The sequence below is a fragment of the Jeotgalibaca caeni genome, from assembly GCF_028863945.1.
GTDB classification, from domain to species: Bacteria; Bacillota; Bacilli; order Lactobacillales; family Aerococcaceae; genus Jeotgalibaca; species Jeotgalibaca caeni.
Map to the genome: position 1 here is coordinate 1 of NZ_JARBEA010000011.1, position 56812 is coordinate 56812.

Genomic DNA, 56812 nt, shown 5'->3' on the forward strand with positions numbered 1-56812 from the left:
AGGAAAAAGCTCTCGGTCTGCGGCAACAGAACAAGAGCCCTCTAAAAATTTAAAATTTTAACACCTACATGATACCATGGGTAGTGACTTTTTGCGCTTTTTTTAGCTTGTGTTTTCATATAAAAAGTCAAAGCGACTACGAAAGCCACTTTGACGTAAAATCTTATAAAGTTACGGAACGTCCTTGTTGGTAGAACATTTCCATGTCTTCAGCAGGCACCATACTGCCGCCTGTTGCCCATGCAATATGAGTAGCGTTCGCCATTTTCTCAGTTAGACCTTTCGCATCCAAATAAGCTTGGCCAGATTCTGTGCTAGATAAGAAGGCAGCTCCCGGTACGCCGGCTAATGCTGCTGGTTCCAGCTTGATACTTTCCACATCAATCATCTTTGCCAACCAATGCATGGCTTCGTCTTCTTGCAAGGTATAGCCACCGTCGAAATGGTACTGCATCAATTTGGAAACAAGCCCTGAAGTACGAGGAACCGCTAAACCATCCATAACCGTTTTTGCATCAATATCAAAATCCGTCACGGTCACACCATCAAATTGTTCCGTTGCTAAACCTAATAACATGGAAGGCATGTGAGCTGGTTCGGCGAAGAAACAATGTACGTTGTCGCCGAAGTGTTGTTTCAAGCCAAAGGTAATCCCACCAGGACTGCCACCAATGCCGCAAGGTAAGTAAACAAAAAGAGGGTGATCTGCATCCACTTGAATATTCATGTCAGCCAATTGGCGCTTCATCCGGTTGCCGGCAACGGTATAGCCAAGGAATAACTCGATGGAATGCTCGTCGTCCACAAAGTAACAGTTTGAATCTGCTTCCGCTTGGGCACGACCATTTTCAACTGCTTGTGTGAAGTTGGTTTCGTGTTCGACTACCGTTACCCCGCGTCCACGCAACAAATCTTTCTTCCATTGCTTTGCTTCTACAGACATATGAACAGTCACACTGAAACCGAGCGCTGCACTCATCACGCCTACGCTGATACCTAGGTTACCAGTGGTTCCCACCATTACTCTATGATGGGCGAAGAACTCGCGGAATTCTTTACTGTCAAAAACCGTATAGTCTTCCTCGTAACTCTTCAATAAACCATTTTCCATCGCCAACGTTTCCGCATGCTTCAATACTTCATAAATTGCGCCTCTTGCTTTAATCGTTCCTGCAATCGGCAAGGAGTCATCTCGTTTCAAGAAGAATGCGCCTTTAATTTCAGTATGATAGAAATCTTCCAATTCCTTTTTCAAAGCCGAAATTTCAGTAAGTTTTGATTCGATAATACCGTTTGTTGCTTCAGTCTCAGCAAAAACTGCCGCTAAATAAGGTGCAAAACGAAGGAGACGTGCTTCTGCGTCGTCTACATCTTGCTTCGAAAAACGGCTCATTTTCATTGCTTCTTCGAAGTCTTTTTTTAAAGAATTCATCCAGAAAACATTTTGAGTTTCTCTTATTTGATTCAATAATTTTTGTTGATCCGTCATGATGTACCTCCACCCTAAAATACATTTCGCCTTGCCTACTTTATCATAAAAAACAATTTTTTGGAAACGACATTCCGCCTTTTTAATTGGAAGCAAACTTTAGGTAGTATATACTGAAAGAAATACAGTTTGAAGGGAATGGTTTGGAATATGTCACAAGGAAAAACAGCTGAACTCGTTTTTTATGCAGGAGCTTCTTTACTGGAAGGCCCGCACTGGGATGAAAAAAATCAACTTCTTTATGTAGTTTCTATTGAGGATCATTTTGTCTATGCAATTGATCCTGCAACCGGGGCGGTAGAATCTTATCCGACAGATGGACCGGTAGGCTGCGCGGTAATTGATGAAGATGGAATGATTTTGGAAGCAGAACAAGATGGTATTTTCCGAATTGATTCGAAAACAAAAGAAAAGCATTTTGTCTCCCAGCCGCGTACGGATGACCGCATGCGTTTCAACGACGGAAAGCTTGACCCTAAAGGACGGTTATTGGTAGGAACGATGGGATTAGAAGGGTCTTATGAAGGAGAAGCGAACCTGTATGCGGTAGAAAAAGACGGTAGCTTCAAAACCGTTATCGAGGGAGTTACACTTTCTAATGGATTGGCTTGGACCGAGGATGGGAAAACGATGTACTTCATCGACACCCCAACCAAAAAAGTGGGACAGTATGCATATGATGTTGCATCAGGAACGGCTACTTTTGAAAAATATGTAGTGGAAATCACAGATGGATCGAGCCCGGATGGCATGTGCATTGAACCAGATGGTACAATTTGGGTTGCACAATATGGCGGACACAAAGTATCTCATTGGAACCCAGCAACAGGAGAGAAGCTGGGGGAAGTCAAGGTTCCCGCTAAAAATGTAACTTCTTGCTGCATCGGTGGAGCGAAGATGGATTATCTCTACATTACTACAGCGAAAGACGGCGAGCTAGAAGAAGCTATGTCGGGCGGATTATTCCGGGTGAAACTGTAAATGATTATCCTAGAGAATGAACACTTAATCGTTGAAATTTCTATACTCGGCGCCGAATTACAACGAATTTATTCAAAGAAAGAAAACCGAGAGTACTTGTGGGATGGCAACCCTGACTATTGGTCGGGCCGTGCACCTATTTTATTTCCAGTAGTGGGGCGGTTATTTGAAGATCACTATCTTCATAAAGGAGAGCTGTACGAGCTCACGCAACACGGATTCGCACGCAAGATGGAGTGGGAGTTAATGGAGCACTCGTCTCAGCAGGCAATCCTTCGCCTCCAAGCTACGGCTGAAACCAAAGAGCGTTATCCCTTTGACTTTACTTTAGAAGTAACGTATTCCTTAACAGATTCAACACTTGAAACCAAGTATTCAGTGCAGAACCATACAGAAGAGACGATGCCTTACTCACTGGGATCCCATCCTGCATTTCATCTTCCGCTTCCTTTTGAAGAGTATGAAATTCGGCTTCAACCTGCCGTATCGGTTAATTACGTAGAACTAGATCCGCCACCATATTGGAGTGGGAAAATGAAAGCGTTGGAGACCATTCAAGAAGGGAAGATGCCGCTACGAAGAGACGAGGCCCAAGAAAGCATTTTGATAGAAACAGCCGGAAAAGTTGAAGCAGTTGAGTTACATCATCCGAGCGACTCTCATGGAGTTCGTCTTCACGTAAAGGAGTTTCCTTATTTCTGTATCTGGACGAAGGATGCTACGGAGGCGCCTTTTATATGTCTAGAACCATTCCACGGCATCCCTGATTTAGCAGGAAAGGCAGGAGAACTTTCAGAAAAAGAAGGAATTATACTATTGGAATCTGAGGAAGTCCGCTCCCATGTATATTCGATTGAACTTTTTTGAGAAAAAAGAAGTGGAGAGGAGCTTGCGTTGCGATAGCACGCATCTCGGCGATGCTATCGCAACGATACGTCTCTCCAGCTTCAAACATTCTATTTGAAACAAAAAGAAATCCCCACCATTTTCATGGCAGAGATTTCTTTTCCTTTTTCAAAGAGATGTTATTGTTTTTTCTCAATTCCGATGATTCCAAATGCTCCTGGGCCGCCGTGACTAGAAATGACCGCTCCAGCTTGGAACCAATTCGGATCCTTGTAACCTTGTTCTTGTAAAGCATCAATTGCTACCTGCTTGAATTCATCACTCAAACCTGGAGTACCGCCAATCGTCAAGGTGCCAGGTTCGAGAGAATAATTAGTAGTGTAGTCTTTGATGAGATTTTTCAGACAGCGGGTGAAAGAACCACGATACTTTTTGGCTGCCACTAAATAGCCCTCTTTTAAGACAATAGTCGGCTGTAAGCTTAACAAGGAAGCTCCAATATAAGCCACATTTGACACACGGCCGCCAGCCTTCAAGTACAAGAGTGTTTGCGGCAAGAAGACAAAACGTGTGCGCTCGCGTACGTCCTCTACATAACGAATAATGTCTTGCGGTGTAGCGTTAGGGTTTTCCTCAATATGCTTCGCTGTGGCAACGACAACAGCTGTCAAACCACCAGACACATTTTTACTATCGACTAGATGAATGTTCTCGAAGTCCTCGGCAGCGATATTAGCTGAATTAAAGGAGACGGTTGTTACAGCAGAATAGGCGATGTGAATAATATGAGCGTCTGGGTGTTCTTGAAAAACTCGCTCAAAGATAGCACGATTGTCTTCTGGAGTAGAGCCCGAGGTTTTCGGCAAAGTCCCAGTCTCATCGTAGTAACGGTAAATATCTTCCACGGGAATCGTGCCATCGTCAAATGTTTGATTGCCAATCGTTACATGCATTGGGACGACATAGATATTGTACCTTTCAATCAGTTCTTGAGAGATGTCAGAACCGCTCTCTGTAGTAATAATGTATTTTGTCATATAATCCTCCAAGATGAACGCTTTCTTTATTTTTCTCATCATACCATAATTATTGGTGCTTATCATTGGAAACGGATACTATTTCGCGGTATTCTTTTCACAAAAAGGAAGGAATGATTCAAATGGCAGAAAAATTCTATGCGAAAGAAAATAAACCCTATCCGAATCATCCATTGCCGATCCTCTATTATCCAGGCGCCATAATGAACCTCCTAGAAGAACACGATCCTGCTCAAGAAGTATTGTCCTTTCTAGCAAAGAATGGCTATACGAATGGCTGGGTAAATGGGATTTTACCGGAGCATCACTTCCATTCCAATACTCATGAAGTGCTCGCCTGTATAGCTGGAGAAGCTCATGTACAGTTAGGCGGACCCGATGCAGAAATTTATCCATTTAAGAAAGGGGATATCGTGCTCCTTCCGGCCGGCACAACACATAAACGCATCAAGGCTTCCGATCGTTTCCGCATTGTGGGCGCCTATCCAGATGGATTGGAACCAGATATGCAAAAAGGGGACGGAGACTACGAAAAGATAAAGAAAACCGTGGCAGAAGTAGCTGTTCCTGAAACAGATCCGGTAGATGGAAAAAGAATAGAAGAGTGGGAATAAAAAAAGTTGTTGGTTTTGAAAAGCGATTTTTCTTATAAAAGAAATATCAAAATGGAAGCTTCCGTTACAAGGTTATGATTCTTGTGACGGAAGGAAGCAAATTTACTTAGCTTCCGTTACGAGATGAGTATTTTCGTTACGCTAGTATCGAATTTTTATTAGCTTCCGATACGAGATAGCGAATCTCGTATCGGAAGCTTTTTCTTGTTTAAACGCAAACAAAGGAGTTCAGTAGAACTCCTTTGTGCTATATTTTTTATGAAGTATATTGAAGAAAAATATCTAAGTTATAGGCCATTGAGCCCTCTACTACTGTTTGGACTTCGGAATCATATTCTTTGTAACGGCCACCCGTTACATAAACATAAGCCGTCAATAAATACTTATCTTGATAGGGTTTTATTTCCGCCAACTGTTTTTCCGGAATGGTGCCTAACACGATCCCTTCAACAATAAGCTTCGTGCCATCAATCGTCACATTCATCGTTGTAATATCTGTGTATTCAAAGACTCTCTTACTGCCAATCCCAAAATCAGCGTCTGACATTCCTTGATAAAACTTCTGGAACGGATCTTCCGCAACGATTTTATCAACTACTTTTTCGACCAGAACGTTGTCACTTGTCAGGTCGCTTGCACGCCATTTTGCCTCAAATTGAACGGTGTTTCCTTTTTCCGTTTCTACATTTGGCATTGTATTTTTCGGTTCAGAGTCCTTCTTTTTCAGAAAATCAAATAATCCCATTCCTTCACCTCAATAAAACGTTTTCTCTATCATAGCATAAATAGGAACCCTGTAGTATAAAGTACTTTCCTAACAAAAAAACATTTCTTTTTGCGCCTGTGATGGGATTGGGTACAATAAGGAGAAGGAGGAGATTACATGACGAATCCATATGATGATCTTGCGGCGGATTATGATGAGGATATCTATCCTCTCAACGAGCGCGAATTTGTAGAGCCTACAGTCGAAGCAATCGCTCAGCTCACACCTGGTAGAACCATTTTAGAACTGGCAGTGGGTACAGGCCGGATTGCGATTCCTCTAGCAAAAAGAGGCTTTCAAGTAACCGGAATTGATATTTCTCCGGCCATGCTGCAACAACTAAAACAAAAAGCAGGAGAACATCTGGTAGAAACCATTGCTGGCGATATGAGCCAAATACAGCTTAACCGTGAGTTTGATCTAGCTTACTTAGTTTTCAACGGCATTACGTATTTGCTGACATTAGAGGAACAAGTTGCTTGCTTCAAAAATGCAGCGAGCCATTTAAGAAGTGGCGGGGTATTTATTGTTGAAACCTTTATTCCGCGAGTGGATCAAATTTTGAAGGATGACACAGCACCTTATGCGTTGGAAGAGGAGTATGTCGGATTTGACAAGTATGATCGAATGAAGCAATTACTTACTTCTTATCAATTCGATTTATCCAAAGAACACCCATCTTCATTCCAGACTACCCATCGCTATGTTTGGCCGTCTGAACTAGAATTAATGGGACAGCTTGCTGGATTTGAGAAGTTGACAGAATGGGGAAGCTGGGAAGGCGAGCCGTTGACACAAGATAGCGACAACGTAATCATGATTTGGCGTAAACGATAAGGGGATGGTTGGATGGCTTTTGAAATAGTTTATCAAGACATCACAACGATGAAAACAGATGGAATTGTAAATGCAGCAAATACGCAGTTACAACAAGGAGGCGGTGTATGTGGTGCGATTTTTCGCGCTGCAGGAGCGAGAGAGCTTCAAGCAGCTTGCGACCAGATTGGTTCTTGTGAAATAGGAGAAGCAGTGATTACACCGGGGTTTCATTTACCGGCATCTTTTGTCATCCACACCGTTGGCCCCATCTGGCAGGGAGGAAATGCGAGGGAAGCAGAGCTCTTAGCATCTGCTTATCGTTCTTCGTTGACACTCTCTCAAGAACGAGGACTTACTTCACTTGCATTTCCTCTAATTTCAGCTGGTATTTACGGGTATCCCAAAGAGGAAGCAAAAAACATTGCGATTGAAACCATAGAAGAATTCTTGCAACATCAGGAGATGGATGTATTTTTGGTTCTTTTGCCTTAAATAAAATCACTCAACATAGCAGCTATTCCTCTTAATTCTTCCAAGTCTTGTTTTCTAGGTTTTTCAACACTTAACAACAACTCATCACTTATCAACTCTGCTTCTTCAGTTTCGTCTGACATGGCAAGCAAGTAAAGCTCACCGAAACGTTCGTCAAGGTCCTTTACTTCTTCAACGGTTAGAGAAAATGCGCAATCAGGATGAGCCGCTTTAAACAGTTGGATTTTTGCTAATAAATCTTCAACATTCATATTTTCACCTCATTAATCATTTGAATTTTCACATGAACGCTTTTTGGCGTAGAATAAATATAGCACAAAAAATCAGTGAATAGGGGGAGCGGAATGACCAAATCACTCATTGTCACCGCTGATGACTTTGGAATTTGCCAAGCGACCAATGAAGCAATAGAAGAATTAGCAAGAAAACAACGCATTACCTCTGTATCTTTTCTTCTGTCTGGGAAGGCAGCGGATGATGCGGTCAAGCGAGCCAAGTCCTTTCAAAATATTGGATTAGGATTGCATCTCACGTTGACATCAGACTTCTGCCAAGAAAAATGGCAAAGTCATGCACCTGCTGAACTGATTGAACCACTGTTGGATGAACATGGGTATTTCCATACTCAAACAGAACAGTTTTATGAGTTGGCAGATAGTTCTTGGGTGAATACAGAATTGGCTGCGCAATTCTCTTGTGGCAAGTCACAGGGTATAACCTTTGACCACCTTGATTCTCATCAGGGTATTCTTTACGGCGATCAAGGAACTTCTTTCTTATCAGTTGCTTTGCATTTTTGTGCCACACACCATGTAGCGTTCCGTTTTCCCAAAAGAGCAACTGATTTCAGAAAAGTAGTCGGTCATAAAGAAGCAGAAACCGTAGAGAAAATGCATGCGGAAGGCAGCGCGTTTGTCACAGCGAAAAAAATGAAGACGCCGGATGCGTTAATTTGTTCCCCTGTTTCTCACTTAAAGAGTTACGAAGACCTAAAAAATTATTATTTACATGAGCTGAGGCGTGTACCGGAAGGTGTGACGGAGTTGTTCTTGCATCCGTCCAAAGAAACCAGTGAGTATTTCGGCCAAACAAAAGAATGGCAGAGCCGCGTCTGGGAGTACCGCTTCTTGCTCGATGACGCATTTTTTGAAACATTGGAGGCAGAAGGAATCCAATTGACAAGTTGGAGAAATACATCTGCATCCTAAAAGGAGTGGGAAAAATGGAGAAATTTACTTATTATTTGAAACAGATGATTCAATCCGTCTCGCGAGGATTATGGGGATACTTAGTAGCTGCTTTGAAGTTGGCGTTATTAGGATTTGGAATACTAGCAGCAGGTCTTTGGATCATCGGAGTTGACTACTGGTTCCTGAAGGCAATCGGGATTGCGATTGTGGATATCATACCTGTGTTAGGAAGTGGGATTGTGATGATCCCTTGGGCACTGGTTCACTTTTTCCAAGGAAACACGACCCTTGCTTGGCAAATTGGACTGCTGTTTATTGTACTAGTAGTCGTTCGGCAAGTGGCTGAGCCGGTGCTTACAGGACGGGCAATTGGCGTACGTCCCATCTACACATTCTTAGCTACCATTGTCTGCATCATGATTTTTGGACCACTTGGAGCTGTATTAGGCGCGGTAGTGGCGGTAGTTCTGAAGTCCATTTTCTCCATTCAATCATTCCAAAAGAATGAGTATGAGTAAATCTCTTTTTCATATCCGTTTGCCAGATTGTTTTCATTTCAGTATAATGGAAAACGTTGGTTCAAAAAGAACCGGATGCAAAGGATAGAAAGAGGTATACTAGTTATGAAAAAAAGAATTGACTTAACAGGCAGACAGTTTGGTGACTTGATGGTAATCAGCAAGGCTGATTCCAAAGAGAAAGGACGTTTCTGGAACGCCAGATGTACCTGTGGCAAGGAAATGGTAGTGAGGCAATCCGATTTGAAGAATCAGCGGATTACCAGTTGCGGGCACGAAGAAAACAAAGCGACGGTTGTTGCTGCTCCAAAAGCAAAGGTTGAAAAGAAAAAAGCAACACCGGCTTCCGGCAGTACCGGCTATGTTGGTGTTAAACAAGTGGAATTAAAGAGTGGGACACGCTACAAAGCAAACATCAGCGTTCAAGGTAAAAATAAACATCTTGGAACTTTTGATACACTTGAAGAAGCGATTGCTGTTCGTAAAGAAGCAGAAGCACTATACCGCTAGAGATAGGGGAAAGATGCGTGAGGCGGGAGTCATTTCCTAGCCTCTTTTTCCTATGCGTGAATGTTAGAACCATCCATTTTTGAATGGATGCAGGAAAGGGCGTAAATGATGAAACAGTTAAAACTTATTTGTTCGACCGATATCCACGGTTATATTTATCCGATCAATTTTGCCAGCAACGAAACCGTTCCTCTAGGGATGTCTCGTATCGCCAGCTACGTAAAGGAAGAACGAGAAAAGTATGACGTACTCCTGTTGGATAATGGGGACGTGAACCAAGGCAGTCCGCTTGTCACGTATGCGAACAAGAATGAGAGCCAAAATGTGATGGCGAAAGCTTTGAACGTATTAAATTATGATTATATGAATATCGGGAATCATGACTTTAATTTTGGCAGTGAATTTTTAGCCGATTACATAGATCAAGTGGAAGCAAAATCACTCGTATCAAATGTCCTTTATAAAGGACAGCCGCTTGGTGAGTCCCGTATCATCAACTTACCAACACATCAATTGAAAATCGGTTTGATTGGTGTAGTGACCGATTATATTCCTAACTGGGAGAAACCGAGTAATCTAACAGACCTGACGATTCTATCGGTAGTAGACACCGTAAAACAGGAAGTAGAGAAGTTGAGAAGTGATGTGGATAAGATTATTGTCTGCTATCATGGTGGTTTAGAAAAAGACCCGGCTACAGGGGAACCTACCGAACCGTTAACCGGCGAGAATGTGGGGTACGACCTCGTAACCAATATTCCTGGAATCGATGTGCTGTTCTCCGGTCATCAACATAGAAGTATTGTTACTCACATTGGAGATACCTTAGTTCTGCAAGCATCTAATAACGCACAAGAAATCATGGAAATAACATACCAAGATGGCGTATTTACTGGAAACCTTGTTCAAACAAGTGACTATGATAACAGCCAAGAATTTCTCGCTCATTTTGAGTCTGTTTATGCAGCTACACAAAATTGGCTGGATGAAAAAATTGGACCAGGTGATGAAGGACTTGCTGTTCCAGATTTGATTGAAGAACAAAAAAATCCAGGAGCTTTTACGCGATTGGTGAATTTGGCTCAGCTAGACTTTACTGGCGCCGATATTTCAGCAAATTCGCTCTATGATTCTACAATGGGATTCAGTGAGGAAATTACCTATCGACAACTTGCTGCAAATTTCCCATTCCCGAATACACTGGTAGTGATGGAAGTGGACGGCGAAACGTTAAAAGAGTTCCTTGAATGGAATGCGAACTACTGGACGATGGAAAATGGAGAAGTAACGGTTCATCCAAGTTACTTGGAACCGAAACGCCAACTCTACAATTACGACATTGTAGAAGGAGTTACCTTCCATACGAACGTAGCGAAGCCAGTAGGAGAGCGCATCGAAGACCTTACGTATAAAGGGAATCCAGTGCAACCAACGGACACGTTCCGCTTTGTCATGAATAATTACCGTGCATCTGGCGGCGGAAACTTCCATATGTTGAAAAAAGGCAAGGTTCTAAAAGAATATACAGAAGAAATCATTGATGTAATGTACGCGTATTTGCAAAAAATAGCAGAAAAGTAATACTCTTAAACAGAATGTTGACAAAAACTTGTAAATTCTTAGAAATTGCTTAGAATTTACACAAATTTTACATTCGAACGCTATACTTACTCTGTTAAATATAAAAATCAGTTGGAGGTACTTTTTCTCATGAAGAAATTTGGCAGAACAGTATTGACCGGTTTATCGATGGCACTTCTTGTTGGGTGTGCAAATGAAAGCACTGAAACGGCAGGAAATGACGGAGCATCTAAGGAAATCGAAACATTAACAGTTGGTTTCGTTCCTTCTCGTGATCCAGAAGAAATCGTTACAGCTACCGAACCATTGAAAGAAATGTTGCAAGCGGAGCTTGGTGAACTGGGCTATACCGTTGATGAAGTGGAAATCAACGTGGGTACGAACTACGAAGCGGTTGGTGAAGGCTTGTCTGCTGGCACGATTGATATTGGTTTGATTCCTGGTGGTACGTATGTTTTATATGATGACGGTGCTGAAGTAGTACTGACTGCTACACGTGATGGATTGTCTAATGATTCTGATAATCCAAAAGATTGGAATGAGAACGAACCAACTGAACCAACAACGGAACAAGCTGTTTCTTACCGTTCTTTGATTGTTGCTGGACCTTCTGAAAAAGGAAAAGAATTGGCTGCCAAAGTAAATAGCGGCGAAGAATTAACTTGGGAAGATTTAAATAGTGCAACATGGAGCGTTATGTCTTCTAGCTCCCCAGCAGGATACATTTACCCAGCTCTATGGTTAGACGAAAACTATGGCAAAACTATTACAGACTTATCAAACGCAATTATCTCTGACTCCTATGCTTCTGCATTTGCTCGTTTAGCTTCTGGTCAAGTTGATGTATTGTTGACTTATGCAGATGCAAGAAGAGACTTTGAAGAGCCTTGGAGCACGGAATATGGCATGGAAGATATCTGGAAAGATACTGATTTAATCGGTGTAACACCAGGAATCTATAACGACACAGTAAGTGTAAGCAGAAGTTCTGAAATCATGAACGATGATTTGAAAGCTGCTATCCAACAAGCATTCATCAACATTGGTGAAACAGAAGAAGGAAAAGAAGTAATCTCCATCTATTCCCACAACGGTTACCAAGAAGCAACAGATGCAGATTATGATAACGAACGTAAAGCACAAGAATTAGTTCAAACATTAGGTCAATAACAAAAATAAAAGTTAGCGTCGGGGGCCGAACTTACTTCGGTCCCTTTTGTATATATGGAGGAACGAACATGATTGAATTTGATAATGTCAGTAAAGTATATCCCAATGGTGTAAAAGCTTTGACTGATGTTTCCGTACAAATCGAACAAGGAGAATTCGTGGCCATTATCGGACTTTCAGGATCAGGAAAATCTACCTTTATTCGTTGTATCAACCGGATGCATGATATTCAAAGCGGAACCCTTAAAGTAAACAACATCAATATTTCTCAACTAAAAGGAAAAGAAATTCGTCAGTTTAGAAGAAACATCGGTATGATTTTCCAATCCTTTAACTTGGTAAAACGAATCAGCGTGATTCGCAATGTATTAGCTGCTTTTGTTCCTGACTTGCCAGCATGGCGCAAATTCTTAGGCATTTTTCCTGCTGAACAAAAGATGATTGCTCTGGAGGCTTTGGATAACGTACACATCTTAGATAAAGCCTATACTCGTGTAGACCAATTATCTGGTGGACAACAACAGCGTGTAGCACTTGCTCGTGCATTGGCGCAAAATCCACAAATTATTTTGGCAGATGAGCCGGTAGCGTCCCTTGACCCAGTTACTTCGAAGCAAGTAATGGATGACTTCAAGCGAATCAATGAAGAAAATAACATCAGTATCTTAATCAATATCCATGATGTAGAACTTGCATTGGCTTATTGTGACCGTGTTATCGGAATTAATAAAGGCCGCATTGTTTATGACGGCAAGTCAGCTGACATCACCCAAGAAATTTTAGATTCAATTTATCGTTCGGACCAAGCTGGGAGTGAGAAACGTGCCGAAAATGAGTAATCTATTTCCACCACGAGTAATGGAATTGTCAAATGGAAAGAAAGTAATCAAGCCTCGTTCCAAGACACCGTTGATTCTTTTGTTGGTTCTTATTTTTACTTTCATTTCCGTAGAGATAACTGGATTTAACTTCGAAACGTTATTCCGCCGGGGAAATCAATTCTGGGTCATTTTAGGAGATATGCTTCCTCCAAATGTAAACTTTTGGAAGAGCATTTGGCCGTTACTACTTGATACGATTAAAATGTCCTTATTTGGTTCAGTAATGGGTGCAATTGTGGCCTTGCCGGTTGCGATTTTAGCATCACAAAATATTGTTCATAATCTAGTGATTACATCCATCTTCAAAACGTTTCTTAGTATTTTACGTACCTTGCCAACTTTGATATCTGCACTTGTTGCAACGTATATTTTTGGAATTGGAACCATGGCAGGGATGGTTGCGATTTTCCTTTTCTCTTTAGCATATGTAGGGAAACTCTTGTATGAACAGATTGAATCTGTAGATATGGGTGCTTTTGAAGCGATGGAATCCATCGGCTACACGAAATTTTATGCATTCCGTTATGCTGTATTTCCAGAAGTTCTTCCTTCTTACCTTTCTACCACACTGTTTAACTTTGAAGGGAACGTGCGTTACGCATCGATTCTTGGTTATGTTGGTGCTGGTGGGATCGGGATGTTACTCAACGAGCGTCTAGGTTGGAGAGATTACCCGAGTGTCGGGATGATTTTGCTTGCCTTGTTCGTGACCGTTTATCTTATCGAAACGGTCAGTGAGTATTTCCGTAACAAATTAAATTAAGGAGGGACTTCCATGAATCATTCTGAAAGAGTAGAAAATCAATTTGCTTTAGAACCAACAAACCGTTGGTACAAAATAACCATGACAATCTTGGTTGTTGCTTTATTGATGTGGTCTGCTACATCAATTAGTCTTGCAGGTTTAGAAAATTCAAGCTTGGAAGTCGCGCGCAATATTATTAATGGAATTTTGCGTCCTGATTTGGAATTTCTCTTTGATTTTTCAGAAGGCGGCGTTCCTTACCTTTTATTTGAAACTATCAGTATTGCCTTTCTAGGAACGATTGTTGGTGCAGTTGTTTCAATCCCGTTTGCGTTTCTTTCTTCTTATAAAATCATGCCTAAACCAGTTGCCTATGTAGGGCGCTTGATCACGATGGCAGTTCGTACGGTTCCATCGCTTGTTTATGGGTTGATGTTCATCCGTGTGGCTGGACCTGGTCCGTTTACCGGTGTATTAACAATGTCGTTTGTTTCCATTGGAATGGTAACGAAGCTATACATCGATGCGATTGAAGACTTGGATACCGATATACTGGAATCAATGACTGCAATGGGAATGACGAAGTTTGAACAAATCTATTACGGCATTTTGCCTCAGCTGTTTTCATATTTCCTATCCATTGTTATCTATCGATTCGATATGAATTTACGTGATGCATCTGTTCTTGGATTAGTAGGGGCAGGCGGAATCGGAGCACCGCTTATTTTCGCGATGAACTCCTACCGTTGGAATGAAGTAGGATCGATTTTGATCGGTCTTGTCCTATTGGTGCTGTTTATTGAGTTCTTCTCCACTCGAATCCGAGAAAAATTAGTTCGCGGATAAGAATATGTGCAAGTGAGGGGTTAAAAAAGGAGTCACTCATACCATTTCAGCTAAAATGGTATAAGTGAGCCCATAAAAAACCCCCACTCATACCAAAATCAACGAAAGCGTGCAAGTGAGCGATTTTTAAGAGCTCACTTGCACGCTTTCAACCAATTCAATATAAAACTCGAGAAATTGGATGACAATATCCGATTCCTCGAGTTTTTTTATTTTAGTAGTCTTCGACTTTTATTTCAACATCAATGTTTCCTTTGACAGCTTTAGAGTATGGGCAGAATGCATGAGCTTGATCAGCCAATTCTTGAGCTTTCTCAGGAGTTTGTCCTTCAACAGCAACGGTTAGAACAACGCTGATCTTGAAGCCATCGTCAGTTGGGTCAGAATTCAACTTGACCTCAGAGGTTACACGCGATTTAGCTTTCACGCCAGCTTCTTGCATTTTTGCTTCTAGAGCAGAGTTGTAGCAAGCGCCATAACCTAATGCAAATAGCTGCTCAGGATTTTGTCCTGCGTCAGAACCACCCAATTTTTTTGGAGTTGTAATTTTCAAAGAGAAATCTGTATCGGTTAAATGACTTTCACCATTACGGCCACCTGTATTCACTGCAGTTGTAGTATAAAGTACTTTCGATTCACTCATCTTTATTCCTCCTAACATTTTTTCTTACAACTTAACTTTACACCTCTCAAAAATAAAGTCAAAAGTTTTGAACTTATCTTTTTTAAAGCATTTGTTGACAACTTCAAATTAATACGATATTATATATTATGAATTCGAGATAAATTAATTAGTAATAAATAATTAAAGGAGGAAATGGATTTGACAAAGAAAAGTTTATTTTCGAGACTTGCTTCTTTTATAAGTGGGAATCAATCTGAATTACAAACAACCAATATAATGAACGAAGAGGAGATTGAACAGATGAAAATCGGTATTATTTCAGGAAGTGTACGTGAGGGAAACAATGCAACAGCAGTATCACAATGGATCTACGACTTCGCAACAAAACGGAATGATGAAGGTGTAGAATACGAAATCGTAAACTTGGCAGACTACCAATTGCCATTGCTTGGTGCGGCTTTACCTGCAGAATATCAAGACACGGCTATGGCAGCGGTCAAAGCTTGGTCTGAGAAAATGGCATCCCTTGATGGATACATCTTCGTTACACCAGAATATAATCATTCAGTAGGCGGCGCATTGAAGAATGCGTTAGACTTCTTGAAACCAGAAGTTGCTAATAAAGCGGCTGCAATGGTAGGTTACGGTAGCTTGGGTGGCGCACGTGCACATGAAAACATGCGCAGCATCTTAGGTGAACTAAGCGTTGCGAGCGTTCGTACAACAGTAAACTTCTCCTTGATGTCTGACTTTGAAAATATGAGTGTCTTCAAACCAAATGCATACAATGAAGTAAATGCAAATGGCATGTTGGATGACTTGTTGCTATGGAGCAAAGCTTTCCAGACCATTCGCTAATTGAATAAGTTTACTTCTGTTAGAGAGAAGTAGAAAAGGGGCTGGAATTATTTCCAGCTCCTTTTCTATTCACAAAAAGTCTTATCAATTGATATCCTCAAAGGATTCTCGCTACAATATCAGTAACGGAAGCAACGTATATATTTTGAGGAGGAATGGAAATGGAACAACAAAGAAAAGTCAGTCGTACAGCACCGACTAATTTCAAGGACATAACTCTGAAAAAAGTAAATTACCAAACGATGGTCCTTACAGGTGCGACAAGTGGAATTGGACTCGTGACTGCACGGATGGCAGCAGCGAAAGGTACGAAGTTAGTATTGGTTGCTCGAAACGAAGAAGCCCTTAAACAATTAACCGAAGAAATAACAGCCAAAGGAACCCAAGCAGTATACGTAAAAGCAGATGTTTCCAAGGAAGAAGATATTCAGAAAATCGTTGAGACAGCGATTCGAACGTTTGGAGGCTTCGATACATGGGTGAACAATGCCTCCGTTACTATTTATGGTCACATTACGGATATCCCAGTCGAAGATATGCGCCAACTCTTTGAAATCAACTATTGGGGTGTGGTCTACGGTTCTTTGGCAGCTGTTCATCATTTTAAGGAAAAAGGAAGTCCCGGCGCGCTGATAAATGTGGGCAGCGTAATAGGGAATCGCGGCACTCCGATCCAGTCGGTATATTCTTCTAGTAAATTTGCTGTTCACAGTTTTACAGATGGATTGCGGATGGAATTAGAAAAAGAACAGGTGCCTATTTCAGTTTCCCAAATTCACCCTGCAAAAATCAATACTCCTTATACGGATCATGCCACCAGCTATATCGATCACCATCCATCGCATCAAGCAATGATGTATCCGCCAGAGAGTGTGGCCGAAGCGATTCTCTTTGCAGCTGAAAAACCAGTGCGAGATATGTATGTAGGCACTCACTCAAAAGTCATGGCCTTGTTGGGTACCTTAGCTCCTCGGTTTACGGACCGTTATATGGAAAAACTCTTCTATCCAGAATTGTACGATCCACATCGGGTAGCGAAAGAACCATCAGCTGGAAACCTCTATGAATCAAAAACAGATCTAAGCGAGAGAGGTTCGAACATTGGCTGGGAAAGAAAAACAAGCTGGATGGTAAAGGCGAAAAAATATCCAACCCTCACGAAAGCAGCGGTATTAGGGGTTGGCTTGGCAGCACTAGCCTACTATGCCTACCAAAATGATGAATGGGAGCTAGAGAAGAAGATGAAACATGCGAAGAAAAAACTGAAAAAGAAAGAATTAATGAAACTAAAAGACTTAGAAATGAATCGGTTGAAAAATTTGGACATTGGCCAAGCGAAGGCAATCGAAATGGCTAAAGTCAAAAAAATGCTCCATTAAGGAGGCACGCTCGTGAATCTTGATCAATATAAGGTTTCACCAGAAAAGAAAATCAAGCTCGATGAACTGAATCAATGGGAAGAAACAGGGATATCAGAGGAAGAAGTAAAAGAGAAACTGATACCTGAAAGTGTTGAGAAGTTACGCACACTTCAAACAAAACTACTCGCTGAAGAAAAGAATGGTATTCTAGTAGTGCTCCAAGCCATTGATGCTGCTGGAAAGGATGAGATTATTACCTTTATCTTTTCCCACCTCATGCCGCAAGCACTGAAAGTTACTTCTGTTAAGAAACCAACAGATAAAGAAGCTAAACATGATGTATTGTGGCGTGTTCATGATGGGCTACCGGAACGAGGGCAGATCGCCATTTTGAACCGCTCCTACTATGAAGATTTGATTGCGCCGATTGTGAAGGGCGAGGATCAAGGTGTTCCAATGCCTATCTCTATTGAAGAAGGGGAGACACCTTGGGAAACACGGTGCCGACATATTAACAATTTTGAACGGTATTTAGTAGAAAGCGGCTTTCCCGTGGTAAAGATTTTCTTATCCGTTTCAAAAGAAGAACAACGGAAACGCCTCTTAGAGCGAATGAAGGAACCAAGCAAACATTGGGAATTTTCTTTCAGCGATCTGGAGGACCGTGACCAGTGGAGTCGCTATCAGGAAGCGTTCGAGAAAGTGCTCAACCATACATCTACTTCCTATGCACCGTGGTATACTCTGCCAGCCGACAATGATTGGTATAGTCGCTTCGTTGCATCGGAAATCGTAATTAACACATTAGAGTCCCTACAACCCGTATATCCAGTAATGGACGGGGAAGAAAAAGAGGACTTGGAAAAAGCTATTGAAAAGTTAGAAAATGAATAGGAACATCCTTCAATGAGGATGAAGGAAGGAGCCAAGTGACATGACACTGAAAGAACAAATTAACAAAGATTTTATTCAAGCACGGAAGGAAAAAGACATTCTACGGTCAAACGTTTTACGGATAATCAAGGCTCATTTCGATGCATTTAAGATTGACAACGGCCGTGATATGGATGAGAAAGAAGCCATCAACTACTTGTTGAAAGAACAAAAGCAGACCGAAGAGGCGATGACTTTTGCCAAAGATGCCAACCGTGCGGATTTGGTAGAAGAAAATGAAATGAAATTACATATTATCAGCTCCTACCTGCCAGAAATGATGGATGAAGCAGCCATACGCACCCATTTAGTTGAAATAGGTATTCCACAAATGGACATGAAAGATGCAATGAAAAAGGCTATGGCCGAATTAGATGGAAAAGCTGAAAAGAAAACTGTTTCCAAAGTAGTAAAAGAACTATTAGGTAAATAAAGTGGAAGGAACAACCCGATCTCTTGCTCATAAAAGATGAATTCGGGTTGTTTTTTTGTATTATCTTTTCATAAAATTCCATAAACTCTAGACATTTGAACCACAAAACCGTTATAGTGGGAAAATGGAAACTAAGAGAAAGTGGTGAAGGGATTGATTAGAAAAGCAACTGTAAAAGACCTTGCAGCTCAAAAAGAAATTATTGCTGAAGGAAAAGCTACAATAAAAGAATTAGGAATAAACATGTGGACGGGCGACTATCCCGGTGAAGAAGTCCTATTAGAAGATATTGGAAAAGGGAATGCCTATGTATACTGTCAAGATGGCAAGGTAGTAGCAATTTTCACCCTAGACTTTATAGTAGACCCTGTGTATGAAAAGATTGAGAATGGAGCTTGGTTATGTGATCAGCCGTATAGCATACTAAGACGTCTTGCTGTTTCAGGTACGATGCGCGGGCAAAATATTACTGGGAAAATCATTCAGACAATTGGAATCTATAGCATGGCTATGGGATATCCAAGCTTACGGCTGGACACCCATCCAGCTAACGTGAGCATGAAGCGCGCATTGGAAAAAAATGGGTTCCAATATACCGGGGAGCTCAATACCGATCAAACGTGGCATGCTTATGAAAAAGTTTTACTTGCAGAACCAACCCGAATTCAACCAGCAACAGTAGCTGATATTCCAAATATGATGCGAATCATTAATTACGCAAAAGCAAACTTAAAAGCAATGGGATTGGATCAGTGGCAGAGAGGTTACCCAGATGAAGCTGTACTAGAAGCGGATATTGCCAAAAAGGACAGCTATCTTTATTTTGAAGAAGGACAACTTGTTGCCGTATTTGCCTTGATTTATGGGGACGATCCGTTCTATCACGTAATAGAAAATGGAGCTTGGCTGACGAATCTTCCTTATAGCGCGATTCACCGTGTAGCGGTAGCAGAGGAAGTGTTAGGGACAGGTGTAATGGGTCGTATTTTTCAGCATAGTGAACTCTTAACCTCAATGAATGGATACAGCAGCATTCGCGTTGATACCCATCCGGGCAATCAACCGATGCAACGGGCAATCACAAAGAGCGGCTTCACTTATTGCGGTACTGTTTACGTAGCAGAAGGTGGCGTTCGCTTGGCGTATGAGAAGCCACTTGAAGCAGATTGTTAAGCTAAACGTTATAGAACGGCTATATTGAGAGTATAGAAAACAGTTTAAGAAGGACGTGAAGAAATGGAAAACAAAGTGGCAGAGAAACCATCCATTTTGGACCGAATACTGGATGGTTTGCGAGACATTTTTGCTCCCAACTTAATTGCGCTTAGTGCTGCCGGTATTCTTCAAGGATTAGTCATACTCTTGCATACCTTTGGAGTAATCCAGTATGATACAGCGGAAGATTTCATTTTAACTCGTATTTCGGATGCTATTTTTTACTTTCTACCCGTTCTATTAGCAAACTCTTCGGCAAAAGTATTTAAGACCAATTCCATCTTAGCGATGGCGGTCGCTTTGTTTCTTCTCCATCCAGACGTTGTGGAATCGATGGATTATGCAAGCTCGGCTGATTTTTTTGGGATTCCACTCATACCAGGAACCTATACCAATAGTGTAATTCCTATTATATTAATCGTATGGGCACAAAGTTATATCGAACGTTTTGTGGTTCGTATTTTGCCGAATTTGATTCGAGGGGTATTTATGCCCGTTTTAGTATTGGCCTTCACTGCGATTGTCGGTATCGTACTGCTAGGCCCGATTGGAACCTTTCTAGGTGACTTGATGGGCGCAGGAATCGGCTGGTTGAATCAGTATGCCAATTGGCTTGTTACAACGATCCTTGGAGCTTTCGGCTTATTTGTAGTAATGGCAGGCGGACACTATTCTTTATTCCCCATTGTCACCCAAACATTGGCGCAAGATGGGTATGAATCTTTCTTGACTCCGGGACTATTGCCCTCGAATTTGGCGTTGGCTGGAGCAGTCGCGGCTGTTATTTTGAAAACAAAAAATGAAAAGTACCGAGCGTATTCGGTGTCCGCAACGGTGACGGCTATGTTGGGCGTCTCTCAACCAGCTCTGTACGGAGTTGCCTTACCGATGAAAAAGGTATTGATTGCCTCCATGATTGGCGGCGGAATCGGCGGTTTGTACGCCGGACTGGTTGGGTTTGTCTCCTATGCCTTCGCTATTCCAGGAATTGCAGCTCTACCTGCATTCATCGCAACTGACAGCTCATTTGGGAGTTTGCTGAACGGCGTCATTATTATGGTAGGATCCTTCTTGATTAGCTTCGCAATTGTATTTTTCACACCATATAAAGAATTACCAAAAGAACAAATTGAACAGTTGACCGCTGAATAAATTGCATCAAGAGACAGTAGTAAGCTTCTGCCTCTTTTGCTTTGTGGTATAATTTAGGGAACAAAAGGTTTGGAGTGAGTAGAGTTTGGAATGGAATATACTAGACGACGAGATGATAAGAGAAGAAGTGTGGAAAGACTCGACCTTTCAAAAGGGGAGAACTCTCCTTCGGAACAAACATGTAGAGCTGAAAGAAATCACCGAGTTGAAAGACGATCATTTAAAAGTTTCCGCCAACGTAAATGGGACAGAGCGTTACAAGGTCAATCTGGAAATCAATGACTGGGTGGATTATGACTGTACTTGTCCTGCTTACAAGTCTTTTTCAGGTGCCTGTAAACATGTGGTAGCGGTCATGCTTGCGTATAACGATCGTGCTATGGAACATAACGAAAACCAACTACTTTCTTATCTGGCCTCTGCTGAAAAACCAAAAGAGTATCATGCGGCTATGTATATGATGAATCAAATGGCTGATTTTCTTGATGCCGATACTGGATTCCGCGGACGTAAAAAACTGAAGGTCGAGTATCATTTTGCGTTTGAATCTTGGGACCGAGATGATGCGAGTTCAATCAGAGTAAAAGTAGGGACAGAAAAACTCTATCAAATGAAGGATATTGTCTCAAATGCGCAGGCATTGTTGTATGAACGGCCTGTGGAATTTGGTAAGCATTTTGTCTATGATCCAGCCGACCACTATATTAGTACAAAAGACCGTGACATGTTGCGTTTTCTGGTAGAGATTAACAATTATCGTTTCCAATCAAATAGTTATTACTCTTACCGTTCCGGCAATAGAACAGAAGTTGAGATTCCGCCGGTATTGATAAAGGATGTAATCAAAAAATTAATCCATAACGAATATTATCGAATCAAACTGAATCATCGAGATCACGATTCTCGCCATATTGCTGATCCTCTCATCTTTGAAGAAGGAGAGAGCTTACTGCCTGTACCTTTTGAGATTGCGCCTGTTGAAGGCCAACCTGAACAGTACTATTTTTCTTTGGATCGTACTGAGGGAGAACAAGATCAGTTTTTGCTTTATGAAAATGCGAAGATACTGGTGAAAGAGAATGAGATCTACTTTTTAACGGATGAAGAAATTCGCATCTTAAGTATTTTATTTATGGCTATTAATGAGCGCCAAGGGAACCAGGTGTTAGTGCCGAAATCGATGATGAAGGACTTTTTAATTAATGCGTTACCTTCTATCAAAAAACGTTTCCCAGTAAAAATTGATAATCAAGTGAAAAAGGAATACCATAAAGAACCGCTCGTTTCAAAAATGTACATAGATTACATCGATCATCGCCTATGGATGGATGTCGAATTCCATTACGGTGGTCAATTCTATCACCCCCTTCTATCTCATGGCGATAGTGATGAACTTCCAGAGACGATGCTTTTGGATCTAGAAAAAGAGGGAGAAATCCTGAACTTTATTTATGATTTTGAGTTTCCTTTTATTATGGAAGAAAAAGGACTCGTTTTAGAAGATGAAGAAGAAATCTATCGCTTCTTATTTGATGCTTTACCAGAACTTGGTCAGCGAATGGAAGTATATACAACGTCTAACTTGAATCAAATAATTTATCATCCGCCGCAACATCCGCGATTAGTAGTGGATATGGATCAAAAGAGCAACTTGCTCCATATCACGTTTGATATTGAGGGCATCGAGGAAAAAGACCTCAAACAGATTATGCAAGACTTGGCTTCACAGAAGAAATTCCGTCGTTTATCAAATGGAAAACTGATTAACTTGCAAGATCAAGCCTTTCAGGAATACCACCGTACGTTAACCAAGATGGAAGTCCCGATTAAAGAGATGAAGCGTGAAATGGAACTTCCTTTACATCGTTTGTTTGCGTTAGATGAAGAAATGCTCAAACGAGCCGAATTAGAAAATCCCGTGCGTAATTTCTTGAACCGCTTGGGCCAAGTCGAACCAAAAAAATATCCACTTCCCAAAGCATTAGAAGCCAACTTGCGTCCTTATCAAGTAGAAGGATATCAATGGTTGAAAATGATGGATGAATTCAAATTTGGCGGTATTCTAGCAGATGATATGGGGCTGGGGAAAACCGTGCAGGCACTTGCTTTCATTGCATCTGTATTGGAAGAACAAACCAAACCGATTTTAGTCATCTGTCCGTCTAGTGTCTTGTATAACTGGCAAAAGGAAAGTAAACAGTTTATTCCAAGCGTGAAAACCATATTGATTACCGGAACCAAAGAGGAACGTCAAGCGGCTATTCAAGAAGCTAAAGACCAATCCATTCCAGTCTGGATTACTTCCTATCCGGTACTGATTCGAGACAGTGAGTGGTATGAAGATGTAGAATTTCGAACCATCATTTTGGATGAAGCGCAAATCGTTAAAAATATCGTAGCCAAAACAACCAAAGCAGCGCGTCTTCTAAAGGCAGAAAATAAATTCGCGCTTAGTGGAACGCCTTTAGAGAATCAACTTGGCGAATTATATTCCATCTTCTCCATTGCTGTACCAGGGTTGTTTACTTCCCAAAAAGGTTTCAAGAAAATGGATGTCCAACAGATTAACCGTAAAATTCGGCCCTTTGTCCTTCGACGTTTGAAGAAGGATGTGTTAAAAGACTTACCTGAGAAAGTTGAAAGTATTGAATACATCGATTTATCGCCTGAACAAAAGGCGATGTATGTTTCTCAACTTCGGTTGGTGCGGAATGAGACCAATGCACTGATCCAAGAAGGCAACTTAGAATCAAATCGGATTAAAGTATTGGCTGGTCTGACACGTTTACGCCAAATTTGTTGTGATCCACGTTTGGTTAATCCATCCTTCAAAGGAGAGTCAACCAAGTTGGAACGTCTGATGGAATACCTGGAAACCGCTCAAGAGAATGGGAAGCGTGTAGTATTATTTTCTCAGTTCACGCAAATGCTTGGTCTAATCCAGGACCGACTGAAAAAAGAAGGACGAGATTACTTCTACCTGGACGGAAACACACCAAATCAAGATCGGTTGGCGTTGACCACTCGTTTTAACGAAGGAGAAAAGGATTTGTTTCTTATTTCCTTACGAGCTGGTGGAACGGGGCTGAACTTAACAGGGGGAGACACAGTAATTCTTTATGACAGCTGGTGGAATCCTGCCGTTGAGAGTCAGGCGACAGACCGTGTTCACCGCTTCGGACAGAAAAACATGGTGCAAGTGATTCGGATGATTTGTACCGGTACGATTGAGGAACGCATCAATGAACTTCAAGGCCGTAAACGAGAATTAATTGATCAAGTTATCTCGGATGGTCAACAATCTCTAACCAGTTTGAGTAAAGAAGAGATCTTAGCGATTTTAAGTGATTAACAGAAGAAGTGTCAAAACACAGGGCAGATGTGTTTTGACACTTCTTTTATTTGTATAGGTAGAGTGGGATATTCTCCAATATAACAGAGAAATAAAAGGGGAAACGTTAGTCAGATGAACAATTATAAAAGTGTTTTTTTTAAACGATAGTTTTAACCTATTTTTTTGTTTATACATAAGTTTAATTAAGTATCACTTTGAGTTAATGAAAAACGCAAAAATATGCAAAAATGTTGTTAAATAAACAAAATGGTTAACAATATTTAAAAACTAAAGTTTAATATTTTTATTTTTCTACATTAAAACGTTTGACAAATGTTTATAAATCCAATATAGTTGCTAATGGAAATGACGAATGGTACAAAAAACAAAAGGGGTATAAAAAAGATGAAAAATAATAAGAAAAAATCTTTACCTTTACTATTGCTAGCGTTATTAATGATCAGTGTTGGTGCTTATGGAACTCGGGCTTATTTTTCGGATAGTGCAGTTGAAAAGGCTGATATTAAGTTAGTGTTAGGTGACTTAGATATTGAAAGTACATCTGATAAAGTTTGGACATATTCTGGAGTTAATAAAACAATAGGAACGAATGGTAAAACATTCGATGAAACAGCATCAAAAGAAATTAAGTATGTTCAACCTGGAGATGTTTTTAAAAGAGAATTTACTTTTGAAAATACTGGAACTTTGCATCAAATTGTAAGCACGAAAAATACGATCAAAAAGCTTGGAGATGAATTATTTACTGTAAATTTAACAGGAGAATTAGTAGATCATAAATCCATCGAACTAGCACCACTAACTTCAACTACTGTTACAGTTGAGTTAATCGTAAATAATTTGGAAAATGAATATAATACCAAACAAGATACTGATGGGATTATCGATTTGTTAGGTGAGTCTATAGCAGTAGATGCAGTTCAATTAACTCAACAATCATCTGATAGTCAGAATAATTAGAAATTTATTAATATAAATTAGGAAGTGATAACAGTGATGAGCATGAAAAAAAACTTTTTTTTCTATGTTGGTGTTATGGTTATTGCTTTCTTTTTTATTCTTCCAGGAAAAGTAGCTTATGCAATTTTTTCTGATACTGCCACTGAAAATTTGGGAATACAGCTAGTTTTGGGTAATATGGAGTTAACTGCTCAACCTATTAAAAACCATTTAAATATAACTACAGCGCAGGATAAATTCCAAAACTTCTCTGAGATCAATCTAAGAAATACTGGATCCCTGTACGGAAAACTTGCTTATAAAGTGGAAGTAGTAGGAGCAGAGGATTCTTATTATCCTATTCAGCTAACAGTTGGAAATAAAACTTTTCCGGCCGAAATTAATAATGTGGGCTATTTGCCACTTGATTCAATCGAAATATCTCCAAACGATCAGATAATTACGGTTAAGGCAGAAATCAAAGTAAAAGAGCTACCTCCAACCATAAAAAATTTAAAGGTTAAGATAACTTATCTGCTAGTTCAAATTAACGCCCCCTATGAAGAAATAATGTTCCATAGTAAAAAAGTGATAGATCACCAAATCAATATAAATGAGAAAATAAATCCGTCAGAATGGCCCACGACTCCATATGAATATTGGAAAGAGGGGCGAATAAAATATAGACCTATAATAAATGAGTATGAAATAAATTATCGTTATGAAATAAAAGGTTGGGAAAGTTTTGTAAGTAGACTGAATGGTAATAGAATTGTAGAAATTAAAGAATTCAAAAATTTCAATCAGAAGAATAAATTGATTTATCAGGTTAATGTTGTAGGTGAAACAGAACCTGTGCTATATATTTATACTGAGTGGAAGCGTCGTAAAGAAGATATATGGGATGTAATTACGGATTGGCTTATTCCGGATTTAAGAGAAAGGGTCAGAGCTAATGAATATCAATTATTCCCACAACTTATACTGGATTTTAATAATAAATTGCCAAATGAGAGTAAAATTACGTTAAAAGAATTAAGGATGCAAATCCATAGAGATACTTACTTACTTGATCCAGTTGTTCCAATTATAAATGAGGGTAATGAAGCGAAGAATAAAAAAAGTCTATTAGAAGAAATAACACCTAAGGAAACTTCGCTTCAAGAAATAGAAGAGCCTAAAAGTGAAAATATTGAAGATGGTCAAGTGCTCTCCATTTTTGAAAATATAGTGGACGAAGATGTAACAGAACTGCCACCTTCTGAAGAGGAGAAAATGGAAATACCTCCAGAAGTTGTTGAAGAAGAGGTAATAATAGAGGTTCCTGTAGAAGTTGAAGAACCCGAACAACCAGAACCATCCGAAGAACCTCAAGAACCACCTCCCGTCAAAGAGGAAGAGCCTATAGAAGAAATTCTCGAACAAGTTCCAGATGAAGAAAAAGAAAATCAAACCGTCGAAGGAATAGAATCAAATCCTCCGATAGAACCGGTAGAATAAGAAAAAAGAGCTGAGACTTCCTCAGCTCTTTTGCTATATATAAAGCACGCTTTTTTCTTTCCAATCCTAGCAATGCTATAATAATGTTATAAAACGGTACTGTTAGGAGTGTCAACAAAGAAAAGAGTGTAGGTGAAGAAGATGTCGAAAGAGAAACGTTTGCGTAAGTTAGAGAAATTATATGAAGAGTTGCTTTCTTTGCGTGATGCCGTATATGAAGAGGGAAACCAACTTTATCATAAATGGGAAAAGAGCATTGAACGTGAAGAGTTCAAGGAAAGTGCGAAAAACTTAGCGTACTATGTGGCCTTAAGACGACGAGACATTCGGGATTTACAAGAAAAGTTATCGCAGTGGGGACTTTCTTCATTAGGTAGAACGGAGGCAAAAGTACTCCCGCAGCTGAACATGCTGCTCTTGGTGGTATCTAAATTATTAGACAGGCCGATTGAAAAATACGAGGACTACGATGCGGAAGAAACGGAGAAGCTGCGGTACGACTTATTGCAGAAGAATTCGAAGCGTGTATTAGGTCCGAAATCAGAAGAACGCTATACACGAATTATGGTGACGATGCCTTCTGAAGCGAGTGAAGACGTAGAATTTGTGGAACGTTTACTCGAAGAGGGGATGCAGATTGCCCGGATTAATTGCGGCCATGACGATGCCAAAACATGGAAGAAAATGGTCAAGACCATCCGCAAAGCGGAAGAAAAGACCGATAAGAAATGCCGAATCTACTTTGATATTGCCGGACCAAAAATAAGGGTGGATAGTTTGTATACTACCGATCCAAAAGCTCGACTCAAAGTGGGGGATACATTCTTCATCACAGCGGAAGAAGCGCTCCAATCATTTTATGACCAGGCTCTTGTGTTAGGCTGTAAAAATAAAGATATTCTGGAAAACCTTGTGGAGAAAGATACGGTTGCGCTTGATGACGGGATCATTGAAGGTCACGTGGTAGAAGTGAAGCCAGAAGGGGCGATTATCAAAGTCGACAAAGCAAGCAAGGCAAAAGGAGTTCGGGTGAAAGCTCAAAAGGGGATCAACTTCCCGAACACAACGGTCAAAATTCCGCTGATCACCCAAAAGGATAAGCAAGACCTCAAAGATATTCACGAGTACGCCGATATTCTTGGCTTCTCTTTTGTAAAAGACGTGGATGATATAGCTACGCTTCAAGAAGAATTAAGAAACCTTTTGGGAGAAGAGGAAGCGCGAAACGTTCCTCTCATTGTAAAAATTGAGACCGTCCAAAGTATTAATCATCTGGTCGATATTATTATCGCATCGGCCGGGCGCAACGACTTTGGAATTATGATTGCTCGTGGTGATTTGGCGGTAGAGGCAGGCTTCTTGCGCCTATCGGAACTACAGGAAGAAATTCTCTGGATGTGTGAGGCAGCTCATATTCCAGTCATCTGGGCAACCCAAGTACTCGAAACCTTAGTAAAAGAGGGAATCCCAACGCGTGCGGAAATTACCGATGCTGCCATGGGGGCAAGAGCAGAGTGTGTGATGTTGAATAAAGGAAACTACCTAGAAGACGGCGTCAAACTCCTGAATGATGTTCTCGTCCAAGCACAGGCACATCAGTACAAAAAGACTGCCAAATTACGGGCTTTAAGTATTGCGGAAAAAGCTTGGCTACGGAAGAAAAAGTAAATACATGATAAAATAGAGCCACCTCCGGATTGTCCTGAGGTGGCTGTTTAATATGTAAATATAACTTGACAGATAGAAGCAAGGTAACGCATGATAATTGAAAAGAAAATAAAAATAAGAGGGCTATGAGGTCATGATCATGAATCCAATTCTAAGACTCGTCTTGAAACTGTTATCTTCACCAAAAATCAATATGCAAGAAGATTACGAAAAGGTCCGCAAAGTCCAGGCTATTCTGGCACGTTCACCTAAGAATAAATATAAGTTTTTGGATCGAGCCATATATTCAACGGAAGATGGTCATGAAATTCCAGTACGTGTATTTTATCCAGAAGAAAAACGCAGTGATGAAGTAATTTTATTTTTCCACGGTGGCGGTTGGGTGTTGGGAGGAATTGACACCTATACGAAAGACTGTATCAAAATGGCTGACCGGACGGGGCGCGTGATTCTTTCGGTTGATTACCGTAAAGCTCCAGAAAATCCATTTCCAGCGGGATTTGAAGATTGCTACCGAGTAACGGAGGTTCTCTTCAATAATCTAAACTTGATTGGTGTAGATGATTATCGAAAAGTGACCTTAATGGGCAACTCTGCTGGGGCGAATTTAGCTGCTGTCGTCTCCATGCGATTGAGAGATGAAGGGAAGATTGTTCCGCATAAACAAATTTTGGTAAACCCGGTTACGTATTGGTACCATCAAGAAGATGCACCCTTTCTGAGTGTAGATTTATACGGGCAGGATTATGGATTAACACGCAAAAAGATGCAGGAATATATGGATATGTACGAACCAGATATAGAGAAACGAAAGAATCCGTATATTTCACCGCTAATGGCAAAGGATTTTACGAACCAACCAAAAACATTACTTATTTCTTCAGAGTTCGACCTTTTACGTGATGAGGGAGAAGCATACGGCAGAGAACTGAAGGCTGCTGGTAACGAAGTTCGCATTTTCAGAGCAAATGGTACCGTGCATAACTATTTATATGCTCCTATCCAGAACGAAATTGTGGATCAAACGTATGATTTGATTCATAAGTACTTGGATGACCAGTTAGAAGGGAGTGAGAAAAATCGAAAGCAGAGCGAGACGTCAACGTAAAAATTGGGTGCGGCTAGATAATGCCTCGAACATTTTCTTAGCTGCCATGAATGCACGAGATACAAAAGTATACCGCATGAGTGCGGAAGTAACGGAAACCGTTGATCCGGAATTGCTTCAAAAAGCATTAAACAAAGTGTACGATCATTACTTGTTATACCACAGTGTCTTGCGTCGCGGATTTTTCTGGTACTACCTGGAAGAAAGTGACTTAAAGCCTTATGTACAACTGGATACGAACCCTCCATGTGAGGCCTTGTATCATTTTGATCGTCGTGAATTATTATTCCGTGTAATCTATTGGAAGAAACGAATCAGTATTGAAGTATTTCATGTGCTCTCAGATGGAACAGGCGCGATGTGGTTTTTCGAGGATCTTTTACGCGAATATTTGTCGCTGCGATATCCCGATCCAGAAAGAGTGGAGAAAGAATACAAGCGTATGTATATGAATGAGGACAGCTTCGAGCGTCATTTCCGTAAAAAAGAAAGTTTCGCGAAATCAGCTCAATCAGCCATCCGAACGCTAACCGATATGGGTCGAACAGCGGGAAGTTTTGCCTTTGGAAAAAAGAAAAATCAAAGTGTGTTGATGCCGGTCGCGGATGATAATAGTAATCAAAAGGTCTATCAGGTTAAAGGAACCTATACCCCAGACACTCGTCCGCGTATTGTGGAGATGGAAATGCCGGTAAAGGCTGTTCTTTCCTTAGCGAAGGAAGAAGGGGTTTCCTTAACCCTCTATTTGATTGCCTTGTTTATGGAGTCAATTCGTTTATCGGCTACTGACTTCAAGGGAAATGAAACGATGGCAGTGTCGGTTCCAGTCAATCTGCGTCAGTTTTTCCCATCTGATACAGCGAGGAATTTCTTTTCCACAACCCGGTTAGAGTATCAATATAAAACGACAAAAGAAAATACAGTGAAAGAAATTTGTCTGGAATTGAAAGAGCAATTCGATCAGCAACTGACGAAAGAAAGCCTGGAAGAATGGCTCACTCGCTTGATTGCCTTTGAATATCATCCCATCGGAAGAATTATTATTCGTCCCATCAAAGACTTGGTATTGAAGATGATCAATCGGCAGAATAACCGTAATCTTACCATTGCCATCTCTAATCTGGGTCGTGTAGTATTTCCGCCTGAAATTGATTCGTACATCCATCAAGTCTACTTTCATACAATCGCGGTTCGGCCACAATTCTGTGCAATTAGTCACGGAGATGTACTGACAATCAGCTTCTCCACACCTTTTGTTGAGACAGCACTGTACCAAAAATTTGCTGCCCAATTAACTGAAAAAGGAATTCCCATCACAGTAGCGGTTAACAAAGTCACGCAAGAAGAGTTGGGAGGGGACGAAGGATGAAACATTGCTCCTACTGCAACGTAGACGTGAAGGGCGACTGGACGTCCTGCCCATTATGCGGTCATACAACGAAAGATACAGGCAAGAGAGTCGCGAATCCTTACCCCGATGTCCCATTGAAATTTAGCCGGCAAAAAGTAACCAAGAGCATGTTACTTGTTTCTTTAATGATTATTTTTGGGACCTTTTTGGTTGGCCTTATCTGGCGTGGGCGGGTACAAGGGTTACAGGGAGCTTTGTTCGGTATCATGACGATGTGGCTCGTTGTCCTCATCTTTATCCGCAAGAGAAGAAATTTAGTAAAGAGTATTCTCTATCTTTTAGTTTGCTTGTCTTTGATTTGTATTTACTTTGACTTCTTAGCGGGATGGACAGCTTGGTCTACCACTTATGCGGTTCCTCTTATTTGTAGCTTTGCTCTGTTGGCGATGTTCCTTATTTCCCGTCTGTTCAAAATGAAGACAGGAGACTACATTCTTTATTTTCTAGCTGGCGGGGCGCTGGGACTGGTACCTACATTGTTCTTATTTTTCGATTGGGTAAGAAATCCGATCCCGGCATGGATATCGATTGGATTAAGTTTGAGTTTGCTTATCTTGATTATTTGGTTCCGCGGACGCGAAATTATTGCTGAGTTGCATAAACGATTGTTTATTTAAGACACTCTTTCAAGTTCTTATTATTTTTCCTTTACAAAAAGCTATGCTATGATTAGTTTAATAAAGTAATTGGGGGTTGATGGGTGTGAAAAAGTTTACGTGGTTGGCTGCAATGTTTTTGTTGGTGGGATGTACCGCTGGTGGAGACAGCGAGGAATCCTCTTCAGTTTCGGAGACAGTAGAATCTACATCTAGCATGGTAGAGGAAAGTGACACGGCGGAAGTGGCTGATACGACTACAGAATCTTTGCCTGAAGAAGAAAGTAGCGAATAATCAAGAGGAACAGGAGCGGGCGGTCAATCTTCAAGTGACACAGCTACATCAGGTGAAACTGGTGGAACAAGTGAAACAGGAGAAGCATTAACGTTGTATATCCCAACGGCTCTTCGCGAAAGTGAAGGGACAGAACTATACAATGAAGTAATTGGAGTTGCAGAAGACTTCACGACTACCAATGCCAACCTAGGTGAAGAAGAATTGTTTACGTTGAGCTATACAGGATACTTCATCGAAAATGAAGATGGTCCATTACAAGCATTCTTCATGGGAATTAACCGTGTGGGTACACCGTTAACCAACTTATCCTTTACCTTGAATTTCTTAGTAGGTGAAGAAGCAGTTTGGGAAAATACAGTATTCACTTTGTATGAAGATGAATTCGGTGAACAGCCTGTTAATACGGCAATGCCAATTTTCTTGGACGTACCGGCTGGCAAAGAAGAGCTTCTTAAAGGAGCAACACCTGAACAATCCTTTATTGAAATTTTTGACTTAGAAGTAGAATAAAACAATCATAATGACTTTACCTTCTGAAAAGGTAAGGTCATTTTTTCTTCATTTTGACAAATTATTCATTCGTTGCTATGATTATCTCGAATTAGAGATGTTTTTTAGTAAAGGAGAGATTGAGGAATGAAAACAGCAGGAATCCACCACATTTCAGCCATTGTAGGAAATGCTCAAGAAAATGTCGATTTTTATGCAGGGATATTAGGGTTAAGGCTCGTCAAAAAAACAGTGAACTTCGATGATCCAGGAACCTATCATTTATATTTTGGCAATGAAGGTGGTGAACCGGGAACACTCATTACGTTCTTTCCATGGAATCGCAGCTACCGTGGAAAAGTGGGCGGAGGTCAAGTAGGCATTACCTCCTATGCAGTCCCAATGGGGGCATTGCCATTCTGGGAGAAGCGCCTTTCTCACTATGATATCCCCTTTGATAAGGTAGAACGTTTTGGGGAGACGTACCTTCAATTTGTTGATGTGCATGGCTTAATTCTTGAAATCGTGGAACGTTCGGAAGGAAAAGAAAATCCGTGGACCTTTAATGGCGTGACACCGGAAGTAGGAATCAAAGGGTTTGCTGGAACCGTCTTTTTCTCGCTTAAACCAGAAGAGACTATCAAAACGGTTGAAGAAGTGATGGATCTAAATAAATTGGGTGAAGAGGGAGACGTTGTGCGATATCGTTCTAGCTCGGATCGAGGCAATACCATTGATATTAAAAAAACAGCTGTACCAAAAGGACGCATGGGAATCGGGACGGTTCACCACATTGCATGGAGAGCAAAGGACGAGCAAGAACTGAAAGCTTGGCAAGATCGAGTGCAGGAAAATGACTTGCAGGTGACCGAAGTGAAGGACCGGAACTACTTCAAGGCGATTTACTACCGCGAACATGGAGACATCCTTTTTGAGATTGCAACGGATGGACCAGGCTTTGCCCATGATGAGTCCTATGAGAAAATGGGATCGGAAGTTATGCTGCCTCCCGCTTATGAAAACCGTCGTGACGAATTAGTGAACCCATTGCTGCCCATAGAAGTGCGTGAAGTTTAGCCAAATTCTCAGTGCAAGACTCTTTTTTGAAAGGGGTAAAGAATATGGATCAGGAGAAAGACGAACGTTCTTTGTCTGAAGAAACAAAAAAAGATGAGATGATTACAGACAAATCAATTGAGGATCCCACTTCTTCCAGCTATGGAGAAGGGCCAGAGGATAAAAATAGGATAGGAGCTGCATTTCTTCCAATTGGGATTGGAGTCGGTGTGGCAATTGGAGTTGCGATTGACCAACTTGCGTTAGGACTGTTAATTGGGATTGCAATTGGTCTAGTAATCAGTTCCATTCATCGAAAGTGAATAGCAGAGAGGCCGGGACAAGTCTCGGCATCTTTTTTTATTGCTAATCGTTGCGATAGCAAAGTTCATTCGCGCATTATCGCAACGTAAGAGCTCGTTCCGTTGTGATAGCAAAGTATATCCGCGCCCTATCACAACGGAAGTGGCTTTATCGTTGCGATAGCGAAAGTTTTGCTCGTTCTATCACTACGAAAGATTGACGTAGAATTAACATTTGCTATCCTATACGCTATAAATAGATAGTTGACACGTTTTCTGGTATATTGAAGAAAATAAATCCGTTTCTTTGTCCTTTGTAGTTATGCGAATTGTGCACCTTCTCGGAAAGGAGAGGACAAGATGGAAGCCGTTCCAATGGAAATTCATGAAATTGCGGAGATGATTGTCACGAGTGTTGGCGGCGGCGAAAACATTAGTAGCATTGTGGCAGGCAAGAGGAACCTTCTATCGATCTCAGTGAAACATTTCGATTACATTTTGAAGCAAGAACTGGAACGTGCATTTTTTATAAATGACTTGGTTTTTGGTTCACACTGGGTAACAATGCATTTAAAGGGTGTTTCAGCTCGCGATGTAGAAATTGCGATTCGACTCTATGAGAATGAACAAAAATCAGTAACCATCATGAATAGAGATGATGGATTTAAATGGCTTGATCTTGTTTTTTCGTATTTACGTACAGTTTTTACTCCTTTGCTATCACTAATTATTGCAGGCGGAATCTTGCAAATCGTTATTATATTATTGATTACTCTGGGTTTCTTTGCTTCCTATACGAATGAGGCTGCGCTTTTTTCTACTATTTCCGGAGCTGTCTATTTCACATTGCCGATCATGCTTGCCTTCTCTGGAGCGAGGCAACAACAAACGAACCCGTATATTTCCGTAGCCATCGCCGGCATCTTATTGCACCCGAATGTTTCCTCTTTTATTTCCGAGATGATTCTAGAAAACTTCCTAGGTTTTTCGCTATTGTCCGAATCCTATACGAATAGTGTCCTCCCGATTTTATTCCTTATCCCATTTCAAGCAAGTATGGAACGCAGTTTACAACGAAGTTTGCCAAATGTGCTTCAACCTCTATTGAAACCTTTTTTGATTCTTGCTGCAGGATTGGGTCTAGGAATTTTTGTTTTTAGTCCGATTATGACCTTGATTGGTAATGCCATTGTCGGTTTACTTCAATATTTGCTTGAAGGAATTCCATGGCTGGCGACAGCCTTAATGGGGGCAGGTGGACCCATTTTTGTTACGATCGGCGCTCACTACTCATTGTTCCCAATGATCAATGAAGCAATCCATACACAGGGGTTTGAAGTGTTGCTGGGGCCAGGAATGTTAGTTATGAATGCAGCACATGCAGGGGTTGCCTTAGCCGTTCTATTGGAGACAACCAAAAAGGAATATCGTGTTTATTCTGGCTCTGCCTTTGTGATGGCTTTGCTTGGAGTCTCACAGCCAACAATTTATGGAATTGAGGTTCTCTTGAAAAAACCATTTCTGGCTGCCATCTTTGGTGGAGGAGCGGGCGGCTTGCTGGCTGGTATCTTGGGGGTAAGAGCTTATAAACTTGTAAATCCTAATCTACTTTCTCTCTCTTCATTTGAGGATGGAAGCGGGAATCTATGGAAGGCACTCTTTTGTATGTTGGTTTCTTTTTTCTTGACATTCTGGTTAACTAAGCAAATGAAATTTGAAGAACCAGCTGATGAAGAAATTAAAATCGCTGCATCTGGAATCGAACAAATTCCCGCTCAAAAGGTCGAATGAATATGGTAAAATGAAAAAACATGGCAACAAAGGAGAGCATAGAGTGAAGAAAATTGAGCAGAGCAGTTTGTTTCTAGCGGAACACATCCATCTTTTTCAATGTCCGGTTTGTCAGCAACCATTTATTGAAACAAAACAACAGGGCATACTTTGTCAAAAAGGACATCAATTTGACTTGGCAAAAAAAGGAACCCTCCATCTCTTGCAAAAGGGTGGACAAAATGAATATGATAAAGCGATGTTGACAAGCCGGAAACAGTTAGCAGATACAGGCTTTTTCCATCCACTCTTAGATGAAATACTGACAATAGTAGGGAGTAAAGAGCGAACGGCTGTATTGGACGTTGGATGTGGAGAAGGATCGCACTTACATTATTTGAACGAACAAGGGTTGGGTGGAGAAAAAATAGGGTTCGATATTTCCAAAGATGCCATTCAATTAGCTGCGAATCATTATTTTGAAGATGCATTTTGGTGTGTAGCAGATTTGGCTCATTCACCTTTTTCAAAGGAGCAGTTTGACCTCATCTTGAACATTTTTTCTCCATCACACTATCAGGAATTTGAACGTTTGTTGAAGCAAGGAGGGCAAGTTGTAAAGGTTGTACCTGACTCTGATTACCTCATGGAATTGCGACAACAATTATACGCTAACGAAGAAAAACAAGCGTATGAGAACAAGGAAGTAGTCAATCGCTTCAAGGAAATATATCCAGATGGTTCTCATCATCATGTAAGGTATGAAGTGCCGTTAACACCAGAGAGTTATGGCTGGTTGCTAGAGATGACTCCACTCTCATGGGGAGCAGATGAAGCAGTCTTAGCGAAAGCGAGCCAAGCGCCATTAGCGTCGATCACTGTGGCAGTTTCCATCCTAGTAGGCACGAAGAAGTGACACAACAAATCGGTTTGTTTTTCTGAAAAGTTGTGACTGTTGGACTTTAAACAGGGTGTTTACAAACAGATGTTATATGTTATACTATTTATATCATTTTGTAAGAGTATCATTGCCATTATACATTATCACAAAATGACCTTATCCAACGTATTGATTCGCTGTGCTTGCCACCGAGTCTATACGTTTTTTTTGTGTCTAAATGCGGAAATGGAATCTTTTTAATTCTTTTTAGAGAATGGTATACTGAAAAGGAGAATCACGTTATGGAGGGGGGAGCACGATGACAACAGCTGCCTTGAAAGCACAAATTATTGAAGCGTGTAAGGAAATTGGAATCGATAAAATCGGCTTTACAACAGCCGATCCATTCGAGTATATGGTTGAGCCGTTATTGGAACAACATGAAAAAGGTCATACAACTGGATTCGAACACCGTGTGTTAGAGGAAAGAATCTATCCAGACCGTATTTTCGATGAGCCAAAATCAATCCTATCCATCTGCTTGGCCTATCCGAGTAAACCGTTAGAGAAACCGGAACGAGTCAAAGGAGAGAGGCGTGGATCATTTGCACGAGCTTCGTGGGGTGTAGATTATCACGATATTTTGCGCGAGAAAATGGATCGTCTGGTTGAATTTATGCAGGAAAAAGTTCCGGAAGCCCGCTTCAAGCCTATGGTTGATACGGGTGAATTAATAGATACGGTGGTTGCCCAACGTGCCGGCGTAGGTTTTATTGGACGGCATGGATTGTTGATTACGGAAGAGTTTGGTTCTTACGTATATCTGGGAGAGATTATTACGGATATTCCCTTTGAGCCAGATCAACCTGGTGTATTTGGGTGTGGAGAGTGTACGCGCTGCGTGACAGCATGTCCAACGGGGGCCATCCTGGGAAACGGTCAACTGAATCCTATTGTTTGCCTGTCTTATCAAACGCAAACAAAAGGAAGCATGCCGGATGAATTTCGTAAGAAAATGGGTCATGTTATTTATGGCTGTGATATTTGTCAGCAAACCTGTCCTTATAATATTGGGAAAGACTTCCATCTGCATCCTGAAATGGAGCCGGAACCAGAACGTGAAACACCACTGCTGCAACCTCTGCTAACCATTTCCAATAAAGACTTCAAGGCTCGTTTCGGTGTGCTGGCTGGTTCGTGGCGTGGCAAGAAGCCCCTTCAACGGAATGCGATTATCGCATTAGCGAATTACCGGGATCGCAGTGCGATTCCAGAATTATTAAAAGTAATGGAACAAGACCCTCGCCCCGTGATTCGAGGTACTGCTGCGTGGGCACTGGGACAAATTGTCCGTAGGCCTAATCCAGAGCTGTTGGAATTCTTCCACGAAAGGATTGAAGCAGAAGAGGACGATGAAGCACGAGTAGAAATGGAAATGGCTTTAGCGAAATTAGAAGAAACAATCGAGTAAAATCGATTTGAAGGAGAAACGTATTCATGACGAATCATATTGTATTATTTGAACCACAAATTCCAGCTAACACAGGAAATATCGCGCGGACTTGTGCAGCGACCAATTCACCGCTTCATTTAATTGAGCCGCTTGGATTCTCAACCGATGATAAGCAATTAAAACGTGCTGGTCTTGATTACTGGCACGATGTAAATATTCACTACCATAAAGATTTAGCAGCTTTCATGGAATTTGTCGGGGAACGCAAGCTGTATTTAATTACCAAATTTGCAGAAAAAACGTATTCAGATGTGGACTATACCGTGGATGAAGACATTTTCTTCATCTTCGGTAAGGAAACAACTGGCTTGCCAGAGAGTTTTATGCAGGAGCAAAAAGAGAACTGTCTGCGAATTCCAATGAACGATGAGCATGTTCGTTCTTTGAATTTATCCAATACAGCTTGTATGATCGTGTATGAAGCATTGAGACAACAAGGCTTCCCGCAGTTGGAACGAAGCCATGTATATGAGGACGATAAACTTAAAAAATAATAGTCGAGGTGACGTATGGGATACCAACTAAATGTTTTTTCAGAGATTGAGCCGCTCGAAACAGTGATGTTAAAACGTCCAGGAGAAGAAATCAATTATTTGATTCCGGATATGATTGAAGAATTACTTTTTGACGATATTCCGTATTTACCTGCTATGCAAGAAGAACACGAAGCCTTTGTGCAAGTGTTAGAAGAGAACGGTGTAGAAGTGCTTTATTTGGATGAACTGGCGATAGAAGCTTACAAGGCTCTAGATGACAAGTCAGCTTTTGTTGAAAAGATGCTAGAAGAGTCCAACTTAGACAGTGTAAAACTGAAGCATCATTTGAGAGAGTACTTCTTAGACATGGATGCGTCGCAGATGATTCAAAAAATGATTGCCGGAGTCAACCGTTCTGAAGTGGATTTTATTCCAGATCATGAGCAAGATGGCTATCCGCTTTTTTTGATGAATCCAATGCCCAATATGTACTTCACCAGAGATGTTGCTTCGGTTATTGGTAATAAGGTGAGTATCAATAATATGATGTATGAAGCTCGCAGCCGAGAAACATTGTTCGTAGAATTGATCATGAAGAAGCATCCTAAATTCCGCTTAACGGATGAAGAAATTCTAGTTAATCGGTATGAAGAAGATTTCAATACAGAAGGCGGCGACATCATTGTCTTAAGTGATAAAGTCGTTGCCATCGGTGTGTCACAGCGGACGAGTTTGGCTGGTGCGAAGGCCATTGCCCAGAAACTATTTTCACGAAATTCGCAATTTGAAAAAGTTCTTGCGATTGAGATTCCGAATGTCCGTGCCATGATGCATCTTGACACCGTATTTACGATGATTAGTCATAATGTCTTCACGCTTCATGCCGGTATTTTTGATTTGGATGGGAACATGAAGATTCATGTCATCGAACCAGGAGTGAACGAGTTACAGGTATCCGTGCAGACTGATCTGGCTGAATCGCTCAAAGAAGCGTTAGGCGAAAAGGAAATCATTATTATTCCGTGCGGCGGTGGACATGAGATTGATGGACCGCGTGAACAATGGAATGACGGTTCCAATACGCTTGCAATTGCGCCAGGGAAAGTAGTGACTTACAACCGTAATGCGGTAACCAATGCGTTATTACGAGAGAACGGGATAGAAGTTTTAGAAATCCCCTCTAGTGAATTATCACGTGGAAGAGGCGGCCCACGTTGTATGAGTATGCCGATTTCACGTAAGAGAATGAACTAATCATATAAAAATCCCCCACCTGTCTGCACATGCGAACGGGTGGGGGATTTTTTAGAAACTGGATTTCTGTTTTGCATACTGGAGGTCACGGTACACCGGAATCATCGAGCGCATTATGCTCTGTGCGTGTGTAGAGTCCAGCGTTTCTTCACTTGGAGCATACATCATTTCTTCTTGAAGCTGAATAAACTGAAGGATGGACGATTGATGAAGAGGTGCTTTTTTCGCAACTTCTAAGAAATATTGACGAAGGGTTTCGTCCTTTTTCTTTGGTTGATCCAACTGGTAGAGACTCAGTATCCATGTAGATTTCTGTCGAACCGTCAGGAACGGCAGCTGGATAAGGAATTCAATCAAGTAAGGATAGAGTTTTCGACGATAGAGATAAACGACAAAGGTCACAACGATGAGGAAGAAGGCAGCGAGTCGAGACCATGTAGATTCTTCCACAACGGTTTCTTCTATTTCATTTTGTTCCGCTGCATCTTCTGTTTCTGTTTGTTCTTCAGCAGCATCTTCCGCTGTCATTGGTTCTGGTTCTTCTTCAGCAACTTGCTCCTCCGGCAAGTCAATGGGATCGGTTGGAGAAACGCCTTGGTTATTGATGATTTCATCTGTTAACGGCTGATTGAAGGCCGGAGTAGGCTCAAAAGGAATCCATCCGTATTCTGGGAAGTAAACTTCTGGCCAAGAGTGTGCATTCGCATTCAGTATTTCATAGAAAATTTCCCCATTTTCATCGGTTTGTTGCGTGCCTCCATTGAAACCTTTGGCCCAGCGTGTAGGGACTCCAGCCATTCTTGATAGAACAACCATGGCGGTAGAGAAGTTATCACAGTAGCCCACGCGTGATTCAAATAAGAAATGGTCCACATATTCTGCATCTGGCGGAAGGTGGGAAGCTTCTCTCAAACTATAGCGCAAGCCGCTTTCGGAGCGTAAATAGTTCTCAATGGCTCGTACTTTTTCATAAGGGAGAGTCATCCCGTCTGTAAGTTCTGCAGCTAACTCCCAAACACGATCAGGGATGTTATCAGGGAGCTGTAAGTATTGATTCACTGAATCCAGTTCTCGATTCGTATAAGTAAGTTCACTTAATAAAGAAAAATCAAGGTCTTGGTCAGCAACTGTTACTTCATAAGAGTCAGGAGCATCTCCACCTTGATATTGCAGTTGCATGCTGGGGGCTAACAAGTTGAAATCCCCTTCTTCAATCTGCAAATCAAGCATCTGATAGGTATAAGGAAAGTAGTCGAACTCTTCAACTCGATCAACCTGAATCGTGACACGTTCTTCGGCTTCAATAGGTGTGAACGCATACTCGATGATAGTGGAGAAGTCTTCAAATACCCTCTCCCAACCTTGGCGTGTATAATATTCTTTGGTAGAAATCCGCCAATAATGGGGCGAATCATCGTAGGCTCGAAAGACGGGGTCGAAGTTTTGTTGCACGGGTCCACCGAGCTGTGCATCATTTTCTCCATACCCCATTCGCCGTAAGCCGCCTCCGGACGTGTAATAATCGATAAAATCAAACACACCCATCATTTCCAATCGTTGTTGATAGTTGCGGGAGCGGTTCTCCACCCATTGCTGTTGTGGGACTAAATTTTCTGTTGCCCATAGTGCGCCTTGGGTAAAAAGGTAGCCGGCAGAGGTCACAACTGAAAAAGAAAGAAGAGCTTGCTTCCACCCATTATGAACCGAAACTTGGGAAATCCCGAGCAGCAGTGCACTTAACCCAATCACTCGAACGACATAAGGAAAGAAATCATATTGGGTAAAGGTATGCAGAATCATTAAATATACGATACAGGTCAAGACGATAAGAGTCGGTCTCTTCTTGTTGATAAGAAAATAAGTAGCAAAGGAAAAAAGGATGAAGACGAAGATTAATGCAATATTTGTAGGAAATATTGCCAGATCTCCTTGGAAAAATTGTCCAATCGCTCGCGACAAATGCTCATACTGCGTTGTAATCCAGTCGATCCCTCTCGCTTCAATAGGGAAATATGCTTGGTAGGCATAGATAAGAAGGGCGAGTTGGAGCGGAAGCCACAAAAACCAAAGGGGAACCAATACCGCAAGAAGGGAAGTTAAAACTGCGAACCATTCGAAAGGACGAGCTTGTTCGAATTGATTTAAAGGGATAAACAATTGAATAATGGGATGGAAGAGATAAAAATTAACAACCGCTAAAATGATTTTCTGACTAAAGGTAATCCAAAAGCTTTTACGGCTTTTCATTAGGGATTACTCACCTCCCTCTGGATAATATCAAGCTCTGAAAAGGCAATAATCGGTTCCGTACGGGCTTGCTTCATGCGCTCGATGAGGGAGCTTTCAGCAATGCCGATCGTGAATCCACCGGTTACCTTTGTATGTTGCCATGCATGCAGAAGTTTTTCTTCGTCTCGGGTAGGTTCAATGGTCAAGAAAGCTTCTAAAACATCTTGTTGACCAAACGTACCTTCAAAAGAACCAATTAAAACAAAGCGAACTTGAAACTGATCGCGCAAACCAACGAATAAGGAATAGGTAAGACGCAAGAGGACCTCAAACGAAGGAGAAGTCCCGCCCATAAAGAGAAGCGTAATGGTAGGCTGAATCTCTTTTTCATATTCCTTTACCATCAATTTATTTTTACGGGAACTACTCTTCCAATCCACGTGTTTCATGGCATCTTGCGGAATATATTCCCTAATTTGGCGGAATTCTGCTGCATTCGACTTTATATAGCGTTTCAAGTAAGGATTGCCAAGAATTTTATTTATATAAGTATGGCGATCTTTGGGGGCAAAGGGTTCGGGATAAATATCAAAAGCAACGGGAATCTTTTTCGAGGAGTAATGTGTAAAAAAACCAAAATAGTCTCTGCCCCATGTTTCAAGACGAACGAGAGAGTAGCGTCCTCTAGGCAGTTGTAAGTTATGGAGATGAATCGTCAACTGATTACGAAAGAGAGGAAAGAGTTTTTCTTCCAGTTGCATATCCTTCAATGTAACCCGCGCTGTTATTTCAGGAATCAAAATAGGCAAGTAGAACCGGGTCCGAGCTTGGAGGATGAATTCTTTTTTGTAATCAAGTTGATTGCGGAGGTTTACTTCCGCTTTTCCAAATGAAAGAAGGGTAGTGAGAAATGCGACTAGTAAAAGCAAAGAGAAAAAGAGGAGGATAAACCAAGAAGTATTTCCGGGAAATGCCATCGTATAGAGAAAAAGGGTAAAGCAAAATAAAGTCACTGTTATACGATTAGCAATTTTCCGAATCCAAATTCTTTTCATTCGTTTACCTCCTTATTGGGGGTGACACGCGTTTCAGTAACGCTTGAATGGCTTCATCCGTTTGTTGGGAAGAGTAGGAGTCATAAAATAGAATACGATGGCGATACACGGCAGGAAGCACCGCTTTGATGTCATCCGGGATAACGTAGCTACGTCCATCGAGTAATGCATAAGCTTTGGCTGCTATTACACAAAATTGATTTCCGCGAGGACTGATTCCCAAACGAATATGGGCAGAAGAACGAGTCAGATTCCCTAAATCAACTACATACTGAAGTAAGGATTCTTCGATATGGATGCGGGGTACACTTGCCTTCAATTGTAAAAAAGATTCCAGCGGCAAAATAGGTTCTAAATCTTGCAGAGCCATCATCTGGTTTGGAGCAGCCAACATTTCAACTTCTTGTTTTTGATTCGGATAACCGAGCGAGAGCTGCATCAGGAAACGGTCTAACTGTGCTTCCGGAAGTGGATAAGTACCTTCGTATTCAATTGGATTCTGGGTAGCCAGCACAAAAAACGGCTGGGGCAATTGATACGTAATGCCGTCACTCGTAACTTGTTGCTCCGCCATAGCTTCCAGCATTGCGGCTTGCGTACGAGGAGAGGTCCGATTAATCTCATCTGCTAGGACAATCGAAGAAAAGATAGGGCCTTTTCGAAAGACAAAGTTGTCTTGACCGGAACGCGGCATAGAGAATCCAACGATGTCACTCGGAACAAGGTCTGGAGTAAACTGAATTCTTGAGAAGTCGGCGCCTAAACATTTTGCGATTGTTTTTACTAATAGTGTTTTCCCTACACCTGGAATGTCTTCAAATAAAACATGTCCACCGGCTAACATAGCTGTAAGGGTTAACTTTGTGACTTCTTCTTTTCCTATGATAATTTGTCCAACCGTACGAAAAAGACGGTGTATTTGTTCAACCGCTCGAAGTTCTTCCTGTGTCAGTGGCATAAGGCTCCTCCTTATTGGCTTGATAGTGTTATTATACCGTTAATATTCTTAAATTTATAAAAAAGTGCATAGAATAGCCTTTTTAAGCGCATAAATTAAATCATGGAATCGTTTCAGAAAAAGGTTATAATAGAATTATTATTTGATGAGAAAGGGTTGAAGAAATGACAGTTGAGTCACCTTTTTACGCATTACAAAATGGATCAGATATTCGAGGCATTGCGATTGCAATGCCACAAAATGAGGTAACCTTAACAGAAGAACGTGTTACCAAAATCGGCTCTGCTTTTTTAACATGGTTAAGGGAAAAAGGAACCTCTAAAGAAAATAAAACAATAAAAATCGCCATCGGTCAAGATAGCCGCCTGTCAGGAGATGCATTAAAACAGGCCCTCATAAAAGGAATGGAACAAGCATCGGTAGAAATCATTGATTGTGGTTTGGCTACCACTCCTGCGATGTTTATGGCAACCGTTTATCCAGAATTTCAAGTAGATGGTTCCATCATGATTACAGCAAGTCATCTACCTTATGAATACAATGGCTTGAAGTTCTTCACTGCTGCTGGCGGAGCAGAACATGAAGATATTGAACGGATTTTAGAACTTGCGACAGAGGTAGAAGTTCGCCATATGGAATCCATAGCAATGATTACCCGCCAAGATTTGTTAAGCGTGTACGCAGCTGACTTAGTCGAGAAAATTCGCAAGGGAATTTCAAACAGTGTGAATCCAGAAAAACCGCTCACAGGACGGCATATCATTGTGGATGCAGGTAATGGTGCAGGCGGCTTTTTCGTCGAACAAGTCCTACAACCGCTCGGTGCTGACACAACCGGTAGCCAATTTTTGGATCCAGATGGTCAATTTCCGAATCATGAACCGAACCCGGACAACAAAGAAGCAATGAAGAGTTTGAAGCAAGCTGTTCTGGACCATCAAGCAGATTTAGGAATTATTTTTGATACGGACGTGGATCGTTCTGCATTAGTTGACCACACAGGACAATCCTTCAATCGTAATAATTTGATTGCACTGATTTCAGCAATTCTCTTAGAAGAAGAACAAGGTGCAACGATTGTTACTAATTCTGCGACTTCACAGCACCTGGAGACGTTTATCGAAGCGTTAGGCGGGAAGCAAGACCGTTACTTGACCGGTTACCGAAATGTGATTAATCGGGCAATCGAACAAAACAAAGCAGGCGTTCATGCGGTCCTTGCAATCGAAACAAGTGGGCATGCTGCCTTGAAAGAGAATTACTTCTTGGACGACGGAGCGTATCTAATAGCAAAAATTCTAATGGCAGATGCCATGCTTCTTACTGAAGGGAAAACGATTGGCGACTTGATTGCTTCTCTTGGTCAGCCAGCTGAAACAATAGAATACCGATTTGTGATTATCGAAGAACCCATTTTTGAGAATGGACATCAAATCATCGAGCGCTTCAAACAATACTTGGCTGGGAAAGAACATTTATCCCTGGTTACTGACCATTTGGAAGGGGTACGTTGCAACTTTAACGGACCATACGGTGAAGGGTGGTTTATCGTACGGATGAGCTTGCACGAACCATTGTTGGTTTGGACGATTGAAAATGACTACCAAAATAAAATTACTTCATTAGTGGAGGAATTGCTTCCGTTCTTCTTGGAACAAAAAGAATTGGATCATGAGAATATTATCAAAAAATAACCCATAAAGGAGATGCAAAGATGGCAGTACCAACCATTGTTTTACCAAACGGAGTGGAAATCCCACAAATTGGGCTAGGGGTATTCTTAATGGAAGATCCAGATGAAACGAGCTGGGCAGTAAAGCATGCCGTTTATACCGGGTATCGCCATTTTGATACAGCAGCTATTTATGGAAATGAAGAAGTTTTAGGCACTGCTTTGAAAGAGAGCGGCCTAATCCGAGAACAACTATTCATTACTTCTAAGTTATGGAACAATATGCAGGGATATGAAAAAACAAAGCTCGCATTAGAAGAAACATTGGCTAAGCTGGGCACAGACTATTTGGATTTGTACTTGATTCATTGGTATGGCTTAGATGTAAAGGGTAGTTGGCTGGCGATGGAGGAGTTATACGAAGCAGGGAAAATCAAAGCGATCGGCGTTTCGAATTTTACCATTGATCATTTGGAAAGTATGAAAGAATATGCTACCATCAAGCCGATGATTAATCAAGTAGAAACGCACCCGTACTTCCCTCAAGATGAATTGCGGGAGTATATGCAAAACGAAGGAATTGTTCATGAAGCATGGGGGCCTCTCAGCCAAGGGAAAACCGACTTATTGCTGCATCCTGTTCTCCAAAGCATCGCTGACAAATATCAAAAAACTACAGCGCAAATTGTCTTGCGCTGGCACGTAGAAAGAGGCACGGTGATTATTCCAAAATCGGTACATCCCGGACGTATTTCTGAAAATTTTGCGATTACTGACTTTACTCTGACTGAAGAAGATATGCAAGAAATAGCTACCATCAATATGGAAACAAGATTCGGACGCATTCCAAACGATCACGAATTTATCGAACGAACATCTAAGGGATAAGAAAACCGCTTAGGAATCTCTAACTGGAGACTCTTAAGCGGCTATTTTATTGATTATGTTTCATCGTTTTCTGTTTCGTTGTTTTTAGAATCTTGAATAAAAACATCAATGATTTCAATTGAATTTTTTTCTTTTTGAATCACTTTGAATAACGTATTTTCAAAGTGAACGTCTTGTCCTACTTTGATATCATATTTTTCATTCAAAATCCAACCGCCGATGGTATCGACATTCTCTTCTTCAATGTTCAGGCCAAAGACTTCGTTGACGTCATCAATTAACATCCGAGCCCGAATGCGGAAGTGGTTGGGTCCCAATTTGATAAAGTCAGCCGGCTCTTCCGTCTCATAATCATCCGAAATATCTCCTACAATTTCTTCAATAATATCTTCCATGGAGACAAGTCCGCTTGTTCCACCGTACTCATCAATTAAAATGGCTAACTGGTTCCGTTCCTTTTGCATCTTCACCAATAAGTCTTTAATCGGCAATGTTTCAATGACCGTGATGATTGGTCGTAAGTAGTCTTGTACATGGAATTGGTCGGTTGTTTGATTTTGGATGGCTTCGATATACGCCGCAAAAATTTCTTTGGTATTAATAATACCCAGTACATTGTCCTTGTCATCCTCAACGACAGGATAGCGGGTATACTTTTCTTTTTGCACAATGCGAGCAATTTCTTCTAACGTGTCATCTGCCCAGACAACTGCCATTTCTCGGCGCGGCACCATGATTTCACGAGCCATGCGTTCATCGAAATTAAAGACATTTTCAACAAATTGATATTCTTCATGATTAATTTCACCGCTCTTCAAACTTTCGCTCATGATGAGGCGCAATTCCTCTTCAGAGACAAAGTCATCCGATTCAGAATAAGTTGTAAAGCCCAGTGCTTTTGAAATGCCATTCGCCGTCCGGTTCAAAACAAAAATAAGCGGGTACATCACACGGTACCAAATTTGGAGCGGACGAGCAATGCGAAGTCCTAGTTGTTCCGTTTTCGTGATTGCAATATTCTTCGGCACTAATTCCCCAATAATAACTTGAATCGCTGTCAAAATCGTAAAGGAAACAATAAACGACAAGATAGTCGCAACTTGATCCGGAATGTTAAAATTAGCAAATAAATCATCAAACAGCCGCTTGAAGGTAGGATCCCCTAACCAACCAAGCGCAAGGGACGTGATGGTTACACCTAGTTGTGTTGCCGACAAATAGCTGTCTAATTTGACGGTCATATTTTTTAATACTTTTGCTTTTTGGTCGCCGTTTTCCACTAAAAAATCAAGTCTGGAAGGGCGAATCCGGACTAACACATATTCAGACATTACGAAAAAAGATGCGATTAATAAAATAACAAAAAATAATAGTAAACCTGCTGAAATACTCATTTTAATTGCTCATTCGAAAATGAGCTTCACCTCCTATGATGGTTATTCCTTGATGGAATCTACACAGGGAAGCTTTTGGTTTTTTTCAAAAGAAGATTGGAAGCGACCAAAAGAATTCCTGTATGGATTAGTCTTTTGGTCTACTGAGAACTGCCGTCTGAGATACTCTGTCCCAATGGAATCACCAACCTTTTCATTGTGTGTCTCATTAACTTCATTTGCAGCCTAAAAAAGCGCTAACTGAAATGAGCTTATGATAAAATTATAAATTAATTTCAATGTTTTGCAATCCTTAGAAATATTTAACTCATTTTTCTTGCGTTTGCCGTATACTAGTAGAGGATGAAATAGGACTTTAGTTGGTTATCATAGAAAATTACATTTGTTATACTGCAATAAATTGGGATGGTTGGAAAGATGAAAGGTGAATGCGATGAAAGAAGATATAAAAGTAAAACTTCAAAGATGGTTTCAACGTCTGCGAATCAATCTAAGAAACTTTTGGCGTAAGTATCGAATCAATAAACTTATTATTTTGCTGGGATTAATTACTGTTTTCATTACGAGCAGCTACTTGGTTTACTTGGCCAAAACAGCAGATGTAGAAAACTTGAAAACTGGTTTGCAGCAAACTACTGTCATTTACGATCGGTACGGCGAAGAAGCAGGGGAATTTTATTCCCAAAAAGGAACCTTTGTCACCATTGATGAGATTTCAACGAATATTCAAGAAGCTGTTGTTTCTACAGAAGATAAACGTTTCTATACACATAAAGGAGTCGATCCAATCGGAATCGGACGGGCTGCCTTGGGGTACATCATAAACCGCGGGAATATTGTTGGAGGGGGATCAACCTTAACCCAACAGTTGGCAAAAAATGCGTATCTGACATTGGATCAGACATTGGTAAGGAAAGCGAAAGAATTATTCCTTGCTTTTGAAATTGAGAAACAATATGAAAAAGATGAAATTTTAGAAATGTATTTGAATAATTCCTATTTTGGTAATGGAGTGTGGGGAGTAGAAGATGCCTCCCAAAAATATTTTGGGAAGTCTGCCTCTGAAGTTACGCTGGCAGAAGGTGCTGTCTTGGCTGCCATCCTAAAAGCACCAAGTTACTACAATCCGATTGATGAATATGAAGAAAGTATAGGCCGACGTGATTTAATTCTTCAACTGATGGCAGATAATGGATTCATTGACCAATCGACAGCAGATGCTGCTATTTCCGAAGATATTTATTTGAATGATACCTATGCTTCTAACAGCAGCTACAACTATCCATACTACTTTGATGCAGTAATTGAAGAAGCAATCAATGTGTATGAGCTAGATGAAGAAGATATCTTAAATAAAGGGTATCAGATTTATACAGGATTAGATCAACAGTATCAGCAACAAATGGATTACACGTATGAGACTGCGTATTTTGCAGATGCAGCAGATGGCACCTTGCTTCAGAGTGCGTCCGTTGCGATCGAGCCGTCAACGGGGGATGTACTTGCTATTGTAGGAGGCCGCGGAGAGCATATGTTCCGTGGGTTCAATCGTGCGACTCAAGCAAGCTTGCCGCCAGCTTCGACGATTAAACCACTGGCAGTTTACACGCCTGCTCTAGAAGAAGGTTATGAACCAGACTCGATGGTTTTAGATGATGACACGTTGACGTACGGACCAACCGAATATCAAATGACAAACTACGATCAATATAGTATGTATGGAGAAATCCCGATGTATCAAGCCATTGCAGAAAGTAAAAATACAACAGCTGCCTATTTACTAGATAAGTTAGGGATTGAAAAAGGGATTAAGCAGTTAGAAGAATTCGGTATTCCAGTACGCGAAGAAGACCGAGAACTAGGGGACATTGCGTTAGGCGATATGGATGGCGTCTCTCCTTTACAAATGGCGAGTGCTTACGCAACCTTTGCTAATCGCGGTGTTCAAGCTGAACCACGTTTTATTACGAAAATTGTAGATTCAACTGGCGCAGTCATTGTCGATAATACAAAACCAAAGACAAAACGGATTGTGTCAGAAGAAGTAGCGAAAGATATGACGAGTATGCTGATGGAAGTTTACGCACCAGGTGGAACTGGATATGGAGCTCACCCATATAATGGAATGCTTGTAGCTGGGAAAACAGGAACTTCAGAAGCAGTAGGAGAAAATGGCAAATACGACCGGACGAAGTGGATGATTGCTTATACACCAGACGTCAGTGTCGCAACTTGGATTGGTTTCGATGAATCGGATGAAGCATATAATGTCAGCGATATTGGCATGATGTTTTATAATCTATTTAGTGCTGAAATGGGCAACTTGCTCAGCGTGAGCCCGCAAACTGAATTTACAATTGCTAGCGCCGGAGAAGCAGACGGCGAAGGCAACGCTGTTGATTGGTCGGACCGCATCAATGGTATTGTTGACGAGGTAACAGAATTTGGTTATAAGGTGGAAGAAAAGGCGATTGAATTCTTCGACTGGGCGAATGGATTATTCAACTGATGATTTGAAAAGTACTGCATCGTTTGGTACCTTAGTAGAGATAAATATTGAACAGACGGGAGTTAATAAGAATGAAATTTACAGATACAGGATTTTGGATTTCCAAAGAGGGAAACGAATATACCATTGGCTTGTCTGAAAAAGGACAAGATGATTTAGGGGAAGTAGGATTTGTTAGCTTAGCAACAGAAGAAGCACTAACAACAGAGTCGGTTTTATTATCGGTTGAAGCTGCAAAAGCAGTATCTAGTCTTCCAGCCCCACTAGCAGGGAACGTTGTTCGTTACAATATGGAATTAGAAGACAACCCAGAGTATTTGAACAGTCCTGAAGCGACCAAAAATTGGATTGCAGTTCTAACAGATGTGAACGAAGCAGAGTACCATGCCTTGAATGATGAATCTGGTTTAGCTGAATAAGCAAATAGCGAGGTTGGGACAAAAGTTCCAACCTCTTTCCTTTTTATTGATAATCGTTGCGATAGCTTTCCCGCTTTTCATCCTATCGCAACGAAAGGACTCGTTCCGTTGCGATAGGAGAGACTATTCGCGCCCTATCACAACGCTAACGGTTTTTACGTTGCGATAGCGCAACTTTTTCTCGCTCTATCGCAACAGAAAATTGACGTCGCGCCAATAGTGACTTTCTTCAAGGTAACAAAGCTGGAAAATGCGAAAAACCCATTACGACAGCTATTTTTTTTAGAAATAAAACGAACGTACTTTCGTTTTATTTCTGGTAATACAAATCTATAAATGGTATGATAAGAGAAGAAAACAGCAAAGGAATGAAGACATGAAAAACATTTATGATATTGCTTATGACTTAGAGAAAGCATTGCGTGAGCAACCTGCTTTTATTACGTTAACAGAGGCATACCAAAAAATCCAAGAAAACGAAGAAGCTTCTCAACTTTTTAGTGAATTTTCTGGCTTGCAACAAGAACTTCAAATGAAACAAATGAGCGGTCAAGAAATCTCTGATGAGGATATTGCTCATGCACAAGAAGTAGCAGGTCGTGCTTCACAAGACGAATTGATCCAACAAATGATGAGCGCAGAGCAACAACTCAGCGTAGTTATTGAAGACATCAACAAAATCATCATCAAGCCACTACAAGAAATGTATGCAGGGAACAATCCAACTCAAGAATAAAATGAAATAAAAGTGCTTTGTCTGTTGCTGTTACAAAGCTGGTTATACTGTCCATTTTCTCAGCGAGTTGCTGGTGGCTGGATATGGACCAGTTTTTCAGGGGAGGCAAAGCTTTTTTGTGTTTCATACGAAAGGGGGCATTTGGGTGATTCGTTTTATTCATACAGCGGATTTGCATATAGACAGCCCATTCAAGGGACTGAAGCAGGTGCATCCGGTACTCTTTGAATCCATTTATCATTCTACTTTTGACTCATTTCATCGAATTGTTTCCGTTGCAATTGAAAGTGAAGTTGATTTTCTCCTAATCAGTGGGGATATTTACGATGAAGAGAACCAAAGTGTGAAGGCACAGGCCTTTTTCCGCAAAGAAATGAAACGGCTGGAAGAAGTGTCGATCCCAGTCTATCTACTGCACGGAAATCACGACTTTATGGGACGCGAAACTGAAACGCTGCGCATACAAATGCCAAAAAATGTGCATATTTTTGGCGTAGAGCCGGAAACAAAGGAATTCATCTCGACCTCCAATGAGAAGGTAGCCCTTACTGGGTTCAGTTATCCAACAAGGTGGGTAAGGGAACGAATGATTGAGCAGTACCCATCTCGTTATAAAGAAGTAGATTTCCATTTGGGAATGTTGCATGGATATATGGAAGGGTCTGGAGCTCGTGAAGGGGTTTATGCACCTTTTACACTGGAAGACTTGCTGACACGGCAATACGATTACTGGGCACTGGGGCATATCCATAAACGTGCCGTTCTCCATTCAGCGCCACCTGTCATTTATCCAGGTAATATCCAGGGAAGAAATCCTAATGAAGGAGAGGGAAAGGGAGCATACTTGGTCACCTTGCAGAAAGGAATGACAAGTAAGGTTGAATATTTCGAGACAGCTCCGATTATTTGGCGAGAACGAACCCTCGATTTGAATGGAATTACTAGTTTGGAAGGACTATATGGCAGCATCCTAGAGGCAATGGAGGAAGCGGCTGAAGGAGAGCGAGATGTATTGCTGTCTCTTCAGTTAACTCAATATCAAGGACTCTCTTCAGATGTGATTACCCGCATCGAAGACGGGGATCTATTAGAGGGGCTAAATCAAACAGAGAAACAACCGCTCGTATACATGTATCGGTTAAGTCTCGTAGCTCAAAAAGAACGACTACTCTTCAAATATGATGAGAAAATGCAACAAAGCTTCGAACGCAGCAGACAAGACTTCATGCAGGAAGAAAGATTCAAGGCTGTACTCCAAGATTTGTATAAGCATCAAACCATTCGCACTAAATTCAGTAAATTAATTGAAGAAGAAGCGTTTAGAGAAGAAATTATGCAAGCAGCAGAAAACCAGTTAATGGAAGACATTGCTTTTGAAGAAGGGGAAGAGTAGGTTGAAGATTGAAAAAATCGAGATATACGGTTACGGAAAGTGGCTGCATAAAGAATTTTCTCATCTGGAGGCAATGCAGATTTTCTTAGGAAACAATGAAGCCGGAAAGAGTACACTCTCTTCCTTCATTCACACGCTGTTCTTTGGCTTCCCCTCTACTCGTAAAAAAGACTTCAATACGTATGTTCCTAAACAAGGAGAAACGTATGGTGGCCGGTTGTTTCTAAGCGGAACACGGTTTGGTGAGGTAATTATTGAGCGCTTGAAGGAACGGAACCGAGGAAAAGCGACTCTTACGTATTCAAACGGGCAACAAGAAGTAATCGATCATTTGGCTTCTTATTTATTAGGGGTGGATGGTGAGACGTACGAGTTGCTCTATACCTTTAAGATTGACCGCTTGCTGGAATTGAATAAGGTGAAAAAAGATGACTTAAATCGTTACTTATTAGGGGTTGGAACGAGTGGCAGCGAGAAGATTTTACAGCTCTCTGACCAATACCGCAAAGACGCTCAAAAAGAATTCAAACCAACAGGGACCATTCCACCACTAAATAAAAAAATTAAAGATACAGAAGAATTAGCGGTGAAATTACAAAAAGCAAAGCAAAAGAATGCGCAATACGAGCAATTATTGTTAGATGCGACTGCTCTGCAAGATCAAATCATGCAAGCCCATACCCATCTGCAAAAGATGGAAACAGACAACAGAGATTTGAGTGAGGCCATTCGCCTGAATGATTATTACCAAGAATGGAATCGTTTAAGCCAGAATATCGAAAGAGTAGATACTTCTATTCTTCCAAAGGATGCGCAGAACCAGTGGGAAAGACTGCAAGGGAAAATTGCAGAGGACCTCTTATTGCAAACGAGCCTGCAGCAACAAATGAAAACAGAGCAAAAAATAGCCGAAGACTATTCCCATGCAGAGTGGTATCAAGCAACCAAAAAAGAATGGAATGCGGTCCAGCATGAAGTGGCCTCTATTACCACACAGATGAATCGACAACAGTTCTTGGAACAACAGTTGAAACAAGAAGAAATCGCAATTTTTCTTTTCAAACGCAATTATAGAATTGAAGACCGGGAAACCTTACCTATTCTAGATGAACAAGAAGAACAGGCGGCTCGGGAATTAGTGACAGCGGAACGTCAATTGACAGAGCAACTTGAGCGGCTGCATCAAACTCTGCGGGATTGTGAGAAAAACGTAGATGATTTAGAGATGCGAATTCAAGCAGAAGAAGAGAAACTGGTTCCGGAGCAACAATTTAAGAAGTGGGAACAACTAGCCAAGCAACCGGTAAAAGAAGAGGCAGCCTTGAATAGGAAAATGCCTGTAGGAATCGTAGGTGTACTGCTCGTTGTTGCACTCCTTTCGCTAATACTGTTGCCGGAGTGGCGTCTCTATCTCGCCATTGTGGCAGCAGGTTTACTCGGAGTGATGATTTATCTCTTGAATAAGAAGAAACCAGTGATTGCCGATGAACCTGCAGATTCGTTTTCGATGGACAGCTATATCCAACAAGCAACGCTGCGAGAACGGGTAAGAGAGTGGAAGAAAGAGGAAGAGACAGCACAAGAACGTCTCATTCAAATTCTGAACCAACAAGAGGGACTCGAGACGCAGATGGAACAAGAAAAAGAAAAGCAAGCGCAGTGGTTGGAAGCCATGAACTATCCACCGTATTTTTCCATCGATCGCGTATTGCAAGATCAACCCGCTCTTGCCTTAGCAAATCTAGCAGAGAAACGAACCGAAACTGCCACGGAAATCGAAAAAATTGAAGATGCAGTTGCATCTTGGGAAGAAAAGGCTCGCTTTATTCGCAGCCATTTTGATTTAGAACATCTGGATACAGAAAACTTCCTTCATCAGTTTAATGAATTGCACCAATCGGTTGTGCTGGAAGAAAGTATGGCTAACAACACAAACGATAAAGTCAAAGAATTGAAGGAGCAGTTAAAAGACGTTCATGAACGGCTTCAAACCAATACAGAGAAGCGCCAAAACTTGTTAAAAAATGCTAATGTAGAAACAGAAGCAGAATTTTATGAACTTTTGCATGCCAAAGAAGAACAAACCGAGCAAAAACGGCGGAGAGATTTCTTAGCAGAGCAGCTAGCAGGCAAAGAGACGATTCTAGCCAAATATGCTGATAAAGAGAAGGCAACGAAGAAGCTACAACGAAACCAACAAAAGATAGTAGAACTCTCACAGCAAATAAAAGATTGGCAGAAAAAAGAAATTTCCTTGCAGCATGACATTCATCTTTTGGAAGAAGGGGGCACCTATAGTACCTTGCTCCAAGAATATGCCATGGCCGAAACTGAACTCAGAGATTTAATGATCAGTTGGGGGAAAAAGGTGATTGCTGCTGAATGGCTGGAGGATACGTTGCGTTATGGGAAGGAAGATCGTCTGCCGTATATTTTATCGGATATGACCGAATACTTTAAGCGTCTGACAGATGGTGTATATACCCGGATCGTATTCCAAAAGTCAGGAATAAAAGTACAGCATCAAAATGGAATTGTATACCAACCATACGAATTATCCAAAGGTACAGTTGAACAGTTGTATATTTCTATGCGATTTTCGTTCATTAAAAACACGGCAGATATTGCTAATTTACCCATTTTGATAGATGATGGTTTTGTAAACTTTGATCCGAAGCGCAAGAAGTTGATGTATGAATTGATGAAGGAACTGAGTGAAACAGTACAAGTCTTCTTCTTTACGTTTGACCATACTGTTCAAGGGATGTTCGCCGACAGTCAAGTGCGGGTCCTAGAAGAAACGAGATAATAGAGAGGGGCAGAAACGTGGCTAAAAAAATATACGAGTATAATCTGGATGAACCGTTTGAAATTTTTATGTTAATCAAATCAGCTGACGTACGAAAAGCAAAAAATAATAAACCTTTTATTGCCTTTACTTTCCAAGACAAGAGTGGACAAATTGATGGGAAGTTTTGGGATGCGAAAGAGGAAGACATCGAGCGGTTCTTAGCTGGAACGGTGGTAATGGTTAGCGGGAAGCGTGAAATGTATCAAAACAACCCGCAATTACGAATTACCAAAATGCGTACCGCGCGGGAAGGAGAACCCGTTTCTCCAGAACAATTCATGGAACGAGCTCCTATGCGCACGGAAGAGATGGTTGATGAAATCAACCAGACCCTTTTCCAAATTACGAGCGCTCCAATCAATCGAATTGTACGTTTCATCCTGAACAAGTATCACAAAGCTTTCTTTGACTTTCCAGCTGCGAAACGCCACCACCATGCTTTTCCAGGTGGATTGAGCTATCATACAATTTCTATTTTACGAATGGCAAAAACCGTTGCAGAAAACTATCCAAGTGTGAATACATCCTTATTATATGGGGGAGTCATTCTACATGATATTGGGAAAACGGTAGAATTATCCGGAAGCTTGTCAACCGAGTATACGCTAAAAGGAAACTTGATTGGCCATATCGTTTTGCTGGATGAGGAAATTACCAAGGCGTGTGAAGCGTTGAAAATCAGTGATGATACGGAAGATGTGATTCTCTTGAAACATGTCATCCTCGCTCATCATGGGAAAATGGAATTTGGTTCCCCAGTGGTTCCTCATTTGTTGGAAGCGGAGATTATTCACCATCTCGATAATTTAGATGCATCGATTAATATGATCGATACAGCTCTGCAACGGACTACAGAAGGAACCTTCAGCGAGCGGATTTTTGGTCTCGACAATCGTACGTTCTACAAACCGAATCACCAAAAATTACCAGAATAAAAAAACACCTCTCTACCAATAGACTGACATACTGATTTGAGACAAACATAAAACACCTTCTTAGGCTGCTAATCCTCTGTATTCCAGAGGGGATTG

General features: G+C 41.1%; 52 protein-coding genes. 43 read left to right on the plus strand and 9 right to left on the minus strand.

Annotated features, from left to right (window positions below):
- Positions 1-163: 163 nt before the first annotated feature.
- The gene (locus tag PVE40_RS03740; protein WP_274730540.1) at positions 164-1489 is read right to left on the minus strand and encodes a D-serine ammonia-lyase; all 1326 of its coding nucleotides are present in this window, start codon (positions 1487-1489) and stop codon (positions 164-166) included.
- A gap of 150 nt (positions 1490-1639) precedes the next feature.
- Between PVE40_RS03740 and PVE40_RS03745 the strand changes: the two genes are divergently transcribed.
- Together PVE40_RS03745 and PVE40_RS03750 are read left to right on the plus strand one after the other, a co-directional pair.
- Positions 1640-2470 carry an SMP-30/gluconolactonase/LRE family protein gene (locus PVE40_RS03745; protein ID WP_274730541.1) on the plus strand — a complete coding sequence of 277 codons (831 nt, stop codon included), beginning with the start codon at positions 1640-1642 and terminating at the stop codon, positions 2468-2470.
- The gene (locus PVE40_RS03750; protein WP_274730542.1) at positions 2471-3337 is read left to right on the plus strand and encodes an aldose 1-epimerase family protein; all 867 of its coding nucleotides are present in this window, start codon (positions 2471-2473) and stop codon (positions 3335-3337) included.
- Positions 3338-3495: 158 nt separating this feature from the next.
- Here the strand turns inward: PVE40_RS03750 and PVE40_RS03755 are convergent, their stop codons facing one another.
- The gene (locus PVE40_RS03755) at positions 3496-4353 is read right to left on the minus strand and encodes a DegV family protein (protein WP_274730543.1); all 858 of its coding nucleotides are present in this window, start codon (positions 4351-4353) and stop codon (positions 3496-3498) included.
- A 122-nt stretch (positions 4354-4475) separates the two neighbouring features.
- On the opposite strand from PVE40_RS03755, the gene PVE40_RS03760 reads away from it, so the two are divergent.
- Entirely contained in the window at positions 4476-4967 is a 492-nt protein-coding gene (locus PVE40_RS03760) for a cupin domain-containing protein (protein WP_274730544.1), read from the plus strand.
- Positions 4968-5223: 256 nt separating this feature from the next.
- On the opposite strand, the gene PVE40_RS03765 is transcribed toward PVE40_RS03760, so the two are convergent.
- Positions 5224-5712 carry a hypothetical protein gene (locus tag PVE40_RS03765; RefSeq protein ID WP_274730545.1) on the minus strand — a complete coding sequence of 163 codons (489 nt, stop codon included), beginning with the start codon at positions 5710-5712 and terminating at the stop codon, positions 5224-5226.
- A 138-nt stretch (positions 5713-5850) separates the two neighbouring features.
- Here PVE40_RS03765 and PVE40_RS03770 point away from each other — a divergent pair, with 138 nt between their 5' ends.
- Complete coding sequence (locus PVE40_RS03770) at positions 5851-6570, plus strand: class I SAM-dependent methyltransferase (RefSeq protein WP_274730546.1); 720 nt, start codon at positions 5851-5853, stop codon at positions 6568-6570.
- A gap of 12 nt (positions 6571-6582) precedes the next feature.
- Positions 6583-7044 (plus strand): macro domain-containing protein, encoded by a 462-nt coding sequence (locus PVE40_RS03775; protein WP_274730547.1) that lies wholly within the window; start codon positions 6583-6585, stop codon positions 7042-7044.
- Here PVE40_RS03775 and PVE40_RS03780 read toward each other — a convergent pair.
- On the minus strand, positions 7041-7295 hold the full coding sequence (locus PVE40_RS03780; RefSeq protein ID WP_274730548.1) for a hypothetical protein: 255 nt from the start codon (positions 7293-7295) through the stop codon (positions 7041-7043). The genes PVE40_RS03775 and PVE40_RS03780 overlap by 4 nt on opposite strands.
- Before the next feature lie 93 nt (positions 7296-7388).
- On the opposite strand from PVE40_RS03780, the gene PVE40_RS03785 reads away from it, so the two are divergent.
- From PVE40_RS03785 to phnE (PVE40_RS03820), 8 genes are all read left to right on the plus strand, one after another.
- Positions 7389-8252 carry a carbohydrate deacetylase gene (locus PVE40_RS03785; RefSeq protein WP_274730549.1) on the plus strand — a complete coding sequence of 288 codons (864 nt, stop codon included), beginning with the start codon at positions 7389-7391 and terminating at the stop codon, positions 8250-8252.
- 14 nt (positions 8253-8266) lie between these two features.
- The gene (locus PVE40_RS03790) at positions 8267-8752 is read left to right on the plus strand and encodes an AI-2E family transporter (RefSeq protein ID WP_274730551.1); all 486 of its coding nucleotides are present in this window, start codon (positions 8267-8269) and stop codon (positions 8750-8752) included.
- Between the two features lie 105 nt (positions 8753-8857).
- Positions 8858-9262, plus strand: a complete 405-nt coding sequence (locus PVE40_RS03795) for a hypothetical protein (protein ID WP_274730552.1) — start codon at positions 8858-8860, stop codon at positions 9260-9262.
- Between the two features lie 105 nt (positions 9263-9367).
- A complete protein-coding gene (locus PVE40_RS03800; RefSeq protein WP_274730553.1) occupies positions 9368-10843 on the plus strand; it encodes a bifunctional metallophosphatase/5'-nucleotidase in 1476 nt (491 codons plus the stop codon).
- A gap of 129 nt (positions 10844-10972) precedes the next feature.
- The gene (locus tag PVE40_RS03805; RefSeq protein WP_274730554.1) at positions 10973-12013 is read left to right on the plus strand and encodes a phosphate/phosphite/phosphonate ABC transporter substrate-binding protein; all 1041 of its coding nucleotides are present in this window, start codon (positions 10973-10975) and stop codon (positions 12011-12013) included.
- A 68-nt stretch (positions 12014-12081) separates the two neighbouring features.
- Positions 12082-12852 carry a phosphonate ABC transporter ATP-binding protein gene (phnC, locus tag PVE40_RS03810; RefSeq protein ID WP_274730555.1) on the plus strand — a complete coding sequence of 257 codons (771 nt, stop codon included), beginning with the start codon at positions 12082-12084 and terminating at the stop codon, positions 12850-12852.
- Positions 12845-13657, plus strand: coding sequence for a phosphonate ABC transporter, permease protein PhnE (gene phnE, locus PVE40_RS03815; RefSeq protein ID WP_274730596.1), 813 nt, complete (start codon positions 12845-12847; stop codon positions 13655-13657). Before phnC ends, phnE (PVE40_RS03815) begins: the two co-directional genes overlap by 8 nt.
- A 12-nt stretch (positions 13658-13669) precedes the next feature.
- Positions 13670-14485: a phosphonate ABC transporter, permease protein PhnE gene (gene phnE, locus PVE40_RS03820; protein ID WP_274730556.1), complete on the plus strand. Its 816-nt coding sequence runs from the start codon at positions 13670-13672 to the stop codon at positions 14483-14485.
- Between the two features lie 214 nt (positions 14486-14699).
- On the opposite strand, the gene PVE40_RS03825 is transcribed toward phnE (PVE40_RS03820), so the two are convergent.
- Complete coding sequence (locus PVE40_RS03825; protein ID WP_274730557.1) at positions 14700-15128, minus strand: organic hydroperoxide resistance protein; 429 nt, start codon at positions 15126-15128, stop codon at positions 14700-14702.
- A 180-nt stretch (positions 15129-15308) separates the two neighbouring features.
- Here PVE40_RS03825 and PVE40_RS03830 point away from each other — a divergent pair, with 180 nt between their 5' ends.
- From PVE40_RS03830 to PVE40_RS03935, 22 genes are all read left to right on the plus strand, one after another.
- Positions 15309-15968: an NADPH-dependent FMN reductase gene (locus tag PVE40_RS03830; RefSeq protein WP_420828510.1), complete on the plus strand. Its 660-nt coding sequence runs from the start codon at positions 15309-15311 to the stop codon at positions 15966-15968.
- A 161-nt stretch (positions 15969-16129) separates the two neighbouring features.
- Positions 16130-17347, plus strand: a complete 1218-nt coding sequence (locus PVE40_RS03835; protein WP_274730559.1) for an SDR family oxidoreductase — start codon at positions 16130-16132, stop codon at positions 17345-17347.
- Between the two features lie 12 nt (positions 17348-17359).
- Positions 17360-18223, plus strand: a complete 864-nt coding sequence (locus tag PVE40_RS03840) for a PPK2 family polyphosphate kinase (RefSeq protein ID WP_274730560.1) — start codon at positions 17360-17362, stop codon at positions 18221-18223.
- Between the two features lie 40 nt (positions 18224-18263).
- The gene (locus PVE40_RS03845; protein ID WP_274730561.1) at positions 18264-18695 is read left to right on the plus strand and encodes a GatB/YqeY domain-containing protein; all 432 of its coding nucleotides are present in this window, start codon (positions 18264-18266) and stop codon (positions 18693-18695) included.
- A gap of 153 nt (positions 18696-18848) precedes the next feature.
- Positions 18849-19868 carry a hypothetical protein gene (locus PVE40_RS03850; protein WP_274730562.1) on the plus strand — a complete coding sequence of 340 codons (1020 nt, stop codon included), beginning with the start codon at positions 18849-18851 and terminating at the stop codon, positions 19866-19868.
- A gap of 63 nt (positions 19869-19931) precedes the next feature.
- Positions 19932-21062 (plus strand): PTS sugar transporter subunit IIC, encoded by a 1131-nt coding sequence (locus PVE40_RS03855; protein ID WP_274730563.1) that lies wholly within the window; start codon positions 19932-19934, stop codon positions 21060-21062.
- A gap of 85 nt (positions 21063-21147) precedes the next feature.
- On the plus strand, positions 21148-24414 hold the full coding sequence (locus PVE40_RS03860; protein WP_274730564.1) for a DEAD/DEAH box helicase: 3267 nt from the start codon (positions 21148-21150) through the stop codon (positions 24412-24414).
- A gap of 387 nt (positions 24415-24801) precedes the next feature.
- Positions 24802-25377, plus strand: a complete 576-nt coding sequence (locus tag PVE40_RS03865) for a hypothetical protein (protein WP_274730565.1) — start codon at positions 24802-24804, stop codon at positions 25375-25377.
- Between the two features lie 33 nt (positions 25378-25410).
- Positions 25411-26856: a hypothetical protein gene (locus PVE40_RS03870; protein ID WP_274730566.1), complete on the plus strand. Its 1446-nt coding sequence runs from the start codon at positions 25411-25413 to the stop codon at positions 26854-26856.
- Between the two features lie 141 nt (positions 26857-26997).
- Positions 26998-28524: a pyruvate kinase gene (locus tag PVE40_RS03875; RefSeq protein ID WP_274730567.1), complete on the plus strand. Its 1527-nt coding sequence runs from the start codon at positions 26998-27000 to the stop codon at positions 28522-28524.
- Positions 28525-28663: 139 nt separating this feature from the next.
- Entirely contained in the window at positions 28664-29632 is a 969-nt protein-coding gene (locus tag PVE40_RS03880; protein ID WP_274730568.1) for an alpha/beta hydrolase, read from the plus strand.
- On the plus strand, positions 29595-31001 hold the full coding sequence (locus PVE40_RS03885) for a condensation domain-containing protein (RefSeq protein ID WP_274730569.1): 1407 nt from the start codon (positions 29595-29597) through the stop codon (positions 30999-31001). Before PVE40_RS03880 ends, PVE40_RS03885 begins: the two co-directional genes overlap by 38 nt.
- Positions 30998-31660 carry a DUF6320 domain-containing protein gene (locus PVE40_RS03890; RefSeq protein WP_274730570.1) on the plus strand — a complete coding sequence of 221 codons (663 nt, stop codon included), beginning with the start codon at positions 30998-31000 and terminating at the stop codon, positions 31658-31660. Before PVE40_RS03885 ends, PVE40_RS03890 begins: the two co-directional genes overlap by 4 nt.
- Positions 31661-31745: 85 nt before the next feature.
- Entirely contained in the window at positions 31746-31934 is a 189-nt protein-coding gene (locus PVE40_RS03895; RefSeq protein ID WP_274730571.1) for a hypothetical protein, read from the plus strand.
- A 93-nt stretch (positions 31935-32027) separates the two neighbouring features.
- Positions 32028-32447, plus strand: a complete 420-nt coding sequence (locus tag PVE40_RS03900; protein ID WP_274730572.1) for a hypothetical protein — start codon at positions 32028-32030, stop codon at positions 32445-32447.
- A 126-nt stretch (positions 32448-32573) separates the two neighbouring features.
- Positions 32574-33503, plus strand: coding sequence for a ring-cleaving dioxygenase (locus PVE40_RS03905; protein ID WP_274730573.1), 930 nt, complete (start codon positions 32574-32576; stop codon positions 33501-33503).
- A 44-nt stretch (positions 33504-33547) separates the two neighbouring features.
- Positions 33548-33805, plus strand: a complete 258-nt coding sequence (locus tag PVE40_RS03910; protein ID WP_274730575.1) for an AtpZ/AtpI family protein — start codon at positions 33548-33550, stop codon at positions 33803-33805.
- 339 nt (positions 33806-34144) lie between these two features.
- Positions 34145-35575 carry a PTS transporter subunit EIIC gene (locus tag PVE40_RS03915; RefSeq protein ID WP_274730576.1) on the plus strand — a complete coding sequence of 477 codons (1431 nt, stop codon included), beginning with the start codon at positions 34145-34147 and terminating at the stop codon, positions 35573-35575.
- 43 nt (positions 35576-35618) lie between these two features.
- Positions 35619-36470: a methyltransferase domain-containing protein gene (locus PVE40_RS03920; RefSeq protein WP_274730577.1), complete on the plus strand. Its 852-nt coding sequence runs from the start codon at positions 35619-35621 to the stop codon at positions 36468-36470.
- 283 nt (positions 36471-36753) lie between these two features.
- Positions 36754-37905 (plus strand): tRNA epoxyqueuosine(34) reductase QueG, encoded by a 1152-nt coding sequence (gene queG / locus PVE40_RS03925; protein WP_274730578.1) that lies wholly within the window; start codon positions 36754-36756, stop codon positions 37903-37905.
- Between the two features lie 26 nt (positions 37906-37931).
- Positions 37932-38441 carry a tRNA (uridine(34)/cytosine(34)/5-carboxymethylaminomethyluridine(34)-2'-O)-methyltransferase TrmL gene (gene trmL, locus PVE40_RS03930; protein WP_274730579.1) on the plus strand — a complete coding sequence of 170 codons (510 nt, stop codon included), beginning with the start codon at positions 37932-37934 and terminating at the stop codon, positions 38439-38441.
- Between the two features lie 15 nt (positions 38442-38456).
- A complete protein-coding gene (locus PVE40_RS03935; RefSeq protein ID WP_274730580.1) occupies positions 38457-39677 on the plus strand; it encodes an arginine deiminase in 1221 nt (406 codons plus the stop codon).
- Between the two features lie 51 nt (positions 39678-39728).
- Here PVE40_RS03935 and PVE40_RS03940 read toward each other — a convergent pair whose 3' ends face one another.
- The 3 genes from PVE40_RS03940 to PVE40_RS03950 are packed head-to-tail and all read right to left on the minus strand — an operon-like array spanning position 39729 to position 43919.
- The gene (locus tag PVE40_RS03940; protein ID WP_274730581.1) at positions 39729-41924 is read right to left on the minus strand and encodes a transglutaminase-like domain-containing protein; all 2196 of its coding nucleotides are present in this window, start codon (positions 41922-41924) and stop codon (positions 39729-39731) included.
- Positions 41924-42961 carry a DUF58 domain-containing protein gene (locus tag PVE40_RS03945; RefSeq protein ID WP_274730582.1) on the minus strand — a complete coding sequence of 346 codons (1038 nt, stop codon included), beginning with the start codon at positions 42959-42961 and terminating at the stop codon, positions 41924-41926. The genes PVE40_RS03940 and PVE40_RS03945 overlap by 1 nt, the downstream gene beginning before the upstream one ends.
- A 4-nt stretch (positions 42962-42965) precedes the next feature.
- Entirely contained in the window at positions 42966-43919 is a 954-nt protein-coding gene (locus PVE40_RS03950) for an AAA family ATPase (RefSeq protein ID WP_274730583.1), read from the minus strand.
- A 164-nt stretch (positions 43920-44083) separates the two neighbouring features.
- Between PVE40_RS03950 and PVE40_RS03955 the strand changes: the two genes are divergently transcribed.
- Positions 44084-45613: a phosphohexomutase domain-containing protein gene (locus PVE40_RS03955; RefSeq protein ID WP_274730584.1), complete on the plus strand. Its 1530-nt coding sequence runs from the start codon at positions 44084-44086 to the stop codon at positions 45611-45613.
- A 20-nt stretch (positions 45614-45633) separates the two neighbouring features.
- Positions 45634-46479 carry an aldo/keto reductase gene (locus PVE40_RS03960; protein WP_274730585.1) on the plus strand — a complete coding sequence of 282 codons (846 nt, stop codon included), beginning with the start codon at positions 45634-45636 and terminating at the stop codon, positions 46477-46479.
- A gap of 53 nt (positions 46480-46532) precedes the next feature.
- Here the strand turns inward: PVE40_RS03960 and PVE40_RS03965 are convergent, their stop codons facing one another.
- Positions 46533-47873, minus strand: coding sequence for a hemolysin family protein (locus PVE40_RS03965; protein WP_274730586.1), 1341 nt, complete (start codon positions 47871-47873; stop codon positions 46533-46535).
- A gap of 433 nt (positions 47874-48306) precedes the next feature.
- Here PVE40_RS03965 and PVE40_RS03970 point away from each other — a divergent pair, with 433 nt between their 5' ends.
- From PVE40_RS03970 to PVE40_RS03995, 6 genes are all read left to right on the plus strand, one after another.
- On the plus strand, positions 48307-50382 hold the full coding sequence (locus PVE40_RS03970) for a PBP1A family penicillin-binding protein (RefSeq protein ID WP_274730587.1): 2076 nt from the start codon (positions 48307-48309) through the stop codon (positions 50380-50382).
- Positions 50383-50453: 71 nt separating this feature from the next.
- Positions 50454-50801, plus strand: a complete 348-nt coding sequence (locus tag PVE40_RS03975) for a glycine cleavage system H family protein (RefSeq protein ID WP_274730589.1) — start codon at positions 50454-50456, stop codon at positions 50799-50801.
- A gap of 376 nt (positions 50802-51177) precedes the next feature.
- On the plus strand, positions 51178-51537 hold the full coding sequence (locus tag PVE40_RS03980; RefSeq protein ID WP_274730591.1) for a YlbF/YmcA family competence regulator: 360 nt from the start codon (positions 51178-51180) through the stop codon (positions 51535-51537).
- Positions 51538-51682: 145 nt separating this feature from the next.
- Positions 51683-52930, plus strand: coding sequence for a metallophosphoesterase family protein (locus tag PVE40_RS03985; RefSeq protein WP_274730593.1), 1248 nt, complete (start codon positions 51683-51685; stop codon positions 52928-52930).
- Position 52931: 1 nt separating this feature from the next.
- A complete protein-coding gene (locus PVE40_RS03990; RefSeq protein ID WP_274730595.1) occupies positions 52932-55739 on the plus strand; it encodes an ATP-binding protein in 2808 nt (935 codons plus the stop codon).
- A 68-nt stretch (positions 55740-55807) separates the two neighbouring features.
- Positions 55808-56716, plus strand: coding sequence for a 3'-5' exoribonuclease YhaM family protein (locus PVE40_RS03995; protein WP_274730597.1), 909 nt, complete (start codon positions 55808-55810; stop codon positions 56714-56716).
- Positions 56717-56812: the final 96 nt, after the last annotated feature.

Excerpts from the sequence above, each read along its gene's own strand:
- PVE40_RS03760 (WP_274730544.1), top strand. The coding sequence starts at position 4,476 with ATGGCAGAAAAATTCTATGCGAAAGAAAATAAACCCTATCCGAATCAT.
- PVE40_RS03905 (WP_274730573.1), top strand. The coding sequence starts at position 32,574 with ATGAAAACAGCAGGAATCCACCACATTTCAGCCATTGTAGGAAATGCT.
- phnE (WP_274730596.1), top strand. The coding sequence starts at position 12,845 with ATGAGTAATCTATTTCCACCACGAGTAATGGAATTGTCAAATGGAAAG.
- PVE40_RS03750 (WP_274730542.1), top strand. The coding sequence starts at position 2,471 with ATGATTATCCTAGAGAATGAACACTTAATCGTTGAAATTTCTATACTC.
- PVE40_RS03745 (WP_274730541.1), top strand. The coding sequence starts at position 1,640 with ATGTCACAAGGAAAAACAGCTGAACTCGTTTTTTATGCAGGAGCTTCT.
- PVE40_RS03845 (WP_274730561.1), top strand. The coding sequence starts at position 18,264 with ATGACACTGAAAGAACAAATTAACAAAGATTTTATTCAAGCACGGAAG.
- PVE40_RS03785 (WP_274730549.1), top strand. The coding sequence starts at position 7,389 with ATGACCAAATCACTCATTGTCACCGCTGATGACTTTGGAATTTGCCAA.
- PVE40_RS03775 (WP_274730547.1), top strand. The coding sequence starts at position 6,583 with ATGGCTTTTGAAATAGTTTATCAAGACATCACAACGATGAAAACAGAT.
- PVE40_RS03790 (WP_274730551.1), top strand. The coding sequence starts at position 8,267 with ATGGAGAAATTTACTTATTATTTGAAACAGATGATTCAATCCGTCTCG.
- PVE40_RS03940 (WP_274730581.1), bottom strand. The coding sequence starts at position 41,924 with ATGAAAAGCCGTAAAAGCTTTTGGATTACCTTTAGTCAGAAAATCATT.
- PVE40_RS03935 (WP_274730580.1), top strand. The coding sequence starts at position 38,457 with ATGGGATACCAACTAAATGTTTTTTCAGAGATTGAGCCGCTCGAAACA.
- queG (WP_274730578.1), top strand. The coding sequence starts at position 36,754 with ATGACAACAGCTGCCTTGAAAGCACAAATTATTGAAGCGTGTAAGGAA.
- PVE40_RS03855 (WP_274730563.1), top strand. The coding sequence starts at position 19,932 with ATGGAAAACAAAGTGGCAGAGAAACCATCCATTTTGGACCGAATACTG.
- PVE40_RS03975 (WP_274730589.1), top strand. The coding sequence starts at position 50,454 with ATGAAATTTACAGATACAGGATTTTGGATTTCCAAAGAGGGAAACGAA.
- phnE (WP_274730556.1), top strand. The coding sequence starts at position 13,670 with ATGAATCATTCTGAAAGAGTAGAAAATCAATTTGCTTTAGAACCAACA.
- PVE40_RS03890 (WP_274730570.1), top strand. The coding sequence starts at position 30,998 with ATGAAACATTGCTCCTACTGCAACGTAGACGTGAAGGGCGACTGGACG.
- trmL (WP_274730579.1), top strand. The coding sequence starts at position 37,932 with ATGACGAATCATATTGTATTATTTGAACCACAAATTCCAGCTAACACA.
- PVE40_RS03795 (WP_274730552.1), top strand. The coding sequence starts at position 8,858 with ATGAAAAAAAGAATTGACTTAACAGGCAGACAGTTTGGTGACTTGATG.
- PVE40_RS03970 (WP_274730587.1), top strand. The coding sequence starts at position 48,307 with ATGAAAGAAGATATAAAAGTAAAACTTCAAAGATGGTTTCAACGTCTG.
- PVE40_RS03950 (WP_274730583.1), bottom strand. The coding sequence starts at position 43,919 with ATGCCACTGACACAGGAAGAACTTCGAGCGGTTGAACAAATACACCGT.
- PVE40_RS03825 (WP_274730557.1), bottom strand. The coding sequence starts at position 15,128 with ATGAGTGAATCGAAAGTACTTTATACTACAACTGCAGTGAATACAGGT.
- PVE40_RS03740 (WP_274730540.1), bottom strand. The coding sequence starts at position 1,489 with ATGACGGATCAACAAAAATTATTGAATCAAATAAGAGAAACTCAAAAT.
- PVE40_RS03865 (WP_274730565.1), top strand. The coding sequence starts at position 24,802 with ATGAAAAATAATAAGAAAAAATCTTTACCTTTACTATTGCTAGCGTTA.
- PVE40_RS03880 (WP_274730568.1), top strand. The coding sequence starts at position 28,664 with ATGAATCCAATTCTAAGACTCGTCTTGAAACTGTTATCTTCACCAAAA.
- PVE40_RS03780 (WP_274730548.1), bottom strand. The coding sequence starts at position 7,295 with ATGAATGTTGAAGATTTATTAGCAAAAATCCAACTGTTTAAAGCGGCT.
- PVE40_RS03875 (WP_274730567.1), top strand. The coding sequence starts at position 26,998 with ATGTCGAAAGAGAAACGTTTGCGTAAGTTAGAGAAATTATATGAAGAG.
- phnC (WP_274730555.1), top strand. The coding sequence starts at position 12,082 with ATGATTGAATTTGATAATGTCAGTAAAGTATATCCCAATGGTGTAAAA.
- PVE40_RS03945 (WP_274730582.1), bottom strand. The coding sequence starts at position 42,961 with ATGAAAAGAATTTGGATTCGGAAAATTGCTAATCGTATAACAGTGACT.
- PVE40_RS03765 (WP_274730545.1), bottom strand. The coding sequence starts at position 5,712 with ATGGGATTATTTGATTTTCTGAAAAAGAAGGACTCTGAACCGAAAAAT.
- PVE40_RS03955 (WP_274730584.1), top strand. The coding sequence starts at position 44,084 with ATGACAGTTGAGTCACCTTTTTACGCATTACAAAATGGATCAGATATT.
- PVE40_RS03800 (WP_274730553.1), top strand. The coding sequence starts at position 9,368 with ATGATGAAACAGTTAAAACTTATTTGTTCGACCGATATCCACGGTTAT.
- PVE40_RS03770 (WP_274730546.1), top strand. The coding sequence starts at position 5,851 with ATGACGAATCCATATGATGATCTTGCGGCGGATTATGATGAGGATATC.
- PVE40_RS03965 (WP_274730586.1), bottom strand. The coding sequence starts at position 47,873 with ATGAGTATTTCAGCAGGTTTACTATTATTTTTTGTTATTTTATTAATC.
- PVE40_RS03995 (WP_274730597.1), top strand. The coding sequence starts at position 55,808 with ATGTTAATCAAATCAGCTGACGTACGAAAAGCAAAAAATAATAAACCT.
- PVE40_RS03910 (WP_274730575.1), top strand. The coding sequence starts at position 33,548 with ATGGATCAGGAGAAAGACGAACGTTCTTTGTCTGAAGAAACAAAAAAA.
- PVE40_RS03755 (WP_274730543.1), bottom strand. The coding sequence starts at position 4,353 with ATGACAAAATACATTATTACTACAGAGAGCGGTTCTGACATCTCTCAA.
- PVE40_RS03805 (WP_274730554.1), top strand. The coding sequence starts at position 10,973 with ATGAAGAAATTTGGCAGAACAGTATTGACCGGTTTATCGATGGCACTT.
- PVE40_RS03980 (WP_274730591.1), top strand. The coding sequence starts at position 51,178 with ATGAAAAACATTTATGATATTGCTTATGACTTAGAGAAAGCATTGCGT.
- PVE40_RS03915 (WP_274730576.1), top strand. The coding sequence starts at position 34,145 with ATGGAAGCCGTTCCAATGGAAATTCATGAAATTGCGGAGATGATTGTC.
- PVE40_RS03960 (WP_274730585.1), top strand. The coding sequence starts at position 45,634 with ATGGCAGTACCAACCATTGTTTTACCAAACGGAGTGGAAATCCCACAA.
- PVE40_RS03835 (WP_274730559.1), top strand. The coding sequence starts at position 16,130 with ATGGAACAACAAAGAAAAGTCAGTCGTACAGCACCGACTAATTTCAAG.